This window comes from Nonomuraea sp. NPDC001636 (genome assembly GCF_040298265.1).
In the GTDB taxonomy this organism is placed as follows: Bacteria; Actinomycetota; Actinomycetes; order Streptosporangiales; family Streptosporangiaceae; genus Nonomuraea.
Window position 1 is genome coordinate 1 of record NZ_JBEOZT010000048.1, and the last position, 49,333, is coordinate 49,333.

Consider the following 49,333-nt stretch of genomic DNA (forward strand, 5'->3'; position numbering starts at 1 on the left):
CTCAAAACCGGCACCCTCTACGACGAGACGACCGCCTGGTCGCATCACGCAGAATCGGTTGCAGCTTGACATCTAAGCTCCTGGGATGTCTTTCGTTTCGAGGGCCCCTCCATCCTCACGGGCCTCATTCGTCACGCACAGTAACCAAACAGTTACTGTCGGTTACCATCCCGTGCTCCCACGTTTCTGGATTGTTACCGGAAACAACAAACTGCCGGACGGAAGGGTCTTCCAAAGCAGGCCGTGGCGGAATACGTTGCCGCAAACAACATTCATCCGGGCCCCTCCGGAAGAAAGGACCCTGCATCATGCGCAAGGGGATCCTCAGCCTGACCGCCGCGGCGGCGACGCTCGCCCTCGGTCTCACCGCCTGCGGGGGCGAAAGCGGTCAGACCGGCACCACCGCCACCTCCTCCGCCTCGGCGACGCAGCCCGCGAAGGCCGGCAAGATCGGCGTCATCCTCCCGGACAGCAAGTCGTCGGCGCGCTGGGAGACGGCGGACCGCAAGTACCTGGAAGAGGCGTTCAAGGCCGCCGGCGTCCAGTACGACATCCAGAACGCCCAGAACGACAAGACGGCGTTCCAGACCATCGCCGACCAGATGATCACCAACGGGGCCACCGTCCTGATGATCGTCAACCTGGACAGCGGCAGCGGCAAGGCCGTGATCGAGAAGGCCAAGTCGCAGGGCGTGGCCACCATCGACTACGACCGCCTGACCCTGGGCGGCGGCGCCGCCTACTACGTCAGCTTCGACAACACCAAGGTCGGCACGCTCCAGGGCGAGGGCCTGAGCAAGTGCCTGGCCGACAAGAAGGCCGACAAGCCCATCGTCGCCTACCTGAACGGCTCGCCGACCGACAACAACGCGACCCTGTTCAAGAACGGCTACGACGGCGTGCTCAAGCCCAAGTTCGACTCCGGCGAGTACGTCAAGGGCCCCGACCAGGCCGTGCCCGACTGGGACAACACCCAGGCCGGGACGATCTTCGAGCAGATGCTCACCCAGCAGCCGAAGATCGCCGGCGTGCTGGCCGCCAACGACGGCCTCGGCAACGCCGCCATCACCGTGCTGAAGAAGCAGAACCTCAACGGCAAGGTGCCGGTCACCGGCCAGGACGCCACCGTCCAGGGCCTGCAGAACATCCTGGCGGGCGACCAGTGCATGACGGTCTACAAGGCGGTCAAGAAGGAGGCCGACGCCGGGGCCAAGCTCGCCGTCGCGCTGGCCAAGGGCGAGAAGCCCACGGCGAGCGCCAGCGTCAAGGACCCCGAGACCAGCCAGGACGTGCCCTCCGAGCTGCTGGAGCCGCAGGCCATCACCTTCGACAACGTCAAGGACGTCGTGGCCGACGGTTACGTCACCAAGGAGGAGCTCTGCACCGCCGACTTCGCCAAGAAGTGCACTGAGGCCGGAATTCAATAGCCTGGACGGGCGCGGCCGGGTGCCACCGGCGCGCGGCCGCGCCCCTCTTTAGGGAGCCCCATGACCCCCCTCCTCGAAGTGCGCGGGATCGACAAGAGCTTCGGTCCGGTGAAGGTGCTGCACGAGGTCGAGTTCTCCGCCTACCCCGGCGAGGTCACGGCGCTCGTCGGCGACAACGGCGCCGGCAAGTCGACGCTGGTCAAGTGCATCGGCGGCATCTACCCCATCGATTCCGGCCAGATCCTCTTCGACGGCCGCCAGGTCGCCGTCCACACCCCCCGGGACGCGGGCGAGCTCGGCATCGAGATCGTCTACCAGGACCTGGCGCTCTGCGACAACCTCGACATCGTCCAGAACATGTTCCTCGGCAGGGAACGCAAGAACGGCTTCCTGCTCGACGAGGACAGCATGGAGGAGCTGGCCGAGAAGACGCTCAGCAGCCTGTCCGTGCGCACGGTGAAGTCCATCAGGCAGCAGGTCTCCAGCCTGTCCGGCGGCCAGCGGCAGACCGTCGCGATCGCCAAGGCCGTGTTGTGGAACAGCAAGGTCGTCATCCTCGACGAGCCCACCGCGGCCCTCGGGGTGGCCCAGACGGCGCAGGTGCTCGAACTCGTGCGCAGGCTGGCCGACACGGGCCTCGCGGTCGTCCTCATCTCGCACAACATGAACGACGTGTTCGCCGTCTCCGACCGGATCGCGGCGCTCTACCTCGGCAGGATGGCCGCCCAGGTCAAGACCGCCGACGTGACGCACGCCCAGGTCGTCGAACTGATCACCTCGGGTCGCAGCGGCGAACTCGGCCTCAAGAACGGGGTCACCCCATGAGCAAGGTCAAGGAACTCCCGGGCGAGGCCATCGTCGTCGCCGCGCAGTCCCCGTCGATCGCGCACAGCGTACGGGCGTACTGGGAGCGCGTCCGGGGCGGCGACATGGGCGCGCTGCCCGCCGTGCTCGGCCTGATCGTGCTCTGCACGGTCTTCGCCCTGGCCCGGCCCGCGTTCGTCACCTCGATCAACTTCGCCAACCTGTTCACCCAGGGCGCGAACGTCACGCTCATCGCCATGGGCCTGGTCTTCGTCCTGCTGCTGGGCGAGATCGACCTGTCGGCCGGGTTCGCCAGCGGCGTCTGCGCGGCGGTGCTCGCCGTCACGCTGGCCACCTTCGGCCTGCCCTGGTACGTCTGCGTGCTGGCCGCCATCGTCACCGGCGTGCTCATCGGCGTCGTCCTGGGCACGCTGGTGGCCAAGGTGGGCATACCGTCGTTCGTGGTCACGCTGGCCGCCTTCCTGGCCTTCCAGGGCCTGGTCCTGGTGCTGGTCAACGAGGGCACGAACATCTCCGTCCGGGACAGCGTGATCGTCGCCGTGGCCAACAAGAACCTGCCGCCGCTGCTCGGCTGGATCCTGTACGCGGTGTGCGTGGCGGGGTTCGCGGCCGTGCAGCTCCTGCGGGCCAGGAACCGGTCCGCGCGCGGCCTGGTCGCCGACCCGCTGTCGCTGATCGCGGCGCGCGTGGGCGCCCTGGCGCTGCTCGGCGGGCTCGCGGTCTACGTGCTGAACCTGGAGCGCAGCCGCAACCCCGCGCTGGTCTCGCTCACCGGCGTGCCGATCGTGGTGCCGGTGATCGTCGTGCTGCTGGTCGTGTGGACGCTGGTGCTGCGGCGCACCGCGTTCGGCCGGCACCTGTACGCGGTCGGCGGCAACACCGAGGCCGCGCGCCGGGCGGGCATCCCGGTCGACCGCATCAAGATCGCGGCGTTCGTGATCTGCTCCGCGATGGCGGCGGTCGGCGGGATCGTGGCCGCCTCCCGGGCCAGCTCGGTCGACCCGAACACGGGCGGCAGCTCGGTGCTGCTGTACGCGGTCGGCGCGGCCGTCATCGGCGGCACCAGCCTGTTCGGCGGCAAGGGGCGGGTGCTGGACGCGGTGCTCGGCGGCGCCGTGGTGGCCGTGATCGAGAACGGCATGGGCCTGATGGGCTACGGTGCGAGCGTGAAGTACCTGGTCACCGGGTGCGTGCTGCTGCTCGCCGCAGGCGTCGACGCCCTGGCGCGCAAGCGGGCGGCTGCTGCTGGTCTAAGGTGATCAGCGACCCGCAGCCCCTGAAGGAACCCCAGACGATGCGTGCCGGACCGTCCCAGGAGGACATCAGGCGCCACAATCTCGGCGCGCTGCTTCGCCATGTCCATCTGGGCGGGCCGATCTCGCGCGCCGAGCTGACCTCGAAGATGGGGCTCAACCGCAGCACCATCATGGCGCTGACGTCCGACCTCACCGCCGCCGGGCTGGTGCGGGAGGAGCTGCCGCGCGAGACCGGCCGGGCCGGCCGGCCCTCGCTGGTGGTGCGCCCCGAGTCGGCGCGCGTCTACGTGTTCGCGTTCGACGTGGGCCCCGACCGGCTCGTGGCGGCGCGGGTGGGGCTGGGCGGCGTCATCCTCGACCGCAGGGAGACCACCCGCGACCGGGGCAAATTCGCCCTCGACGAGCTGGCCGGGGTGCTGTCGGGGTTCGCCAGGCAGATGCGGCGCAAGACGCGCGACGACACCGTGTGCGTCGGCGCCGCCGCCGCCGTGTCCGGCGGGGTGCGCAAGGGCGACGGCGTGGTGACGTTCGGGCCCAACCTGATGGCCCACGACGTGCCGTTCGGCGAGGAGCTGGGCCGCAGGCTGGGCCTCGGGCTGCCGGTCAGCGTGGGCAACGACGCCAACCTGGCGGCCCTGGCCGAGCACAGCCGCGGCCTCGGCGTGGGCGTGCGCGACCTCATCTGCCTGCACGGCGACGTGGGCATCGGCGGCGGCATCATCACCGGCGGCCACCTGCTCGGCGGCTTCGACGGCTACGGCGGCGAGGTCGGCCACATGGTCGTCAACCCCGGCGGGCGCGAGTGCTCCTGCGGCTCGCACGGCTGCCTGGAGGCCGAGGTGGGGGAGCGGGCGCTGCTGGAGCTGGCCGGCCGTTTCGGGCCCGGCCAGCACGGCCGCGACGCGGTCCGCGCCGTGGTCGACGCGGCCGACCGGGGCGACATCGTCGCGCAGGAGGCGCTGAGCCGGGTCGGCGACTGGCTCGGGCTCGGCGTGGCGAACCTGGTCAACATCTTCAACCCGGAGATGGTGATCTTCGGGGGCATGCTGCGGGAGGTCTACCTCGGCTCGGCGGCGCAGGTCCGCACCCGGCTGGCGCTGCACGCCATGGCCCCCCAGCGCGAGCACGTACGGCTGCGCACGTCGGCGCTCGGCGACCACGTCACCCTGGTCGGGGCGGCCGAGCTGGCCTTCGCCCACGTGCTGGCCGACCCGCTGGAAGTGCTGGCCAGGGTCAGCTCCTAGCGCACCCGGGCCTTGGGGGCCGTCCAGGTGTCGCAGGCGGCGGCGGAGCCGTCGCGATAGCCGCGGTTCTGCCAGTAGGCCAGGTTGCGCGGGCGGCCGTGGATCTTGCTGTAGTCCGCCCGGCGGACGGCGTCCAGCCATTCGCGCCAGGTGACATCAGGTTTGATCGAGGTGAGCGCGGCGCTGTAGAAGACGCCGGCGAAGCACTCGGCCTGCATCTCCAGCCGGTGGCTGAGCAGGGTGCGGGCCCCCGTGGAGGCGGGCTGGTACAGGGCGTTCTGCGCGTCCAGCACGCCGGTGAGCTCCTGGACGTGGTGACCCCACTCGTGCGCGACGGAGTGCGCGACGTTCATCCGGAACGGGTCGTCCAGGTCGTGCTTCATGACGCGGATGACGATCGTGCGCTGCACCGGGCAGTACTGCGCGCCGTTGGCGGTGATCCGGCCGCAGACCGAGTCGCCGCCGGTGGTGACGGTCACCTCGGGCGGGGTGTAGGCCAGGCCCGCGGCCGCGAACCGGCCGGCCCAGAACCGGTCGGCGCACCTGGCCATGGCCCGGTGGAACGACTTGAGCGAGGCGGCGCTGCCCGCCCTGATGGCGGGGACGGCGCAGGCCAGGCGTTCGCGTGAGACGACCGGCGCGGCCGACAACCCCCCTCGCGCCGGGCGGCCCGCCGCGGCCGACGGAGCCGGCGACAGCAGAACCGCGATCATGCACATGGCAAGCGCCATGAGGGGAATGCGCACGATCGCGGATCTTAGAGGAGTTTGTACGAGTTTGGCTTAGCTGACCTTGCCCTTGGGGGCGGCCCAGGTGTTGCAGGAGCCCGCCGACTTGCCGGTGAAGCCGCGCTTGAGCCACCACGCGACGTTGGCGTCCGAGCCGTGGCTCAGGTCGGCCGAGGAGCGCGTCTTCACGCCGAGCGCGCTCAGGTCGGCCGGGTCGTGCGAGCCCTTGAGCAGGGAGTCGAACTCCTTCTGGCTACGGCCCAGCGAGTCCCAGACGCTGCCCATGAACACCCCGGCGTAGCACTCGGCCTGCAGCTCGGTACGGCGCACCGGCTCCAGGTTCCGCGGGTTGTCCAGGACGTACTCGCCGCGCTTGTTGTGCCGGAGCATGCCGGTGAGCTTCTGGACGTGGTGGCCGTACTCGTGGGCCACCACCAGCATCAGCACCGGGTCCGACGGCTCCTCCACGACGTTCGGGCTGAGCAGGAGGGTCATCGTCTTGTTGACCGGGCAGTACAGCGCCTGCGCGCCCCCCGGGAAGCCGCCGCAGCCCGTGGGGGCGCCCAGCTTGGTGATCACCTGGAACTTCGGCTTGCTGAAGGCGAAGCCCGCCTGCTTGAGCTTGGGAGCCCAGGCCTTGTCGAGGCATTCGAGCACCGCCTCGAAGTAGACCCGCGCCTCGTCCTCGGTCCCGGACCGGACCGGCGGCTCCTCGCACGTCCTGAGCGCGAGCCGGCCGGTCTTGTAGATCGGGTTCTTCGTCAGGACCGGCTTGCTCGCCGGGGCGGCCACGGCCGCGTGGGCCGTACCGGCGACGAAAACGCTCGCCAGGGCGCCGGCAATGATCGCCAATCGGGGGGTACGCATGGGAAGGCACACTACAAAAGAGAGAGATCCAGGTAAAGCGGAAATGCCAGACGTCACTGGACGTTTCGCGCAGCCGCCGCCCACGTGTTGCACGCGCCGGGCGCGCCCCGGTTGAAGCCCCTGGTCATCCAGGCCGCCTGCGTCGGGCCCTTGCCGTGGTCGTTCTGCGGCCAGCCCTTGGCGCCGTTCTTGTAGAACCACTGGACCGTGTAGTCCCAGTCGGACTGGTTCACCAGGGCGGTGCCCTTCATCGTGCTCATGAAGACGGCGGAGAAGCACTCGGCCTGCAGCTCGGACTTGCGCGAGAGCTGGAGGCGCGCCGCCTTGCCCGCGGTGTTCCTGGCCGTCCAGTAGTAGTTCCAGATGCCGGAGGCCTGCTGGACGTGGTGGCCGTACTCGTGGGCGATCAGGCGGCTGATGCCGAGCGGGAACGGGTTGCGCAGCTGGGCGCGGCTGATCAGCAGGTACATCGTGCGGTCGGTGGAGCAGTAGACGCCGTCGGCGCCGGTGTTCCAGGCGCCGCAGGGCGTCCTGACCTTCTTGGTGATGATCCGCAGCCGGGGCTTGCTGAACGGCATGCGGGCCTTGCGGAACTGCGTGGCCCACGCCTTGTTCAGGCAGTTCGTCACCCGCGTGAGGAAGCGGCGGTAGGCGATCATGCTGCCCGCGGGCAGCGCGCCCGGCGCGCAGTTCACGTCGGCGAGCCTGCCGGTCCGGTAGAGGGCGTTGGCCGTGGCCTGCGCCATGCCGCCGGGCGCGGCGGCGCCGGCTCGGGCCGCGGCGGGCGACGAGGCGAGTTTCTGGGCTTGGCTGACCGGCGCACGCTCGGCCGAGGTCGTGGCGACGTCGGAAAGCACGAGCACGAGGGAGGCGGCGGCCATGGCGAGTGCGAGAGTCGCGGCGGCCCCGGCCGCGATCTTGCCTTTAGGGAGGGAGTTCATATGTCCGGAAAGACTAGGTCAAGATCGGACATAAGTGGGTGGATTTGACTCGATGGAGTCAGCGAGACGTCGGCGAACTAGACTCTTCTGCGTCGTCGAAAAGGAACAGACGGCGAACGAGGCAGAGGGGAGTCGCATCCGTGAGCGGGTTGCTGGGCTCGATAGAGGGACCGCACGACGTCAAACGGCTCGCTGTTGAGGAGCTGCCGCGGCTCGCGGGGGAGATCCGTGACCTGCTCGTCGACGCCTGCGCCAGGTTCGGCGGCCACCTCGGGCCGAACCTGGGCGTGGTCGAGCTCACCATCGCCGTCCACCGCGTCTTCGACTCCCCGCGCGACCCGGTCATCTGGGACACCGGCCACCAGGCGTACGTGCACAAGCTGCTCACCGGCCGCGCGGCCGGGTTCGAGGCGCTCAAGCAGGAGGGCGGCCTGTCCGGCTACCCGAGCCAGACCGAGTCCGAGCACGACTTCGTCGAGAACTCCCACGCCTCCACCGCCCTGTCCTACGCCGACGGCCTGGCCAAGGCGTTCAAGCTGCGCGGCGAGCGCGAGCGCACGGTCGTCGCGGTGATCGGCGACGGCGCGCTCACCGGCGGCATGGCCTGGGAGGCGCTGAACAACATCGCCGCGATCAAAGACCTGCCCGTCGTGATCGTGGTCAACGACAACGGCCGCTCCTACTCCCCGACCATCGGCGGCCTGGCCTCCCACCTGTCCTCGCTGCGCGTCAACCGCCGCTACGAGGACATGCTCGAATACGTCAAGGACAAGCTCGGGAACGTTCCCGTCCTCTACGACGCCCTCCACGGCTTCAAGAAGGGCGTCAAGGACGTCCTGGCCCCGCAGGTCATGTTCGAGGACCTCGGCCTGAAGTACGTCGGCCCCATCGACGGCCACGACGAGCAGGCCATGGAGGCGGCGCTGCGCAAGGCCCGCGCCTTCCGCGGGCCGGTCATCGTGCACGCCCTCACCCAGAAGGGCCGCGGCTACACCCCCGCAGAGAACCACGACGAAGACCAGTTCCACTCGCCCGGCGCCTTCGACCGCGCCACCGGCGCCGAGAAGCCCAAGCCGCGCATCTGGACCAACGTCTTCAGCGAGGAGCTGGTCAGGCTCGGCAAGGAGCGCGAGGACCTGGTCGCCATCACCGCGGCCATGCTCCACCCCACCGGCCTCAACGCCTTCGCCGACGCCTTCCCCGACCGCATCTACGACGTCGGCATCGCCGAGCAGCACGCGCTGACCAGCGCCGCCGGCCTCGCGCTCGGCGGCCTGCACCCGGTCGTGGCCGTCTACGCCACCTTCCTCAACCGGGCCTTCGACCAGCTCCTGATGGACGTCGCCCTGCACCGGCTGCCGGTCACCGTCGTCCTCGACCGGGCCGGCGTCACCGGCGACGACGGCGCCAGCCACAACGGCATGTGGGACCTGTCGATCCTCCAGGTCGTGCCCGGCCTGCGGATCGCGGTGCCGCGCGACGGCGACCGCGTCACCGAGCTGCTGCGCGAGGCCGTGGAGGTCTCCGACGGGCCGACCGTGCTGCGCTTCCCCAAGGGCCCGGTGGCCGAGCCCCTGGAGTCCGTGGGCCGCCTGGGCGAGATGGACCTGCTGCGGGCCGCCGAGGGCGAGCCGGACGTGCTGCTGGTGGGCGTCGGCCCGATGGCGCACGTGTGCATGGAGGCGGCCGTCCTGCTCGACGCGCAGGGCATCTCGGCCACCGTGGTCGACCCGCGCTGGGTCAAGCCGCTCGACGAGGCGCTGACGCTGGCCGCCGGCGCCCACAAGCTGGTCGCCGTGGTCGAGGACAACGGCCGCGTGGGCGGCGTGGGCGACGCCGTGGCCCGCCTGCTCCGCGACGCCGACGTCGACGTCCCGGTGCGCACCTTCGGCATCCCGCAGGAGTTCCTCGACCACGCCAAGCGGGCCGCGATCCTCGGCCGCATCGGCCTGACCGGCCAGGACCTCGCGCGCCAGATCACCGAGGCCGTCGCGAAGCGGACCTCCCGCGTGGAGCAGCCGGTCCGCCGTTGAGCACCCGGCGGACCACGGCGGTGATCGCCAGCATGACGACCACCGCCGCGGCCGCCGCCGGCAGCAGCAGGCCCGCCTCCCGCCGCGCCATCTGCCCGGCCACCGCCCCCAGCACGATGTACGTGCTCACCCACGCCGTGCTGCCCAGCAGGGCCCACGGCATGAACCGGCGGTAGGGCATGCCCACCGCGCCCGCCAGGGCCGGCGTCAGCGCGTGCACCACCGGCAGGAAGTAGGCCAGGGCCAGCGCCCAGCCGCTGCGCCGCAGGATCTGCTCGGCCCGGGTCCAGCGCTCCTCGCCGACGCGCCGGCCGAGCCTGCTGTCGCGCAGGCGGGGGCCGTACCGGCGGCCCAGGCGGTGGCCGCCCGTCGCGCCCAGGACGCAGGCCAGCACGCCGGTGCCGATCAGGGCCAGCGTCTCCGGCACGCTGCCCGACGTGGCGCCCGCGACGAGCAGCAGGCCGTCGCCCGGCGTGATCAGGCCGATCCCGACCGAGGCGTCCAGGGTCAGGAAGACCAGGACGAGCGCCAGCACCACCGCCACGTCCTGACCGGCCAGCGTGTCCAGCAGGTCGTCCACCATGATGCGGGTCCGCTACCCCCGACGAGGCGCTTCACCGGCGGGCCCGGCGCGAGCGCATGATCACGGAGGGTCTGGGAAGGATCGCTGATCGTGGACATCTTTCGCACGAAGAGCGTCGAACAGTCGATCCGCGACACCGAGACTCCCGAGCACCAGCTGCGCAAGCGCCTGACCGCCATGGACCTCATGGTGTTCGGCATCGGCGTGATCGTCGGCACCGGGATCTTCGTGCTCACCGGCCAGGTGGCCAAGGAGGTGGCCGGGCCGGCGGTCGCGGTCTCGTTCGTCGTGGCGGCCGTCGTGTGCGGGCTGGCGGCGCTGTGCTACGCCGAGTTCGCCTCGACCATCCCCGTGGCCGGGTCCGCCTACACCTTCTCCTTCGCCACCCTCGGCGAGTTCCCCGCCTGGGTGATCGGCTGGGACCTGATCCTGGAGCTGGCGCTGGCCGCGGCCGTGGTGTCGGTCGGCTGGTCGGGCTACTTCGCCTCGATGCTCGACTCCGTCGGCATCCACCTGCCGGCCTCCATCGCGGGCGACGATCCCGTGGTCAACGTGCCCGCGGTGGCCATCGTGCTGATCCTCACCGCGATCCTGGTGGCCGGCATCAAGATCTCCTCGCGGGTCAACCTGATCCTGGTGATCACCAAGATCACGGTGGTGCTGCTGGTCATCGTGGCCGGGCTCTTCTTCGTCAAGGCCGCCAACTACACGCCCTTCATCCCCGAGCCGGTGGCCTCGCCGCGGGTCGAGGGGCTGAAGGCGCCGCTGATCCAGGTGCTGTTCGGGGTCACGCCCGTCGCGTTCGGCGTGATCGGCATCTTCTCGGCCGCGGCGATCGTGTTCTTCGCCTTCATCGGCTTCGACATCGTGGCCACCGCCGCCGAGGAGACCGTGCGCCCGCAGCGCGACGTGCCGCGCGGCATCATCGGCTCGCTGGCCGTCTGCACGATCCTCTACGTCGCCGTCTCGCTGGTGGTGGTCGGCATGCAGCCGTACAGGCAGCTGAGCACGAGCGCGCCGCTGTCGGACGCGTTCACCGCCGTCGGCCAGCCCTGGCTGGCCACCATCATCAGCGTGGGCGCCATCGCCGGTCTGACGACCGTGGTGCTGGTGCTGCTGCTCGGGCAGACCCGGGTGTTGTTCGCCATGTGCCGTGACGGCCTGCTGCCGCGCCGGCTGGCCGTCGTCCACCCCACCTTCGGCACGCCCGCCAGGCTCACCGTCCTCATCGGCCTGGTGACCATGGCGCTGGCCGGGTTCGTGTCGTTCGGGGAGCTGGCCGAGCTGGTGAACATCGGCACGCTGTTCGCGTTCATGGTGGTGTCCGTCGGCGTGATCGTGCTCCGGCGCACCCGGCCCGACCTGGAGCGGGCCTTCCGGGTGCCGATGGTGCCGCTGCTGCCGATCCTGTCGGTGCTGGCCTGCCTCTACCTGATGCTCAACCTGCCGCTGGAGACGTGGCTCAGGTTCGTCGTCTGGATGGTCATCGGCGTGGTCGTCTACTTCGCCTACGGCTACCGGCACAGCAGGCGGGGCGCCGTGCCCGGCCTGTGACGCGCGAGAGGGGCGGGCCGGCCGCCCGCCCCCCTCACCCGCTCAGATCGCCAGGAGCGTTCCGAGGCCCGCCTTCATCGTGCAGGCGTTGGTGTAGACCTTGCCCCACTGGACGGTCTTGCCGTACCACTTGCCGAGGATCATGACGGCGCGCGGCTCCACCTCCTTGCCGCAGGCCGCGGCCGCCTTCGGCGAGACGTTGATCTTGGCCGGGTCGCCCTTCACCTTGCGCAGGAGCTCGCAGGCGGCGTGGGCGGAGGGGTGGGTGCCGCCGTCGGGGCTGCAGTTGAGCCAGGCACCCTTGGTGGGGCCGTTCTTCACTGCCACGGTGACCTTGAGGGTGACCTTGGGGGTGGGGGGCGCCGCCGCCAGGGAGGGCGACGACGCGCCGAGCACGAGGGCTCCGCACAGAGCGATCGTGCCGACTGCTCGCATCATGGTTACTCTCCGTTCGTAGGACGGCACAGTACGCTACGGCGAAGGCGGCCATGACGTACGGAGACCCGCCGGGCGGGCCTCCGTAAAATCACGCGGGCAGCGAGGCCACACCGGGCGGAAGGAACCGGGGCTGGGCGATCCCTGACCTGTCCAGATAAGGCGTGATGCCACCCAGATGGAACGGCCAGCCGGCGCCCAGGATCATGCACAGGTCGATGTCCTGCGGCCCGGCGACGACGCCCTCGTCCAGCATGATCCGGATCTCCCGGGACAGCGCCCCGAGCACCCGCTCGCGGACCTGCTCGGCCGTGGACGGCGACGCGCCGCCGGCGAACAGGGCCACCGCCTCCGGGTCGAGCGAGAAGTCCGGACGGTAGACGCCCGGCTTGCCCGAGGCGACCAGCTTGGCCATGTTCTCCGAGACGCCGAACCGCTCGGGGAAGGCCGCGTGCAGCGTCTCGGCGACGTGCAGGCCGACGGCCGGGCCGACGAGCTGCAGCAGCGCGAAGGGCGTCATCGGCAGCCCCAGGCCGTCGAGCGCGTGCTCGGCGACCTCCAGCGGCGTGCCCTCGTCCACGGCGGCCACGACCTCGCCCATGAAGCAGGTCAGCAGCCGGTTGACCACGAACGCCGGCGCGTCCTTGACCAGCACGGACGACTTCCGCAGCGACTTGCCCACCGCGAACGCCGTGGCCAGCGTGGCGTCGTCGGTCGAGGCGCCCCGGATGATCTCCAGCAGCGGCATCACGGCGACCGGGTTGAAGAAGTGGAACCCGACCAGCCGCTCGGGGTGCGCCAGCCCGGCCCCCATCTCGGTGAGCGAGAGCGAGGAGGTGTTGGTGGCGAGCACGCACTCGGCCGACACCACGGCCTCGACCTCGGCGAACACCTGCTTCTTGACCGCCATGTCCTCGAAGACGGCCTCGATGACGAAGTCGGCGTCGGCGAAGGCGTCCTTGGTCAGGGAGCCGGTGACCAGGGACTTGAGCCGGTTGGCCTGGTCGGCCGAGACGCGGCCCTTGCCCAGCAGCTTGTCGACCTCGGCGTGCACGTACCCCACGCCCTTGTCCAGGCGGGACTGGTCGAGGTCGGTCAGCACGACCGGGACCTCCAGACGGCGGGCGAACAGCAGCGCCATCTGCGAGGCCATCAGCCCGGCGCCCACGACGCCGACCTTGGTGACCTTGCGGGCCAGCGACCTGTCCGGCGCGCCGGCCGGACGCTTGGCCCGGCGCTGGACCAGGTCGAAGGAGTAGAGCCCGGCCCGCAGTTCGTCGCCCATCAGCAGGTCGGCCAGCGCCTGCGTCTCGGCGGCGAAGCCCTCGTCGCGCGAGGCGGTCGCGGCCAGCGCGATGAGGTCGAGCGCCCGGTAGGGGGCGGGGGAGGCGCCGCGCAGCTTCATGTCCACCAGGAAGCGCGCGTCGGCGACGGCCTTGTCCCAGCCGTCGTGCTGCTGCCGCTCGACGGCGACCTCGCCCTTGACCACGCGGGCGGCCCAGCGCAGCGACTCCTCCAGGAAGTCGGCCGGCTCGAACATCGCGTCCGCGACGCCCAGCTTGTAGGCGTCCGCGCCCTTGATCATGCGGTTCTGCGACAGCGGGTTCTCGATGATCAGTTTGATCGCGTTCGCCGGGCCGATCAGGCGGGGGAGCAGCTGCGTGCCGCCCCAGCCGGGCACCAGGCCGAGGAAGCACTCGGGCAGCGCCACCGCGGGCACGCCGGAGGAGATCGTCCGGTACGCGCAGTGCAGCGCGATCTCCAGGCCGCCGCCCATGGCCGCGCCGTTCACGAACGCGAACGTCGGGATCGGCAGCTCGCCCAGCCTGCGGAAGACGTGGTGGCCCAGCGCGCCGATGGCCTCGGCCTCCGCGCGGGAGGCCACGGCGGCCGCGCCCTTGAGGTCGGCGCCGACGGCGAAGATGAACGGCTTGCCGGTGACGCCCACGGCGGCCAGGTCGGTGCGCTCCGCGATCCGCGACAGGGCCTCCTCCAGCGCGAACAGGCCGTGCGGGCCGAAGGTGTTGGGCTTGGTGTGGTCGAAGCCGTTGTCCAGGGTGATCAGGGCCATCGTGCCGGCGCCGCCGGGCAGCGGCACGTCGCGCACGAGGGCCTTGGTGACGACCTCGTCGGTGTTGCGCCCGCTCAGCAGCGCGCGCCAGGTCTCGATGTCGCTCATGCCAGGTTCTCCCAGATCACAGTGCCGCCCATGCCCATGCCGACGCACATGGTGGTGATGCCGTACCGCACGTCGGGCCGCTCGCCGAACTGGCGGGCGAGCTGCGTCATGAGCCGGACGCCCGAGGAGGCCAGCGGGTGGCCGAAGGCGATCGCGCCGCCGTAGGGGTTGACGCGCTGGTCGTCGTCGGCGATGCCGAAGTGCTCCAGGAAGGCCAGCACCTGGACGGCGAACGCCTCGTTGATCTCGAACAGGCCGATGTCGCCGATGGACAGCCCGGCCAGCCGCAGCGCCCGCTCGGTGGACGGGATCGGGCCCACGCCCATCACCTCGGGGTCCACGCCCGCGAAGGCGTAGGAGACCAGGCGCATCTTCGGCGTCAGGCCGAGCTCGCCGGCGACCTCGCGGGCGGCCACGATGCAGCCGGTGGCGCCGTCGTTGATGCCGGAGGAGTTGCCCGCGGTGACGTTGCCGTGCGGGCGGAAGGGCGTCTTGAGCGCGCCCAGCGCCTCCATCGTGGTGCCGGGGCGCGGCGCCTCGTCCTCGGCGGCCAGGCCCCAGCCCTTCTCGGCCGTCCGGACCGCGGTGGGCACGAGGTCGGGCTGGATCTTGCCGTCGGCGTACGCCTTGGCCGCCTTCTCCTGCGAGAGCACCGCGTAGGCGTCGGCGCGCTCCTTGGAGATCGACGGGTAGCGGTCGTGCAGGTTCTCCGCGGTCATGCCCATGACCAGCGCGCTCGGGTCGACCAGCTTCTCCGACAGGAACCGCGGGTTGGGGTCCACGCCCTCGCCCATCGGGTGGCGGCCCATGTGCTCGACGCCGCCGGCGATGGCCACGTCGTAGGCGCCGAAGGCGATGCCGCCCGCGACCGTGGTGACCGCGGTCATCGCGCCCGCGCACATGCGGTCGATCGCGTAGCCGGGCACGCTCTTGGGCAGACCGGCCAGCACCGCCGCCGAGCGGCCGATGGTCAGGCCCTGGTCGCCGATCTGGGTCGTCGCGGCGATGGCCACCTCGTCCACGCGCTCGGGAGGCAGACCGGGGTTGCGCCGGATGAGCTCGCGGATGACGCGGACGACCATGTCGTCGGCGCGGGTCTCCGCGTACAGTCCCTTCGGCCCTGACCTGCCGAAGGGCGTGCGTACGCCGTCGACGAACACGACGTCACGAGAGGAAGGCACGGATTCGCTCCTCGTTCTTGGATGGGGTTCCGCGCCTATGCTACTCGTCGGTAACCACCCCGCAGACGAGGGCGGCGGTCAGCAGCGCGTAAACGATCGGCATGGGCGGTTCCCAGAGATGGGCGCGGGCTCCGAGCAGGGCGGCGACCGCCACGGCCGCGCCCGTCCAGAGCGCCGCGCCCCCTCGTGGACGCGCGCCCCGGCCGGGATCCCACGGATCGCCAGGTGATCCTCCCGGACGACCGGCGCGCGCCACTATCCCCAGGGCGTCCCGTGCCCACCAGATGAGGAACGACACCCCCGCGGCCAGACCGAGCACCATGGCGGCCTCGACGACCCAGCTCAGGGCGTCGGCGAAGGCGTACAGGGCGGCCGCCCTGAACTGGCCCGGAGAGGTGGCGCCGAGCAGCAGCAGCACGGCCCAGCCGGACGCGACGCCGAGCCGGCTCAGCGGACGCCGCCGGGCCGAGGGCGGCACGGCGAACAGCTCGCGCTCGCGCCGGCGCACCAGGCGCGCCCGCGCGCCCCACACCAGCTGGGTGACCGCCAGGACGGGCAGCGCGATCGCGAACACCGCCAGCGAGAGCACGGCGAGCGGTAACGTCTGCTCTCTGGTCGGCGCGCGGTCGGCCAGCACCTGTGACGTGGCCAGCAGCGCGATCGAGCCGGCGAGGGCGACGAAGACGGCCCGGCGGGCGGTCCGGGCGGCGGTGCGCAGCCCGGCCAGCGCCTCGGCGCCTGGAGGGGGCGCCATCTCGGTCAGAAGCATGGACGTCATGATGGCGTCACGGACCGTAGTGACGCCGCGGATTCGCGCGCATTGCATGGAGCCCTCGCCGGACGCGTCCACCGGAGGCTACTATCGGGCGAAATTTGCGACACGCCGTATATACGGCGGATTGTCAGTATGCTGCGCGTCACACCAGAGGGGGCCGCGCTCTGCGAGGGGCGCGCGGGGGTGCGTCCTGTGCGGGCGCGCGTAGAGGGGGGCGCGTGAGCGAGGGCCGGAGAGCGGCGGGACGGCCGCAGCATCGCCCCGACCGCCACCCCGACCGCCACCCCGACCACCGCCCCGATCAGCGCCCCGACCGTCGCCTGGACCGGCCCCCGGGGCCTGCGCGGCGGATCACGCCGCTGGCGTGGGTGAGCATGGCGCTGACGTTCGTGCTGGTCGCCGTCACGCTGGGCGGGTACGCCTACTACCGCAGCATCGACAACGAGATCCCGCGCGTGCCCGTGGACGCCGGGCCGTCGCGGCCGCCCGAGACCGGCGCGCTGAACGTGCTGCTCGTCGGCTCGGACTCGCGCGAGGGCGACAACAAGAAGTACGGCGCGAAGTCGCAGGGCCTCGGCGAGCGCACCGACACGATCATGGTGCTGCACATCTCACCGGACCGGGACAAGGCCACTATGATCAGCTTCCCCCGGGACACCATGGTCATGATCCCGCAGTGCCGGAGCCGCACCGGCACGATGCTGGCCGGCGGGCTGCGCCAGATCAACTCCGCCTTCAACGACGGCGGCATCGACTGCACGGTCCGGACGCTCGAAGCGCTCACCAACATCAAGATCAACCACATCGTGAAGGTGGACTTCACCGGCTTCAAGGGCATCGTCGACGCCCTCGGCGGCATCGAGATCTGCCTGCCCAAGGCGGTCAACGACCCCAAGGCCAAGCTCGTGCTCAGCGCGGGCAAGCACGTCGTCAAGGGCGAGCAGGCCCTCGGCTACGTGCGCACCCGCTACGCCCTCGGTGACGGCAGCGACCTCGGCCGCATCCAGCGCCAGCAGGTCTTCCTCACCAAGGTGCTGGACAAGATCACCGATGGCGGGCTGCTCACCGACCCCGGCAAGCTGAACGCGTTCCTGCGGGCCGGGGCCAAGGCCGTCACTCTGGACGACAGGCTCACGCTGGACCGGATGCTGGAGATCGCCAGAAGCGTCCAGGGGCTGACCGCCAAGGAGCTCAAGGGCATCACCGTGCCGGTGGAGGCCTACCCGGCCGACAAGAACCGGGTGCAGCTCAAGCAGCCGGACGCGCGCAACTTCTTCGAGGCCGTGCGCTCCGACGTCAACGTGACCCCGCCCTCGGCCGCCGCCGCCAAGCCGAAGGTCGCGAACGAGCGGGTACGCGTCCAGGTGCTCAACGGCACGACCGAGCTGGGCAAGGCCGGTCAGGTGGCCGACGAGCTGGCCGACCAGGGGTTCGCCGTCGTCCAGGTCGGCAACGCCGCGCCGGTGGCCACCACGTCGATCCGGTACGCGAAGAAGGACGCCGAGAACGGCGCCGTCTACGGGGACGCCGTGGCCGCCCGGCTGTCGAAGGACAAGCGCACGCCGGTGGCGGGCAAGGTCGCCCCGGTGAACCCGAAGCCGTACGCGACCAAGGTCACCCCGCTGCCCGACGGGCCGATCGTGCAGCTCGTCATCGGGGCCGACTGGCCGGGCGTGCGGGTGGCGTCGGCGATCCCGGGCTCGCTCAAGGACAAGGTGGTCGACTCCACCACGAACCCCTGCCTGTGAGCCGGCCGGCGGGTTAGAGGTCCTCGGCCAGCAGCAGATCGACCAGGCCGGGGAAGCGGGCGTCGAGGTCGTCGCGGCGCAGCCGGATGAACAGCTTGCGGCCTTCCGGGCGCTGGCAGATGACGCCGGCCTCGCGCAGCACCCGCCAGTGGGCGGTCAGCGTCGACTTCGGCACGTCGGCCACGACCTCGCCGCAGAACAGCTCGTCCCCCGAGGCCAGCGCGCGCACGATCTTGGCGCGTACGGGATGGCCGAGCGCGGCGAGCACCTCCACCAACTGGATCTGGTCACGCGACGGGTGCAGCATGCCGCCATTGTACGGATAACACGAACGATGATTTGACGGACATTGTTCGTATGTACGAGGATTACGTACTCATCCGGGTTCGAGGAGGGTGCTGTGTTCGATGTCGCCGTGGTGGGTGGCGGGCCTGTGGGCATGTTGCTCGCCGCCGAGCTGGGCCTGCAGGGGGTGCGGCCGCTGGTGCTCGAACGGCTCGCCGTGCCGACCGGCCAGTCCAAGGCCGGGACGCTGCACGCGGGCGCGGCCCGCAGCCTCGACCGGCGCGGGCTGCTGGAGGCGGTGGGGCGGTCCACGTACGGGAGCGTGAGCTTCCACTTCTCCGGCATGTTCGGGCTCGACCTCGGCGCGGTCTCGGACGGCGGGCCCAGCATCGTGGGCAGCCCGCAGGCGTGGGCCGAGCAGGTGTTCGCCCGCCGCGCGGCGGCCCTCGGCGCGGAGATCCGGCGCGGCCAGGACGTCACCGGCCTGGAGCAGCGGGACGACCACGTCGCCCTGACCGTGAACGGCCACGAGCTGACCGCCCGGTACGTCGTCGGCGCCGACGGCGCGCGCAGCGTCGTGCGCAAGGCCGCCGGCATCCCGTTCACCGGCGCCGGGGCCCGGGTCGCCGCGCTCATGGGCGACGTGCGGCTGCTCGACCCGTACACGGTGCCGCCGGGCTACACGCGCACGCCGCGGGGCTGGGTCATCGTCTGGCTCGACCCCGCCGGGCACAGCCGCGTCACCACCTACGACTTCCGCGCCCCGCACGCCGACCGCGAGGCCCCCGTCGCGATCGAGGAGCTCCAGGAGGCGGCCGAGCACATCCTCGGCGTCCCGGTCCCGATGGCCGGCGCGCGCAACCTGTCCCGGTACGGCGACGCCGCCCTGCAGGCCGAGACCTACCGCGCGGGCCGCGTCCTGCTGGCCGGGGACGCCGCGCACGTGCACTTCCCGTGGGGCGGCCAGGGGCTGAACACCGGCCTGGGGGACGCCTTCAACCTGGGCTGGAAGCTGGCCGCCGAGGTGCGCGGCGAGGCCCCCGCCGGGCTGCTGGACAGCTACCACGCCGAGCGCCATCCGGCCGGCGCGCGGGTGTTGTGGAACGTGCGGGCCCAGAGCGCGCTGGCCCACCCCGACCCGGCCGTCGACCCGCTGCGCGAGCTGTTCGCCGAGCTGATGCGGTTCGACCAGGTCAACGAGTACCTGAGCGGGATGATCGCCGGGGTGGACACCGTCTACGACGTGGGCGTGCCGGGGGCCGGGCGGATGGCGCCCGACCTGCCGGTCAAGACGGCCGGCGGCGTGGTGCGCACCGCGGAGCTGCTGCGCGGCGGCCGGGCGCTGCTGCTGGACCTCGGCGGGCGCGACGACCTGGTGGCCGCGGCCGCGCCGTGGGCGGACCGGCTGGAGATCGTGCGGGGGAGCGCGGAGCACGACGCCGAGGCGCTGCTCGTGCGTCCCGACGGTTACACGGCCTGGACGTCGGAGGCCCGGGGGCACCCGCTGGAGGCCGCGCTCGCCCGCTGGCTGGGGCGAATGTGACGCAGAGTAACTTTAGTGAAACATGTGAAATATCCGGACAAGTCTGTTAAGAAAGGTCGCGGTCCGTATTCAGAGCTAGAGAGGTTCCATCGTGGCGCGCGACGAGAACGACAGGCCGTACGAGGATGGGCAGGCTAAACCGTTAAACCCGGAGCTGACCGGAGACGTGCTGTCCCCCCGGTGGAGCACCGAGGACACCGACGAGCAGCCCGCGATCCAGGTCTCCGGCAACGAGACCTACATCCTCCCGGCCGGCCAGGCCGCGCAGTCCGTCGAAGCCCCGGCCACGCCCGCGACCCCGGCCGACGCGCCGCACGACGTGCTCGACGGCCCGAGCGGCCCGCACGACGTCCTGGACGCGCCGAGCGGGTCCCACGAGGCCCTGAGCGGGCCGCACGAGACGCTGGCCGGGCCGTACGAGAGCCTGAGCGGGCCGCACGCCGTCGTCGAGGCGGACGGACCCGCCGTTCCCGGCGGTGACCCGGCGGCCGACGACGACCTGCCCTACCTGCCGCTGGACCAGGGCTACAAGCCCGAACGCGACGACGACGCGGGTGAGACCAGGCGCGGCTTCCTCGGCTCCGGCTGGACCGACGACGACGCCGACGACCGCCGGGGCGGCGCCGGACGTGATCGCGAGGTGCGCCGGCGTACCAGGGTGCTGGTGCTGGCGGCCGCCGCGGTGGTGCTGGTCGGCGCCGGGGCGGGCTGGCTGCTCACCGGCACCTCCTCCGACGACCCGTGCGGGGTCGGCACCTGCGCCGGCGCAAGCCAGGTCACCGCCCCGCCGCAGACCGCGCTCCCGGAGGAGACCGAGTCCGCCCCCGAGCCCGAGGAAACGGACACCGCCGAGCCGACCGTGTCCGAGACCGTAACCCCCACCCCCGTGGCCCGCCGCCCCCGTCCCACCCGCGAGCCGTCGGCGCGGCCCACCGCCACCCGCGAGAGCCGTCCGACGGCAACGCCCGACGAGAAGGTCACTCACGGCTCGCAGGACGAGATGAACGAGACCTCCGACGGCACCCCCGAGGACTCGGCCGGGGACTCGACCAAGGCGCCCGCCACCAGGCAGCCGGAGCGGCAGGAGAGCGCGCCTCCCACCCAGGCGCCGCCCGCGCAGCAGGAGCAGCCCGCCCCCTCGCCGAGCGAGAAGAAGGGCCTGTTCGACATCCTGTTCCCCTGGGCGTGAGTGACCCGTCGCCGTCCTGGTGAGCGCGGCGCCGCGGGTTGTGTCGCCGCCGGGGGCGGGCGTGCGAGGATGCGGAGCCAGGTCGCCGTCTGGCAGACTTGGAAACCGCTTTCCGGGAGGTCTCGTGGTCACGCTTGAGGACGTCGCCAAACAGGCGGGCGTCTCGCTCGCCACCGCCTCGCGGGTGCTCAACGGCAGCACCCGCCAGGTGGGCGCGACCCTGCGGGCCCGCGTCGAACGGGCCGCCGACGAGCTCGGCTACCGCGCCAACATCGCCGCCCAGACCCTGGCCCGCGGGGCGAGCAACGTCATCGGCATCGTCGTCCACGACCTGACCGACCCCTACTTCGCCGCGCTGGCCGACGGCGCGATGCGGGCCGCCGCCACCGAGGGCATGCTGGTCATGGTGGGCACCACCCACCGCGACCCCGAGCAGGAGATCGCCTACGTCGCCACCATGAACGCCCAGCGCGTGCGCGCCGTGCTGCTGGCCGGTTCGCGGGTCGACGACCCCGTCGTGACCGGGCGGCTGCGCGAGGAGCTGGCCCGCTACCAGGAGGGCGGCGGGCGGGCCGCGTGCGTCGGCCAGGACCTGCTCGGCGTGGACACCGTCGCGCCCGCCAACCGGGCCGGCGCCGCGGCCCTGGCCCGCGCGTTGGCCGGGCTCGGGCACACCCGCTTCGCCGTGCTGGCCGGGCCGCCCCACCTGGTGACCGCCGCCGACCGGTGCGCGGGGTTCGCGGCGGCGCTGCGGGAGCTGGGCCTGCCCGAGCCCGTCGTGGTCCACGGGCCGTTCGACCGCGACGGCGGCTACCGGGCCGCGACCGAGATCGGCGAGGCGACCTGCGTGTTCGCGGTCAACGACGTGATGGCCGTGGGGGCGCTGGCCGCCTGCCGGGAGCGCGGGATCCGGGTGCCCGAGGACGTCTCGGTGGCCGGGTTCGACGACATCGTCACGCTGCGTGACCACGTGCCCGCGCTGACGACCGTGCGGCTGCCGCTGACGGACATGGGGGCGCGGGCCCTGGAGCTCGCGCTCGGCCGCGAGGACGCCACCGCCGCCCCCGTGGTCGAGCACGTCGCGGGCGAGGTCGTGCTGCGGGAGAGCGTCAGGAGGATGGCGTGAGCGTGACGGGTGCGGAAGCCGGGGTGACGGCGTGAAGCTCGCGGTCAGCACGTTGGGGATGCCGGGGGAGGGGCTGGAGCGGGCGGCCGGGATCGCCGTCGCGCACGGCTGCCAGGGGCTTGAGCTGCGGCTGCATCCGGACACCGGCGTCCATGCCGGGCTCACCGCGCAGGAGCGGCGCGGCGTGCGGGAACGGGTGGAGCGGGCGGGGCTGGAGATCGCCGCCCTGGCTGGATATGTCGGCATCTGTGAGCCGGGACCGGACGCGCCGGTCGCCGACGCGCTCCTCGCCGACCTGCACCTGGCCGCCGACCTGGGCGCGCCGGGCGTGCGGGTGTTCCCGCGCGGCGACGATCCGGCGGTCGGCGCCCGCCGGCTGAGGTCCGTCGCCGGTACGGCCGCAGCCCTCGGCGTACGCGTCCTGGTCGAGACGCACGACCGGATGCCCACCGGCGCGGCCGTGTCCCGGCTGCTGGCCGAGGCGGGCCGCCCCGAGGTCACCGGCGCGCTGTGGGACCTGCTGCACCCCTGGCGGCACGGCGAGTCCCCGGCCGCCACGCTCGCGGCGCTCGGCCCCTCGCTCGCCTACGTCCAGGTCAAGGACGCCGTCTCGGCCGAGGACACCACCCCGGTCCCGATGGGGGCGGGCTCGGTCCCGCTGGAGGAGGCCGGCGACCTGCTGCGCGCGGCCGGGTACGCCGGATGGGTCTCGCTGGAGTGGGAGCGCACCTGGTACCCGGACGTGGCGCCGGTCGAGGAGATCCTGCCGGGCGCGGTCGCCTGGGTGCGGCGGTTCACCGCTTAGATAGGGGAATGCCCCTTAACAAGAACAAAGTCCTCGTGGTCGGCATGGACGGCCTGCGCTTCGACCGGCTCGTCGCCCTGGCCCCGCCGGTCCTGTCGTCGTTGATGGCCTCCGGCGCGTACGGCACCAGCAAGCTCCCGTACGGCGAGGCGGCGGCCCCGAGGACGGAGTCGCCCGGCGAGGTCGTGCCCAAGACGCCGGAGCCGCCGGCGGCGGGCCGCGTGATCAGGTCGCGCACGGACTCCGGCCCCGGCTGGTCGTCGATCGCCACGGGCGCCTGGCCCGACAAACACGGCGTCGTGGACAACAGCTTCACCAGCCCACAGTTCACGAAATTTCCGGACTTTTTGAGTCGTGCGAAGAATGCCCGCCCTGACCTCGTGACCGCCGCCTTCCTCTCCTGGGCCGCCCTCGGCGAGCACGGCGCGTTCGGCCCCGCCATCGACCACCGCATGGTCCTGGACGGCTACGCCCTCACCTGGACCGCCGCCGACCGGCAGATCGCCGACGCCGCCGAGCGCCACCTCGCCGAGACCGGCCCCGACCTCGCCTTCGTCTACCTCGGCGACACCGACGAGGTGGCCCACGCCCTCGGCCCCCACTGCCCCGAGTACGCCGCCGCCCTGCACGCCCAGGACGCCTACCTGGGCCGGCTGCTCGACGCCGTCCGCGCCCGTCCGGGGGAGAGCTGGACCGTGCTGGTCACCACCGACCACGGCCACGTGGACGAGGGCGGCCACGGCGGCACCTCGGCCGAGGAGCGCACGGTGTTCGTCATCGCGAACCGGCTGGACGCGGACCTCGGCGGCCGACCGCTGGCCGAGCCCCGCCTGGTGGACGTCGGCCCGACCGCCCTGGCCCTGCTCGGCGTGCCGCTCGACCCGGCCTGGGAGCTGGACGGGACACCGCTGTTCAACAGTTGGTGAATTTGTGGCAGACTCCGGAGAAGGGGTGCCTTCCATGAGGACCACACGCGACCTTTCCGAGATCGACGCCACGATGCTCGCCGAAGTGGGCGGAAAAGCCGCCAACCTCGGCGAGCTGACCCGCGCCGGGCTGCCCGTCCCGCCCGGCTGGGCCCTCACCACCGACGCCTACCGGCAGGTCGCCGCCGGGCTCGACCTGACCCCCGGCGACGGGCTCGCCGCGCGGGCCAGGCGCCACCTGCTCCGGGCCGAGATGCCCGCCCCGGTGCGCGAGGCGATCCTGACGTCCTACGCGCGGCTCGGCGCGGACGTCCCGGTGGCCGTGCGCTCCTCGGCCACGGCGGAGGACCTGCCGTTCGCCAGCTTCGCCGGCCAGCAGGACACCTTCCTCAACGTGGTGGGCGCCGAGGCGGTGCTCGACGCCGTGCGGCGCTGCTGGGCCTCGCTGTGGAGCGACCGGGCCGTGGCCTACCGGGAGGCCAACGGCGTCGGCCACGCCGGCGTCCGGCTCGCGGTGGTCGTCCAGGTGATGGTGGACGCGCGGGTGGCCGGGGTGATGTTCACCGCCAACCCGGTGACCGGCAGGCGGCGCGAGACCGTCCTCGACGCCGCGCCCGGACTCGGCGAGGCGGTCGTGTCCGGAGCCGTCGATCCCGACCGGTTCGTCGTCTCCGACGGCCGGGTGCGGGAACGGCGGGCGGGCGGGGCGGGATCTGCCGTCCGGCCCCGGCCCGGCGGCGGCGTCGAACGCGTCGAGACCGCCGCCGGGGGCCTGTGCCTGACCGACGCGCAGGTGCTGGCCCTGGCCGAGCTCGGCGCGCGCGTCGAGGACCACTACGGCACGCCCCAGGACACCGAGTGGGCCGTCGGCCAGGACGGCACGCTCTGGCTCACCCAGGCCAGGCCGATCACCACCCTCCACCCGCTGCCCCGGCCGGCCGGGCCCGGCCTGCGCGTCCACCTGTCGCTCAACGTCGCCCAGGGCGTGATGGGGCCGTTCACGCCGATGGGGGTCTCGGTGTTCAACCTGGTCGCCTCGGGGGCGGCGGCCCTGTTCTGGCACGCGCCCGCCGACCGGCTCGACGGCCCGGCGTTCCTGTCCGAGGCGGGGCAGCGGTTGTGGATCGACCTGACCACGCCGCTGCGCAGCCGTACCGGCCGGGCGGTCCTGACCCGCATGATGCCCCTGGGGGAGGCGCGGGCCGCGGCCGTCGTGCGGGAGCTGGCGGGCGACCCGCGGCTGTCGGTCGTCCAGACCTCGCCGCGCCCGTTCCTGCGCGGGCTGCGCCGCTTCGCGCGCCGCGTGCACGCGCCGGCGCGGGTCCGCGACGCGCTGCTGAGCCCGGCCAGGGCGCTCGCCCACGCCGCCCGCGTCGGCGAGGAGCTGGACCGCAGGCTCGAACCGCCGCCCGGCGCCACCCCCGCCCAGCGCCTCGACCACGCCGAACGCCTGCTCGGCGGGACGTTCCCGGCCATCGTCTCGATCATGCCGATCGTGATCACCGGCTACGCCCTGCTCGGCCTGGCCGCCCGGCTCTCCGGCACGCGGGTGGGCGACCTGCAGGACGTCCTGCGCGGCGTCCCGCACAACCCGACCACCGAGATGGACCTCGAACTGTGGGACCTGGCCGGCCGCGTCGAGCCCGAGGTGTTCCGTGAGGCGCCCGCGGCCGAGCTGGCCCGCCGCTACCGGGCTGGCGAGCTGCCGCCGCGGGCCCAGAAGGAGATCGCCGCCTTCCTCGGCCGGTACGGCCACCGCGGCGTGGCCGAGATCGACGTCGGCGTGCCCCGCTGGTCCGACGACCCCACGCACATCCTCGGCGTACTGGCCAACTACCTGCGCATGGACGCCGGCTCCGCCCTCGCCCCCGACGCGCTGTTCGCCAGGGGCGCGCGGGCGGCGCGGGACGAGGTCGAGCGGGTCGCCGCGCTGGCCGCGCGCAGGGGCCGGTGGCGGGCGCCCGTGGTGCGCTTCGCGCTCGGCCGCACCCGGGCGTACGCGGGGCTGCGCGAACTGCCCAAGTACCACGCGGTCAGGGCCATCGCCGCCGTCCGGCAGAGCCTGCGCGCGGTCGGGGAGCACCTGGCCGCCGCCGGCGTCCTGGACGACGCCGCCGACGTGTACTTCCTGCGCCTGGAGGAGGCCAGGGCCGCCCTGTCCGGCGGCGACCTGCGCGACCTGGTCCGCGAGCGGCGGACGGCGTACGAGCGGGAGGCGCGCCGCAGGCACGTGCCCCGGATCATGCTCTCCGACGGCACCGAGCCCGAGGCCCTGGCCGGACCCGTGCCCGCCGGCGCGCTGACCGGCACGGCGGCCTCGGCCGGCACGGTCACCGGCGTCGCCAGGGTGGTGCTCGACCCGAACGGCGCCCACCTCGAACCGGGCGAGATCCTGGTCTGCCCCTCGACCGACCCCGGCTGGACCCCGCTGTTCCTCACGGCCGGCGGCCTGGTGATGGAGATGGGCGGGGCCATGTCGCACGGCGCCGTGGTGGCCCGCGAGTACGGCATCCCCGCCGTCGTCGGCGTCCGCGACGCCATCGGCCGCATCGCCACGGGCCAGCAGATCACCGTCGACGGAGCGGCGGGCACGGTGACCCTTTAGAGCACTATGGTGATCAGGTGCCCGATCCGTACTGGAATCACCACGTGCACTACCAGCGGCTGGTGCCGACCCTGATCCCGCCCGGCTCGTCCCGCGCCGGCGCTGCCTGATCGTCTGGGACGCGTCCCGTTAAGCCCGTGCCGCCCCGGGTAACCGGGGGAGGCATCACGTTTCCGGACGAGGCGGTTCCATGCTGGTCACAGAGCTGGTGCGCAGGGTCGGCGGGACCCTCGCGCAGTCTCAAGGACGCTTCCCTCTCTACGCCGACCCCGTGACGGGCGAATGGGCCTGGTCCGAGGACGGAGACTGGTACGGCGGCTTCTGGGGCGGCCTGCTGTCCCTGGCCGCGGTCGTCACCGGCGAGCCCCGCTACGCCCGCGCCGCCGGCCAGGTCGCCGAACGGCTGGCCGCCCGCACCGACGCCCCCACCCTGCTGCGCGGCATGTTGTTCTGGTACGGCGCCGCGCTCCCGGCCGTGCTCGCCGGCGACGAGGATCCCGGCGCCACGACCGCCGTGGCCGCCGCCCGGTCGCTGAGCATCGGCTTCGACCCGCTGGCCGGCCTGCTGCCGCCCCAGGAGGAGGACGTCGTCAAGTACGGCTGGCCGCGCCCCGGCGCCTGCGTGGACGGCCTGCCCGGCACCGTCCCGCTGCTGGCCTTCGCCTGCGAGCGCACCGGCGCCCGCGAGCTGCTGGTGATGGCCGAGTCCCACGCCCGCACCTGCTACGCCATGTGCGTACGGGAGGACGGCTCGGTCGCCCAGACCTCGGCCGGCGCCGTCAACGGCTCCTCGCCGGGCAGCACCTGGGCCCGCGCGCAGGCGTGGGCCATGCTGGGCCTGGCCCAGGCCGCCCACCTGTCGGCCGAGTTCATCGGCCCGGCCACCGAGGTCGCCGACTGGTACCTGGCCCACGTCCCGTCCGACCTGGTCTGCTACTGGGACTTCGACGACCCCGGCATCCCCGCCGCGCCCCGCGACACCTCGGCCACCGCGATCGTCGCCGCCGCCCTGGCCAAGCTCGCGCCGCTGGCCAAGGACGGCTACCGCGAGCAGGCCGCCCGCACGCTGGACGCGCTGGCCCGCGACCACCTCAACGAGCACGGCGGCCTGGTGGACGGCTGCTACGACCGGCGCAAGGGCCTGGCCACCGCCCACGAGCTGGTCTGGGGCGACTACTTCCTGCTCGAAGCCGCCCTCACCCTCGACGGCACGATCGACCCCGGCCGCGTCTAGACCACCAGCTCGGCGTAGCGGGCCTTCATCGTGGCCAGCACCTCGTCCGGGTCGGCCGCCCAGACGTCGGCGTTGAAGATCTCGACCTCGATGTCGCCCGCGTACCCGGCGGCCAGCACCGCCCGGGTGATCGGCGCGAAGTCGATCACCCCGTCGCCCATCATGCCCCGCCCGAGCAGCACGTCGGCGGGCAGCGGGTGCAGGTAGTCGCACACCTGGTACGACGCGATGCGCCGCCCGGCCCGTGCGACGTCCTCGGCCAGCCTGGGGTCCCACCACACGTGGAAGGTGTCCACCACCACCCCGACCTGCTCCTCGGGGTAGGGCAGGCTGAGGTCGAGCGCCTGGCCCAGCGTGGACAGCACCGCCCGGTCGGGGCAGTAGATCGGATGCAGCGGCTCCAGCGCCAGCCTGACGCCGCGCTCGCCGGCGTAGGGCGCCAGCACCGACAGCGCCTCGGCGACCCGCTCCCGCGCCCCGGCGACGTCCTTGGAGAAACCGGGCGGCAGCGGCTCGCCCGGCCGCACCCCCGGCAGCCCGCCGACCACCATCACCAGGCACGCGGCCGCCAGCTCGGCCGCCTCGTCCACGGCCCGCCGGTTGTCGTCGAGCGCCCGCTCGAACGCGCGCCGCCCCTCCTCGCCGGGCAGCCCGCCCGCCGTGAGGAAGCCGCCCCGGCACAGCGAGGACACCCGCAGCCCGGCCTCGCGCACCAGCTTGGCGCTGCGCGCGAGCCCCTCCTCGGCCACCTTCTCGCGCCACAGCCCGATCGCCTCCAGGCCGTGCCGCGCGCAGCCGTCCACGGCCTCGGCGACCGACCAGCGCCTGGTCGTCCACTGGTTCAGCGACAGGCTCACCGGCCGTTCACCGCCAGCAGCGCCCTCATCCTGCGCACGGCCAGCTCCTGGTCGGCCAGCAGCCCGGCCCGGTCGGCCAGCACGAACACCTCCGCCAGGTGGCGCAGCGAGCGCGCCGACTGGGCGCCGTTCACCATGGCGAACGCGTCCTGGTGGCCGTTGAGCCAGGCCAGGAAGACGATGCCGGTCTTGTAGTGGTACGTCGGCGCCTCGAAGATCTTCCGCGACAGGGCGACCGTGGGGGCCAGGATCTCGTCGTAGCGGGCCAGGTGGCGGGCCGCCTCCTCGCCACCGGCCGCTTCGGCGGCGTCCAGCTCGCGCAGGGCCGCGGCGGCGGCCGGGGCGATGGCGTCGAAGATGCCGAGCAGCGCGTGCGAGCCCGACCTGATGAGCGAGGGGTAGTTGAAGTCGTCGCCGGTGTAGAGCCGGACGCCCTCGGGGAGCGCGGCGCGCAGCCGCACCTCGTGCTCCTCGTCCAGCAGCGACACCTTGACGCCGTCCACCACGGCGGCGTGGGCGTGGACCAGCTCCAGGAACGACTCCGTCGCCGCGTCCACGTCCGGCGCGCCCCAGTAACCGGCGAGCTGCGGGTCGAACATCTCGCCCAGCCAGTGCAGGATCACCGGGCGGTCGGCCAGGCCGAGGACCTTGCCGTACACCTGGTGGTAGTCGGCGGGCCCGGCCGCCACCCTGGCGAGCTGGCGGGAGGCCATGACGATCACGCCGGCCCCGGCCGCCTGGACGGCCTCCACCTGCTCGGCGTACGCGGCGGTGATCGTGTGCAGGTCGGCGGCGCCGGGCGCGTGGTCGGTGCCCGCGCCGCAGGCCACCAGCGCCGCCGGGTCGCCGAAGGCGCGCGCCTCCTCGGCGCTGAGCCGGATCAGCTCCTTGGTCGCCGCCCAGTCCAGGCCCATGTTGCGCTGGGCGGTGTCCATGGCGTCGGCCACCCGCAGGCCGTGCGACCACAGGTGGCGGCGGAAGCGCAGCGTGGCCTCCCAGTCCACGGCGGCGGGGGAGCCCGGCGTGTTGTCGCCGAGCGGGTCGGCGACGACGTGCGCGGCCGCGTAGACCACCCGGCTCGCGGCCGGGGCGGCCGACGTCGGCCAGGTCACCGGCTCGCCCAGCTCGTACGCGCCGCCCGGCAGGTCGATCCTCACAGCTGCGGCACCTCGATCCTGCGGCCCTCGGCGTTCGAGCGCAGGCCCAGCTCGGCGAGCTGCACGCCGCGCGCCCCCGAGGCGAAGTCGTTGGGGAACGGCGCGTCCTCCAGCACGTGCCGGACGAACGCCGCCCACTGGACCTTGAACCCGTTGTCGAACTCGGCGTTGTCCGGCACCTCCTGCCAGTCGTCGCGGAAGCGGGCCGTGGCGGGCAGGTCGGGGTTCCAGACCGGCTTGGGGGTGGCGGCCCGGTGCTGGAAGCGGCAGTTGCGCAGGCCGGCGACGGCGCTGCCGTGCGTGCCGTCCACCTGGAACTCGACCAGCTCGTCGCGGTTCACGCGGACCGTCCAGGAGGAGTTGATCTGCGCGATCACGTCCCCTTCGAGCTCGAAGATCCCGTACGCGGCGTCGTCCGCGGTGGCCTCGTACGCGCGGCCCTGCTCGTCCACCCGGGACGGGACGTGCGTCACGGCCTTGGCGTAGACCGACCGGACCCGGCCGAACAGGTTCTCCAGCACGTAGTGCCAGTGCGGGAACATGTCGAGCACGATCCCGCCGCCGTCCTGCGCCCGGTAGTTCCAGGACGGGCGCTGCGCCTCCTGCCAGTCGCCCTCGAACACCCAGTAGCCGAACTCGCCGCGCACCGACAGGATCCGGCCGAAGAACCCGCCGTCGATCAGCCGCTTCAGCTTGAGCAGGCCCGGCAGGAACAGCTTGTCCTGCACGACGCCGTTCTTCACGCCCCTGGCCGTGGCGGCCTCGGCCAGCGCGACGGCCTCCTGCACCGACTCGGCCGTGGGCTTCTCGGCGTAGACGTGCTTGCCCGCCTCGACGGCCTTGAGCACGGCCTTGACGCGGGCGCTGGTGACCTGGGCGTCGAAGTAGATCAGGTTGTCGTCGTCGGCGAGTGCGGCGTCGAGGTCGGTGGTGAAGTCGGGGATCCCGTGCCGGTCGGCGATGTCGGCCAGCTTGTCGGCGTTCCGGCCGACCAGGACCGGGCGCAGCCTGACCCGGTCGCCGTCCGAGAGCGTGACGCCGCCCTGCTCGTTGATGGCCAGGACGGAACGGACGAGGTGCTGGCGATAGCCCATTCGTCCGGTGACGCCGTTCATCACGACGCCGATGGTGCGCACGCTCATGGGGATCCCTTCAGGCAACGGATGGGGAAAGCGCTTTCCCGAAACGTACGGCCGTCCCCCTCCGAGCGTCAAGTGGGAGGGTGACGCCGGCGGGCGGAGGCGGCCCCTCCGCCCGTACGCCGGCGGGGAAGGCTAGCCGTCGAGCCGGGCCAGCGCCTTGGCGATGGGACGGGCCGTGAGCGAGAGCTGCCACTCACGCGCCCCGAGCGCGCGCAGCCGCGCGGTCACGCTCTCCTCGGTGATCTCGGCGGGGGGTTCCCAGGTGAGCCTGCGCACCGCGTCGGGCTGGAGCAGGTTCTCCGTGGGCATGCGGTGCTCCTCGGCCAGCGCGGCCACCACGGCCCGCGCCGCCGCCAGGCGCTTGGCCGCCGCCGGGTCGCGGTCGGCCCAGCGGTTGGGCGGGGGCGGCCCGTCGCCGGGCGTGCTCGGCTGGGGCAGCTCGGCGTCGGGCAACGTCCGCGCCCGGTTGACGGCGGCCAGCCAGTCGTTCATGTACCGGCGGGCGCTGCGGCCGGTGAAGGCCGAGATCTCGGTGAGGGCCTTCTTCGTGCGGGGCCCCTCCAGGGCGGCGGTGACGATCGCGGCGTCGGGCAGCACCCGGCCGGGGGCCAGGTCGTTCTCCCTGGCGATCGTGTCGCGCATGGTCCACAGCTCGCGCACGATGGCCAGCGCGCGCACGTTGCGCACCTTGTGGATGCCCGACGTACGCCGCCACGGGTCGGACCGCGGCATCGGCGGCGGGGTGTTGAGCACGGCCGCGAACTCCTCGCGCGCCCACTCCAGCTTCCCCGACCCGGCCAGCTCCTGGTGGAGCATGTCGCGCAGCTCGACCAGCACCTCGACGTCGAGGGCGGCGTAGCGCAGCCAGTCCTCCGGCAGCGGCCTGGTGGACCAGTCGGCGGCCGAGTGGCCCTTCTCCAGCCGCAGCCCGAGCACGGTCTCGACCATCGTGCCGAGCCCGACGCGTTCGTAACCGAGCAGCCGGCCGGCCAGCTCGGTGTCGAAGATCTCGCGCGGCTTGAAGCCGACCTCCATCAGGCACGGCAGGTCCTGGGACGCGGCGTGCAGCACGACCTCGGTGCCGGTGAGCGCGGCGTCGAGCGCCGACAGGTCGGGGCAGCCGACCGGATCGATCAACGCGGTGCCGGCGCCGGCCCGGCGCAGCTGGACCAGGTAGGCCCGGTTGCCGTAGCGGTAGCCGGAGGCGCGCTCGGCGTCGACCGCCACGGGCCCGGTGCCCGCGGCGAAGGCGTCGACGACCCGCGCGAGCCCGCGCGCGTCGGCGATCACCGGGGGGATGCCCTCGCGAGGTTCGAGCAGGGGCTCTACGATGCGTTCTTCTGTCATGAGCTCACCGACCTCATGACGCTGGTGCTGTCTTGACTGGTGCCCTCACTTCGTACGGTCACTCTCCGGATCATCACGTCGGCGCGGCAGCGCGGCCACGTCGGGCGGGAGCGGCGGGATCCCCGCCGCCAGGCACATGAGGTCGCACCAGGCGGCGACGTGGCCGGACAGATCCTCCTCGGCGGGCGACCAGGACGCACGCAGCTCGAGCTCGGTCGTGACCGGGTCTTCCGCCTTGTTGCCGAAGCCCTCGGACACGGCTCTAGTCACGGTACCGCCCGCGGCGGAGTAGTCGGCTTCGTGCGCCTCCAGGGCCTCGGTCAGCCAGCTCCACACGACCGGGCCGAGCAGCGGGTCGGAGGTGATCTCCGGCTCCATGTCGGCACGGACGTAGGCCACCAGCCGGAACGGGCCCTCCCAGCCGCGCTGGCCGTCGGGGTCGTAGAGCAGGATCAGCCGGCCGACCGCGAGCTCGTCGTCGTCGCGGTAGACCGAGGCGCCGATAGCGGCCGAGTAGGGGGCCAGCCGTTGCGGCGCGGGGAGGTCCTCCAGCTCGATCTCCGGCCTGACCTCGGACAGCCGCAGGCTCTGCGCCGCGCGGGTGAACGCGGCGGGCGGCGGTGGCTGGTCACCGAGGGTCATAGCCGAAGCGTAGGTCGAGGACGGACGGAAGGGGACCACGGGGGTGCTCATCCTTGGTGATCAAGCCGCTGCCGTAACCAGCTGGCGAACCGGTCGGGTGGTCTCGGCCGAGCCGAGCAGGATCGCGTGGCCGCATTCGGCGCAGGCCCATTCCGGGCACTCGCCAGGACCGTGCCCGTCGAAGCAGGGCGGCTGCTCGAACAGCCGCTCGCCGGCGCAGGCGGCACAGCGCTCGCTGCGTACCTCCGGGGAACTCCACAACGCGGTCATCGCACCAGTCATCGAACCGGGGCCTTTCTTCGGGTCGTGGCTCCGACGTTGGCACGAGCCGCTGACAATTCCCCGCAACGCGCTCGGCGTGTCCCGAAAGTGGTCGCTGAATCGGTGCCGCGCGGTGGGTTGGTGAACATTTGGTCCAGTCGAGACCGGCTCTCTGGGCGGGCATGGGGTGTGTTCGACCCGTGTGCGACGCCGCTGCCGGGCAGACCGGTAAACCTTCATCTGGCTATCTGATCATGATTTTGGGTATCCAATGCATGTTTTTCCGACACCTCGCGCCGATGTCCTGGCCGATCCGGTCACGTCGCGCCGATGTCCCGGCCGATCGGGTGCCATGGCACCCTTGGAGGGTGAATCTCGCCGACTCAGCCTTCCTGCGCGCCTGCCGCAGGCAGCCCGTCCCGCACACCCCGGTCTGGTACATGCGGCAGGCCGGGCGATCGCTGCCCGAATACCTGAAGGTCCGCGAGGGTGTGCCGATGCTCACCGCCTGCGCGACGCCCGACCTGATCGTCGAGATCACCATGCAGCCCGTGCGCCGCTACGGCGTCGACGCGGCCATCTTCTTCAGCGACATCGTCGTCCCGCTCAAGGCCATCGGCGTCGACCTCGACATCAAGCCGGGCGTCGGCCCGGTCGTCGCCGACCCGATCCGCGACGCGCGGGCCGTGGCGGCGCTGCGCCCGCTGGAGCCGGGCGACGTGCCGTACGTGACGGAGGCGATCTCGGCCCTGGTCGGCGAGCTGGGCGGCACCCCGCTGATCGGCTTCGCCGGCGCGCCCTTCACGCTCGGCTCCTACCTCATCGAGGGCGGCCCGTCGAAGAACCACGACCGCACCAAGGCCATGATGTACGGCGAGCCCGCCCTGTGGCACTCCCTCATGGAACGCCTGTCCGACATCGTGCTGGAGCACCTGCGCATCCAGATCGCGGCCGGCGCCTCGGCGATCCAGCTGTTCGACTCGTGGGTGGGCGCGGTGGCCCCGGAGGACTACCGCGAGTTCGTCCTGCCCCACACCCGGCGCATCTTCGAGGGCATCACCGGCGTGCCCCGCATCCACTTCGGCGTGGGCACCGGCGAGCTGCTCGGCGTGCTCGGCGAGGCCGGGGCCGACGTCGTGGGCGTCGACTGGCGGGTGCCCCTCGACGAGGCGGCCCGGCGCGTCGGGTCGGGCAAGGCGCTGCAGGGCAACCTCGACCCGGCGATCCTGCTCGCGCCGTGGGAGGTCGTGGAGCGCAGGGCCCGCGAGGTGCTGCGGCGCGGCGCGGCGGCCGAGGGGCACGTGTTCAACCTCGGCCACGGCGTGCTCCCCTCGACCGACCCCGACCAGCTCAAGCGCCTGACCGACCTGGTGCACGAAGCGGGCGCCTGACCCTCACGCCGCCGACGGCCCGGGCTCGGCGGGCTCGGGCTCGGGCGCGGCAGGGGGCACGGCAGGGGGCGCGGGGCGGCGTGCGCGGTTGCGCCGTACCAGGAACACCGCCACGGCCACCAGCGGCGCCAGGACGAGCAGCCACGGCAGCAGCGCGCCGAACACGGTCAGCGCCGTCTTGGTGAACGACACCAGCGCCTCCCACCCGGTCTTCAGCCCGCCGAGGAAGCCCGCCGGCTCCTCGGCCGGGTCCTCGACCACGGTCACCGGCCCGACCAGCCGGAGCGTCAGCGTGGCCATCGCGACCTGGGTGGCCAGCTCCTTCTGCTGGGCCTGCAACGCCTCCAGGTCCGCCTCGCGGGAGTTGATCTCCCGCTCCACCTGCAGCACCTGCCCGATGGTCTCGGCCTTCTTCAGCAGCGTGCGCAGCGACTCCAGCGACTTCTGCGCCGACCTCAACCGGCTCTCGACGTCGGCGACCTGGAGGGTGACGTCCTGGGTGCCCTGGGTCATCGAGAGCTGCTTGCCCAGCTCCTTGCCCAGCCTGGCGGTCACGTCGGCGTACCGGGCGGGCGGGATCTTGAACTCCAGCAGGGCCGAGTCCTCGGTGTCGCCGGCCGACTCGGCCTCCTCCTTCGACAGGTAGCCGCCGGCCGCCGTGACGAGCTGCTTGGCCTGCTGCGCGGCCGAGGTGACCTGCTTGGCGCGTACGGTCATGCTGCCGGTGTAGATCACCTGCCGGTCCGGCTGCCGCTGGGCCAGTTCGACGCCGGAGACCGCGCTGTCGCCGTCCTGCGGCGCGGCCTGCTTCCGCGGCGCGGCCAGGTCCCGCGCCTCGGGGGCGGCCATGCCCTGCGAGGCCACCGCGGGCGAGCCGCCCGACGCCACCTCGATGTTGCCGCCGCCGCAGCCCGCGAGCAGCAGGGTGGCGCAGGCCGAGAGCGCGATGCCTAACCGGATTCTCCTCATGCCCTTATGACGGAAACTGGATCACCCCGGTTTGGCGACATACATCACGGTAGGGTCACGTGCCCCGATCAGCTGGGCGGTCTGCCGAGGCGGTAGCGTCAGGAGACGTGGAAGGGAATCGGGCGCACGTCGTCGTCATCGGCGGTGGGATCTCCGGCCTGGCGGCCGCGTGGTTCCTCCGTCAGGGTACGAGCGAGCAGGTCAAGGTCACCGTGTTGGAGGGCAGCCCCCGCCTCGGCGGCAAGCTGCACGCCTCCGAGGTCGCGGGGGTGAGCCTCGACGCCGGGGCCGAGGCCATGCTGGCCCGCCGGCCGGAGGGCGTCGAGCTGGCCAAGGCCGTCGGGCTGGAGGACGAGCTGGTCCTCCCCGGCACCGTGCGGTCGGCCGTCTACTCCAGGGGCGCGCTGCGGCAGATGCCGAAGGGGCACGTCATGGGCGTGCCGTCCGACCTGGCGGAGCTGGCCAGGTCCGGCATCGTCTCGCCCGGCGGCCTGCTGCGGGTGCCGCTCGACCAGGTCCTGCCGCCCACGCTGGTGCGCACCGACGTGTCCGTGGCCTCCTACATCCGGGCCAGGATGGGCGGTGAGATCGTCGAGCGCCTGGTCGAGCCGCTGCTCGGCGGGGTCTACGCCGGCCGTTCCGACATGCTGTCGCTGGAGGCGACGATGCCGCAGGTCGCGGCCGTCGCCAGGGCCGAGCGCTCGTTGCTGAGCGCCGCCCGGCACATCGTCGAGGAGGCGCCCAAGAACGGCGGGCCGGTCTTCACGACGCTGCGCCAGGGCCTGGGCAGCCTGCCCGAGGCGGTGGCCAAGGCGTCCGGAGCCGACGTCCGGACCGGCGTGACCGTGCGCGAGCTCCACCGCACCGAGCACGGCTGGCGGCTGGTCGCCGGGCCGGTGCCGCGGCCCGAGGTGATCGAGGCCGACGCCGTCATCCTGGCCACGCCCGCGCCCGCCGCCGCCCGCCTGCTCAAGGGCGAGGTGCCCAAGGCCGCCGCCGAGCTGGCCAGGATCGAGTACGCCAGCATGGCCGTCGTCACGCTGGCCTACCCGATCGACGCGCTCCCGCAGCCGCCGACCGGCAGCGGCTACCTGGTGCCGCCGGTGGAGGGCCGGCCGGTCAAGGCGGTGACGTTCAGCTCGGTCAAGTGGCCCCACCTGGCCCAGGACCTGCTGCTCGTACGCTGCTCGGTCGGCAGGATCGGCGAGGAGCACCTGCTCCAGCGCGACGACGCCGAGCTGGTGTCGCTGGCCACGGCCGAGCTGGCCGACGTGATCGGCGTGCGCGGCCTGCCCGTCGACAGCCGGGTCACCCGCTGGGGCGGCGGGCTGCCGCAGTACAACGTGGGCCACCTCGACCGGGTGGCCAGGGTGCGCGCCGCGGTCTCCGGCGCCGCCGGGCTCGCCGTGTGCGGCGCGGCCTACGACGGCATCGGCGTCCCCGCCTGCATCGCGACCGCCCGCACGGCCGCGGCCCGGATTCTGGACCACCTGTCGCGAGAAGGAGAATGAAGGACATGACAGAGGGCGCGCCGCGGCCGAAGGCCCGCGATCTCAACCAGGTGATCCGTTACACCATGTGGTCGGTCTTCCAGGTGACCGAGCAGGTCCCGGGCAACCGGGAGAACATGGCCGACGAGGTCGAGGAGCTGCTCGCACAGGCGGCCGGGAAGGACGTCGTGACCAGGGGGGTCTACGACGTCGCCGGCTTCCGTGCCGACGCCGACTACATGTTCTGGTGGCACGCTCCCACACCCGAGGACCTCCAGGACGTCTACTCCCGGTTCCGCCGCACCGGCCTCGGCCGGCACAGCAGGCCGGTCTGGTCGGCCATGGCGCTCCACCGGCCGGCCGAGTTCAACAAGTCCCACATCCCGGCCTTCCTGGCCGAGGAGGAGCCGCGGGCGTACGTCAGCGTCTACCCGTTCGTGCGCTCCTACGAGTGGTACCTGCTGGAGGACTCCGAGCGGCGGGCGATGCTGGCCGAGCACGGCCGGATGGCCCGCGACTACCCCGACGTGCGGGCCAACACCGTGGCCTGCTTCTCGCTCAACGACTACGAGTGGATGCTGGCGTTCGAGGCCGACGAGCTCCACCGCATCGTCGACCTGATGCGCACGCTGCGCGGCGCGCAGGCCCGCCGCCACACCCGCGTGGAGATCCCGTTCTACACCGGCGCCCGCAAGCCGGTGCAGGAGCTCGTCGCGGCCCTGCCCTAGCGGTCATGGCGGCCCGGGGCGGCCCGGGGCGGCCCGGGGCGGCGCGGAACGTCGAGGCCAACTTGACGATCTCCCTGCAGTGATCTATCCCCTTTGTCACAATCGAGGGTGAATTCCCTTTCGGTGGCGTGACGTCGGTGGCACGGTCCACGCAGGGGCGAGGAGGGCCGGGTGGAACAGTCCGCGGAGGGTCAGGGCCCCGGGCGCCGGCGCGCGCCAGGCCGTCATGCGGCGTTACGGGACACGACACCGGCCGCCCAGCAGCCCGGCGACCGGACGGAACCCCGTACCGGCGGCCGGGCGGAGGCGCGCACGGGGCACGCGCGAGTGTCCGGCGGCCCGGCTGACGCGCGTACGAGGCACGCGCGGGTGACCGGCGGCCCGGCGGAGGCGCGTACGGGACGCGGGCGGCGTGGGCGGCGGCGGCGCGGGCGTACGGGAACGCGGGGCCTGGCCGCGGGCGCGGTGGCGCTGGCCGGGGGAGTGGCGCTGCTGCTCGGCCTGAACGGCGCGTTCGGCGGGACGGTCGCCGCCTCCGGAGCCCCGGCCGGCGCGGACGGCGCCACGGCCAGGCAGGACCCGGCGGCCGAGGGCGGCGTCCCGGCGAATCCGGGACGGGCGCCGGCCAGCGGCAAGGGCGCCGCGGAGGCACGCGAGCTGCCGAAGGGCCAGGCCCGGCCGAGCACGCCGGCCGCCGCCGACCCCGCCGGCTCAGGGACGCCCGCCACCACCGGCACCGCCGACCCCGCCGACCCCGCCGCGAAGCCGGACGCCGTCCAGGGCAAGCCGGACACCGTCACGGGGCAGACCGAGACCGGCGACGCCCAGGTCAGCCTGCCCGAGGCCGACGACCCGGGCGAGGCCAAGGGCGGCGACTCGGCCAGTTACAAGGCCGACGGGCCGTCGCGGCACACCGACCGGGAGGCCGCCGAGTACTTCCGCGCCCGTTGGGGGCGGGGCGACAAGGCGATGAAACACCTCAAGGACATCCGCACCGTAGGCGGATATCTGCGCATTTACACGAACTTACCGGACAGCGCCGACAACTCCGCCGCGGCCATCACGCTGTGCAAACGCGGCCTGGAGTACCTCAGGGCGAACGGCGTGCAGCGTCCGATCGTGTTCGTGCAGGCGGAGTTCGGCGAGAACGGGAACCCCGTCCTCGCCAACATCCTGGGCCCGTCCGATCACAGCTGCCGTGTCACCTACCCCCGGCCGAACTGACGTGCGCCGGGGAACCGCGAGAGCCCCCGAAGCGGGCTAGCGCACCCGGACCCTCGTCTTCGAGCACAGCTCACACCGCTGAGTCACGACACGCCCGATCGTCTCAATCGTCACCCAGCGGTGGCGAAGATGGACACGGTCCACAAGCAGGCCCCTACCCCTTGTGGACGATCGGTACGCTCTGTCGCTGATCGATCACCCCTTGGGTTCGAGCCTCAGCGAGACCGAGTTGATGCAGTAACGATCGTCGGTCGGCGTCGGATAACCCTCGCCGTGGAAGACGTGACCGAGGTGGGAGTCGCAGCGGGCGCAGCGCACCTCCGTGCGCACCATGCCGTGACTGTCGTCCTCGATCAGCTTCACCGCCTCCGACCCCGACGGCTCGAAGAAGCTCGGCCATCCGCAGTGCGACTCGAACTTCGTGTCGGACCGGAACAACTCGGCGCCGCAGGCACGGCACGAGTACACGCCCTCGGTCTTGGTGTCGACGTACTCCCCCGTGAACGGGCGCTCGGTCCCGGCCTCCCTGAGCACGTGGAACTCCTCAGGAGAGAGCCTGGCCCGCCATTCGGCCTCGCTCTTGACCACCTTGTCCATGCGTCCAGACTACGAGATCCGGCAAAAAGAGATCTCCGCAGGGTGAAGCATCCTTTCTCGGCCGAATTCGCGTCTTTGTCGGTAAGGGGGTGTCATCGCCTCCTGCCAAGGGGTGAGATCGTCCGCGGCTCGCCGTAGCGGCACAGCCCACGCCCGTGCTGGCGCCGCTGGCGACCCGAGATGGCCGGCCGGGTGGCGCGCCAGCGCCCGGAACGGCGATGGATGATCTTAGGTCCGTCCCGTCGAGCCCCGGTCCCGCCACCGACGCGGCTCCGGGACGGGCCCACCTCTCACGTCGGCCGTTCTGTCGGCGCGGGGGAGTAGGTTCGGTGGCATGGCATCGCCGTTCATAGAGCTCAAGGTGGGGGAGCGGACCGTCAAGGTCACCAATCCCGACAAGGTCTACTTCCCGGAGATCGGGGCGACAAAGCGCGAGCTGGTCGAGTACTACGTGAGCGTCGGCGAAGGGGCCCTGCGCGCGCTCAGAGACCGGCCGACCAACATCAAGCGCCATCCCGACGGCGTCCAGACCGAGGCCATCTACCAGAAGCGCATGCCGCCCAGGCATCCCGAGTGGCTGCAGTCGGTCACGGTCACCTTCCCCAGCGGCCGCACCGCCGACTCGCTCCGGGTGACCGAGGTCGCCGCGATCGCCTACTGCGCCAACCTGGGCACGATCGACTTCCACCCCTGGCAGGTGCGGGCCGCCGACGTCGAGCACCCCGACGAGCTGCGCATCGACCTCGACCCGCAGCCCGGCCTGGAGTTCGACGCCGCGCGCCGGGCCGCCGAGCGCACCCGCGAGGTGCTCGACGAGCTGGGCATGGCGGGGTTCGTCAAGACCTCGGGCAACCGCGGCGTGCACATCGCGGTGCGCATCGAGCCCCGCTGGGACTTCGTGCAGGTGCGTCACGCCGGCATCGCGCTGGCCAGGGCGGTCGAGGCCCGCGACCCCGCCCTGGTGACCACCGCGTGGTGGAAGGAGGAGCGCGGCGACCGCGTCTTCATCGACTTCAACCAGAACGCCAGAGACCGCACCGTCGCCAGCGCCTACTCCGTCCGGGCCCAGCCGCACGCCCCCGTCTCGACCCCGCTGACCTGGGACGAGCTGGCCGACGCCGACCCGCGCGACTTCGACATCCGCACCGTCCCGGCCCGCTTCGCCAAGCTGGGCGACGTGCACGCGGCCATCGACGACCGGGCGTACTCGATCGAGCCCCTGCTGGAGATGTACGCCGCCGACGACCGCGGCGACCTGCCCTACCCGCCCAACTACCCGAAGATGCCGGGCGAGCCCAAGCGCGTCCAGCCCAGCAAGGCGAGGAACGCGCCGGAGGAGAAGTGATCACTCACTTGTCGGGCGCAGCGGGAGTCCCGGTCGCCGACGGCTGATCCCCGGGTGACGGCAGCCCGAAAGGCCGGCCCCCGTCGTGGGGCCGGCCTTTTCCGCGGGGGCCGGTCAGCAGGTGTCGGCTCCGTCGAAGGTGCGCACGCCGCGCGGCACGCGCGAGTAGATGGTCTCGCCGGGGTCCACGGTCTGGCAGGCGCCGTCCGTCCCGCGCGCCCAGATGATCTTCAGACGGAGCCGGTAGCCGCAGTCGTTGCGGGCGTAGCCGGTCTTGGTGATGGTCCCGGTGTTCTGCCAGACGGTCACGCACGACGGCGCGTTCCCGGCCGGCGCCGCCCAGGCCGGCAACGAGCTGAAGGTGCAGCACGTGACGGCGAGGGTGACGAGAGCTGCGCGGGTGGCTGGGCGCATGTGAGGTGTCCTTCCGTTCCGGCCTCGGCCAGGCGGCTGCCTGGGCAGGGGGCGAGGTGGAGACATAAGTGAACATCTCAGATCGATAACGGCGGTGGCGATCGTGACCTCGTACAGGATGAGAGCCGCAGGTCTGGGCGTGTCGCGCGTAACGCTGGGACGACGCTTCCGAAAATGTGGTCGAGTCCCCACAAAGCCCTGCGCCTCTTCCGCCTGACGAAACGCGCCGGATGGCATGGGGGGCGAAAGGCTCCGGACGGCATGGGGGCGAACCGCTCCGAACGGCGTGGGGGGGAAACGTTCCGGACGGCATGACGGCCGGAAGTCACGCGGTTCGGGCCGAACTTGTCAGGCGTTTCCCGCATCGAAACGGTCATGAACTCAAGCGCCACGCACAAGAGCAGCCCGATGGCCCGCCGACTCCGCGTCTGGGCGTCGACCGTCGCCCTCTCGACCTCACTGGCGCCGATCCTCGCCACGGGCGCCGCCTTCGCCGCGACCGGCCCGGCGGCGACCGACCCGTTCCAGGGCATCGACTGGGCGCCCGTCGTGGAGCGGGCGCTGCACTGCCCCAAGCCGGGGCCGAAGGACAAGTGGTACGTCGTCCGCGCCCGCGTCGCCGCCGTCGGCGACCTCACGCGGGACGGGCGTCCCGACACCGTCGTCACCTCGTCCTGCCCGAGCCCCACGGCGGGGAACCCGGTGCTGGCTTTCGTCTACGACGGCGCGTCCCGGCGTTCGGCCCCGCGGCTGATCGGCACGCTCGGCAAGAACCGGTACTTCAAGACCCAGACCGTCGCCGTCCAGCACGGCGAGGTGCGCCTGAGCGGCAAGGTGGTCAGCGACAAGGCTCCCCGGTGCTGCCCCGACCTGCTCGTCCGCCAGACCTACAAGTGGACCGGCAAGGAGTTCAAGAGGACGTCGGAGAAGCTGGCCAAGCTTTCCTGAGCGGGGCGGCGGCTGTGGGCCGCACGGCCGGACCCGGTGCCTGGGACGGGACCCGACGGCCCGGCCGTGCGGCGGCACAGGAGGTGCGGCCGAGAACGAAGGTAACTCCCGTACCTCCCACCGGGGCAGAAATCGGATATGTAAACTTCCGCCCCCGGTAGGAGATTCCTCAACCGAGTAGAAGAAACCTCATCCCCGGCGAAACGCCGAAGCACCCGCCCGGCAAACTGCCTCGGACGGGCGGGGGTCCGGACAGGTGCGGCCCTTGGACGGGTGCAGGTTCGGACGGATGCGCGCTCCGGACGGGTGCTTGTCCGGACGGGTGTGCGCCTCGGACGGGGTGCGTCCCTCGGGCGGGCGCAGGTTCGGACGGATGCGGGCCCGGGCGGGTGCGGGGCCCGGACGGGTGCGGAGCGAGCGCTCAGCGGCGCACCCGTCCGGATGTGGAGCGGGCGGTCAGCGGCGCACGAGGTGGTGCGGCGCCAGTTCGCGGGTCTCGCCGCGTTCCAGGTAGACCACCCGGTCGGCCAGGCCCACCTGCTCGATGTGGTGCCGGAAGTCGTCCAGCGGTGAGCTGAAGACGCCGTAGTCGTCGAAGTGCACCGGCACCACGGTGTGCGGGTTGATCAGATCGACCCAGGTCGCGCCCTGCTCGCCGTCCATGGTGACCAGCAGGGTGCCGAGCAGACGGGTGCCGCCCAGGTGCACGAGCGCGAGGTCGACCTCGGGGAAGCGACGCGGGATCGCCTCCAGGCGGCGGTCGAGCAGGGTGTCGCCGCTGATGTGCAGGCGCAGCTCCACCAGGCCCTCGGGGCCGCGGAACTCCAGCATCGTCCCGATCACCGGCGGCAGCAGCGCCTCGGCGGGGCCGGGCGCGTGCCTGGCGGGCAGTGCGGTGACGGTCACGCTGCCCTGCGGGCCGCTCAGCTCGTGCTGCTCCCACACCTCCAGGCCCGTGCTGCGGCCGAAGCCGCGGCGGCGCAGCGTGCGCGCCGCCTGCCGGGTGGTGATGATCTGGGTGCCCTTGTCCAGGCCCTTCTCCGTCACCCGGTCCCAGTGGTCCCCGTGCAGGTGCGACAGCACCACCGCGTCGATGGGCGGCAGGTCCGACACGTCGATGGCCGGGTCCTTCAGCCGGCGCGAGCTCAGGCCGTAGCCCAGGTACGCCCGCTGGCCGCGGTGCAGGAAGTTGGGATCCGTCAGCAGCGTGAAGCCGTTGTAGCGGATCAGCGTGGTCGCGTTGCCGATGAACTGCAGGCTGCCCTTCATCCCGCTCACCCCGGATACGGCGGGTGCTGGCCCGGAGGCACGCCGCCGCCCTTGCCGCCGCCCTTGTGTCCTTTGTCGCTGCCGTGCGGCCGGCCGGCCCGCTTGCCGCCGCTCTTCGACTCCGGCACGGCGTCGGTGGATTTCGCGTTCGCGCCGGACTTACCCGACCGGCGAAGTTCGGGCTGTTGCGGATTACTCATGGCTTTTGTCCCCCTTTGCGGCTTATCACCTACCTCGCTGCTCCGCCGCCAAACCCGCAGCCAAACCCGCCGCCGAACCCGCCGCCCGTGGCGCCTACCTGGTCAGGCCCGCGTCGTGGGCGATGAGGCCCGCCTGGGTGCGGTTGTGGCAGCCCAGCTTGTCCAGCAGGCGCGACACGTACCCCTTGACGGTGGGTTCGGCCAGGTGGAGGCGGGCGGCGATCTGCGCGTTCGACAGCCCTTCGCCGAGGCAGGCCAGCACCTCGCGCTCGCGTCCGGTCAGCGACCCCAGCAGCTCGCGGGCGCGGGCGCGGGCCGGGTCCGCCGCGGCCGAGGCCGCCACCAGCCGGCGGGCGGCGATGGGCGACAGCACGGTGTGCCCTTCGGCGGCCACTCGGACGAGCCCGATCAGGTCCTCCGGCGGCGTGGACTTGACCAGGAAGCCGGCGGCCCCCGCGCGCAGGGCGCGCAGCACGTACTCGTCGGCGTCGAACGTCGTCAGCACCACGACGACCGGCGGCCGGGGCAGCTCGGCCAGGCGTTCGATCGCGGTGAGCCCGTCCACGCGGGGCATGCGCAGGTCCATCAGCACGACGTCCGGACGGCTGCGCACGACCGCCTCGACGCCGGCGGCGCCGTCGTGGGCCTCGTCCACGACCTCGATGTCGGGCGCCGAGCCGAGGATGGTGCGCAGGAAGCGGCAGACCATCGGCTCGTCGTCCACGACCACGACCCTGATCATGTCGCCACGTACGCCGGGAGAACGGCCTCGACGGTGAACCCGCCGTCGGGGGACGGCCCGGCGCGCAGCGTGCCGTGCACGACCTCGACCCGCCGCCGCAGGTCGGCGATGCCGAGGCCGGAGCCGGTGCCGGCCAGGGGGCCGCCGGGCAGGCCGGTCGGCGGCGTGTTGCGCACCGTGAGCCGTACCCGCGCCTGGCCGTACTCGATCCGCACCTGCACCCGCGCGCCCGGCGCGTGCTTGCGCACGTTGGTCAGCGCCTCGCGGACGATCCGGTACGCCGTGCGCCCCACCACCGGCGAGGCCAGCGCCCGGTCGCCCTCCTCGACCAGCTCGGCCGGGGTGCCCACGGAGGCGGACTCGGCGACCAGCGCGGCGAAGTCGGCCGCCGACGGCGGCACGTCCGGCTCCGGCGCGGTGCGCAGGACGCCGATCAGGTCCCGCAGCTCGTCGAGCACCTGGCAGCCCGCGGCCCGCAGTTCCTCGGCGGTCTGCCGGGTGTGCTCGTCGGCCGCGGTGACCCGCAGCGCGCCGGCCTGCAGCACCATGAGGCTCACCCGGTGGGTGACGACGTCGTGCATCTCGCCGGCCAGCCGGGCGCGCTCCTCGGCGCGGGCCTGCTCGGCCAGCAGGTGCCGCTCGCGTTCGGCCCGTTCGGCGCGTTCGACCAGCATCCTGAGCACCCGCCGCCGTCCGTCGAGGTAGAGCGCGAGCAGCGGGCCGACGGCCGTGCGCAGCACGCCGTCGACGAGCACGCCGGCCGACGGGTCCCACACCCGCGCGATCACCATCGTGTACGCGGCCAGCGCGGCGACGGCGATCCGCCGGTCCCTGCGGTCGTAGAGCGGTCCGTACGCCGCCGCGATGGTCGCGAACGGCGCCCACACGTTCCCCTGCCCGGCCGGGACCAGCAGCCCGCCCGGCGAGATCAGCAACGTCACCACGAGCGTGTACGTCCCCAGCACGCCCAGGACCGTCAGCGGCGCCCGGCGGCGGGCCACCAGCGACAGGCAGGCGGCCGCCTGGACCGCCAGCAGCGCCCAGGCGAGCGGACCGGGACGCTCGGGCCACCACGACAGGCCGAGCAGCGTCGAGCCGGTGTCCAGCAGCGCGAAGCCGCCCGCGATGACCACGTCCAGCACGAGGGAACGGCGACACGCCCCTGCACCCATGCCGCAAACGCTACGACATCCCCGCATGCCGTAAATATCGGGTAAGTGGGAAACCATACGAAAGTCGCATGCGCTCCCGCCGATCGTCGCCCCCACCACCGACGGCCCGCTCTGCCGCACGGCCACCCCGCCGCCGTGCAATGGACCCATGACGAACCTGCCCTCGCTGGGCCGCTACGAGATCGACACCGAGAACTCCGCGATCCACTTCACCACCCGGCACCTGTACGGCCTCGCCCGCGCCCGCGGCACCTTCGACGTCAGGGGCGGCACCGTGGACGTCGCCGAACCGCTCGCCGACTCCCGCGTGCGCGTGGAGATCGACGCCGCCGGCTTCCACACCGGCAACCACCGCCGCGACGAGACCGTGCGCTCGCCCCGCTTCCTCGACGCCGCCCGCCACCCCCTCATCACCTTCACCGGCCGCCCCGCCGGCGACGGGACGCTGACCGGCACGCTCACCGTCACCGGCGTCCAGCGCCCGCTCACCCTCACCGTCGAGCGCTGCGACGTGACCGCGAACGGCTTCACCGTCGTGGTCGCCGCCCGCGTGGACCGCACCGCCTTCGGGGTGACCGCCATGCCCGGGCTCGCCGCGCGGCACCTGGCGATGTCGGCCGAGGTCAGGTGCGTGCGGGCGGGCGTCACGGATCGCGGGGAAGGCCCAGCGCGCGCTCGGCGATGATGTTGAGCTGCACCTCCGTGGTGCCGCCGCCGATGGTGAAGGCCCGGGTGGTCAGGATCATGCGGTTCCAGTGGCGGTCGGACGGCGCCAGCGACCAGCAGAACTCCGAGACCGCCTGCGCGTGCCGCATGCCGAGCAGCTTGCGCACGCTGGAGGCGGGCCCCGGGTCGGCCCCGGCCAGCCTGGACAGCGTCACGCGCAGCCCGAGCGCCGAGATCGCCTGGCCCTCGGCCCACAGGCGGCCGGCCTGCTCGCGTTGCGACTGCCGCAGCGGCGGCAGGGCGCCGGCCAGCCGCATCATGTCGGTGTGCCGGGAGCCCGGCCCCCAGGAGTCGCCGAGCGCGACCCGCTCGTGGGAGAGCGTGTCGCGGGCCACCCGCCAGCCGCCGTCCACCTCGCCCACCACCAGGTCGTCCGGGACGAAGACGTCGTCGAGGAACACCTCGTTGAAGATCTCGTCCCCGTTGATCTCCTTGAGCGGCCTGACCGTGACGCCGGGGGCGGACATGTCCACCAGGAAGTACGTGATCCCCTCGTGCTTGGGCCTGTCGGGGGAGTGCGGGCCAGGCAGATGCCCCAGTGGGCGTACTGGGCGAGGGACGTCCAGATCTTCTGGCCGGTCAGCGACCAGCCGCCGGCCACGCGGGTGGCCCTGGTGGACAGACCGGCCAGGTCGGACCCGGCGCCCGGCTCGCTGAACAGCTGGCACCACACGAGCTCGCCGGTGAACGTCCTGGGCAGGAAACGCTCCTGCTGCTCGGGGGTGCCGTACGTGACGATGGACGGGACCGCCCAGGCGGCGATCCCCAGGTTGGGACGCTTGAGGGCGCGGAACTCCTGGTGGATGATCACCTGTTCCAGCGGCGTGGCCGCGCGGCCCCACGGCCTGGGCAGGTAGGGCATGATCCAGCCCTCCCGCGCGAACCGGCCCAGCCGGGCGAGCGGCTCCTCGCGCCGCAACGACTCGGCCTCCGCCCTGATCGCCTCCCTGAGCGGGACGGACTCCTCGGGCAGGTCGGGCTCCATCGCGCGGCGGGCGCCCGCCAGGGCCAGCTCGGCGACCTGCTCGGCCCACGGCCCCGGGTCGCCGGCGAGCATGCGGCCGGACAGGGCGCGGCGGTAGTGGCGGTGGGCGTCGTGCTCGAAGGTGTAACCGATGCCGCCGAGCACCTGGATGGCGTCGGCCGCGCAGCGCACCGCCGCGTCCGGCCCCAGCACCGCCGCCACCCCGACGGCCAGCCGCACGTCGTCACCGAGCCCGCCGGGCGCTTGGGGCTCTCCCACGTGCGGCGCGTCCAAGGCGCGGGCGGCGTCCCAGACGGCGGCGCGAGCCTGCTCCAGGGCCACCAGGGCGGCCGCCACCCGGTGCTTGACGCCCTGGAACTGGCCGATCGGGCGGCCGAACTGCTCGCGTGTCTTGGCGTGGGCGGCGGCCGTGCCGACCGCCCAGGCGGCGGTGCCGCACGCGTCGGCGCCGAGCAGCACCGCGGCCAGCTCCCGCACCGGCACCGGCCCCAGCAGGCGCTCCGGCTGGACGTCGCGGCCCGCGACGGCCGTGACCGTGCACAGGTCCCGGTCCAGGTCGACGCACTCGGCGGGCTCGGCGCGCACGCCGGCCCGGTCGAGCAGCGCCCACCCGTCACCGTGCGGCACGAGGAACAGGTCGGCCCCGGACGACCCGAGGGCGAGCGGCCCGAGCGCGACGGCCGCCGTCAGCGAACCGTCGGCCAGCCCGCGCAGCAGGCCGGACGCGGGCCTCGCCGATCGGGCGAGCGCCGCCGAGGCCAGCACGACCGGCAGGTACGGCCCCGCCACCCGCAGCTCGCCCAGCACCTCCAGCGCCACGCACAGCTCGACCAGCCCGTACCCCTGCCCGCCGTGCTCCTCCGGCAGGTGCAGCCCCAGCAGCCCCTGCCCGGCCAGCGCCCGGTGCTCGACGGTACGTCCCGCCAGCCCCCGTACGGAGGCCGCCAGCGCCCGGTGTTCCTCGGTCAGCCCGATCCCCATGGACGAACACTAGAACGATATTCGGTCGATCTCCAGGGCCCGGGAAAACCGTTGGCGCGGCGTCGGCGGGGGTGGTTACCCTGGCGACTGTCCCGTTCGGTGCGATTTCTGGAGGTGGGTTGATGCCCGGCACGGCGCCCAGCGCGCCTCTTCGTGTCACGGGTGTGCCCGCCTCCCCTGTGTTCCAGAGCCTGAGGACGAGCATCTGAAGTCCTGGCCCCACTGGGCCGGACCGCCCGTGGCACCAGCGTGCCTGTGAGGCCCGCTCGGCGCTCCCTTGCTGCCTTTTTTTCACGACAAATCCGGCAAGGAGAACCCAGGTTGTCTGCCAACGGCAAACCTCGTTCCATCATCAGCACCGACACCTTCGCCTGCGTCCGCTGCGGCCTGACCGTCGCCGCGTACGCGCCCGGCGGCGTCCGCCGTAACCACTGCCCGAGCTGCCTGCACTCGTTGCACGTGCTCGACCGGGTGGAGGGCGGCCCGTCGGAGTGCCGGTCGCGGATGAACCCGATCTCCATCGCGGTCCTCCGCACCGGCGACTGGATGATCATCCATCGCTGCTCGCGCTGCGGCGAGCTGACGTCCAACCCGATCTGCGGGGACGACAACCAGCTCATCCTCATGCGCATGGCCGTACGCCCGCTCGCGCAGCCGCCGTTCCCGCTCGAAGCGTTCGGCGACCTGTGACATGCCCAGGAGGAACCCTGGCCGGGCCAGGCCGCAACAGCCCAAGGCCGTACGACGTGACGAGCGCGGCGACGCGTTCCGCTGCGTCGGCTGCCGGCTGGACGTACCGATGGACGCGCCCGGCACGGCGCACCGCAACCACTGCCCGCACTGCCTGACCAGCCTGCACGTCGACCACCGGATCCCGGGGGACCGGCGGGCGGGCTGCCGGGGCCCGATGGCGGCGCTCAGCGTCACCGTCAGGCCGGACGGGGAGTGGCTGATCATCCACCACTGCCAGGCGTGCGGCGGGCTCAGCGCCAACCGCATCGCCGGCGACGACAACGCGCTGGCCCTGCTGCGCATCGCCGTACGGCCGCTGTCCGACAGCCGCCTGCCGGTGAACGCCCTGCTGGCGCTCTGACAGAAGGCGCTGTCGAAGAGATGCCGTCACGACGGCGGGCCGCCCTCCGGGGCGGCCCGCCGCGCGGCGAACGGCGCACACGTAGGCCAAAACCACGCGCAGGGGCCCCGGGTAGTAGCACACCGCCGCCACCTGCCGCAACAAAAACAGGGAGAAAAAGCCGC

47 protein-coding genes are annotated in these 49,333 nt (G+C 72.7%); 23 read left to right on the forward strand and 24 right to left on the reverse strand.

What is annotated here, in order from left to right; genetic code table 11:
* Window positions 1–308 precede the first annotated feature (308 nt).
* From ABT158_RS47750 to ABT158_RS47765, 4 genes are read left to right on the forward strand one after another with little or no spacing between them, the layout of a single operon-like run.
* Window positions 309–1,427, forward strand: coding sequence for a sugar ABC transporter substrate-binding protein (locus ABT158_RS47750; protein WP_352365553.1), 1,119 nt, complete (start codon window positions 309–311; stop codon window positions 1,425–1,427).
* 60 nt (window positions 1,428–1,487) lie between these two features.
* Window positions 1,488–2,252, forward strand: a complete 765-nt coding sequence (locus ABT158_RS47755) for an ATP-binding cassette domain-containing protein (RefSeq protein WP_352365555.1) — start codon at window positions 1,488–1,490, stop codon at window positions 2,250–2,252.
* On the forward strand, window positions 2,249–3,511 hold the full coding sequence (locus ABT158_RS47760; protein WP_352365557.1) for a sugar ABC transporter permease: 1,263 nt from the start codon (window positions 2,249–2,251) through the stop codon (window positions 3,509–3,511). Before ABT158_RS47755 ends, ABT158_RS47760 begins: the two co-directional genes overlap by 4 nt.
* A 35-nt stretch (window positions 3,512–3,546) precedes the next feature.
* A complete protein-coding gene (locus ABT158_RS47765; protein ID WP_352365559.1) occupies window positions 3,547–4,752 on the forward strand; it encodes an ROK family transcriptional regulator in 1,206 nt (401 codons plus the stop codon).
* On the opposite strand, the gene ABT158_RS47770 is transcribed toward ABT158_RS47765, so the two are convergent.
* From ABT158_RS47770 to ABT158_RS47780, 3 genes are read right to left on the reverse strand one after another with little or no spacing between them, the layout of a single operon-like run.
* Window positions 4,749–5,498 (reverse strand): neutral zinc metallopeptidase, encoded by a 750-nt coding sequence (locus ABT158_RS47770; RefSeq protein WP_352365561.1) that lies wholly within the window; start codon window positions 5,496–5,498, stop codon window positions 4,749–4,751. The two genes, ABT158_RS47765 and ABT158_RS47770, sit on opposite strands and share 4 nt — an antisense overlap.
* A gap of 36 nt (window positions 5,499–5,534) precedes the next feature.
* Entirely contained in the window at window positions 5,535–6,347 is an 813-nt protein-coding gene (locus tag ABT158_RS47775) for a neutral zinc metallopeptidase (RefSeq protein WP_352365562.1), read from the reverse strand.
* Window positions 6,348–6,400: 53 nt separating this feature from the next.
* Window positions 6,401–7,288, reverse strand: a complete 888-nt coding sequence (locus ABT158_RS47780) for a neutral zinc metallopeptidase (protein ID WP_352365564.1) — start codon at window positions 7,286–7,288, stop codon at window positions 6,401–6,403.
* 140 nt (window positions 7,289–7,428) lie between these two features.
* Here ABT158_RS47780 and dxs point away from each other — a divergent pair, with 140 nt between their 5' ends.
* Entirely contained in the window at window positions 7,429–9,321 is a 1,893-nt protein-coding gene (gene dxs / locus ABT158_RS47785) for a 1-deoxy-D-xylulose-5-phosphate synthase (protein WP_387656681.1), read from the forward strand.
* On the opposite strand, the gene ABT158_RS47790 is transcribed toward dxs, so the two are convergent.
* Window positions 9,266–9,904 (reverse strand): DedA family protein, encoded by a 639-nt coding sequence (locus ABT158_RS47790; protein ID WP_352365566.1) that lies wholly within the window; start codon window positions 9,902–9,904, stop codon window positions 9,266–9,268. The genes dxs and ABT158_RS47790 overlap by 56 nt on opposite strands.
* Window positions 9,905–9,994: 90 nt before the next feature.
* Here ABT158_RS47790 and ABT158_RS47795 point away from each other — a divergent pair, with 90 nt between their 5' ends.
* Window positions 9,995–11,458 carry an amino acid permease gene (locus tag ABT158_RS47795; protein WP_352365568.1) on the forward strand — a complete coding sequence of 488 codons (1,464 nt, stop codon included), beginning with the start codon at window positions 9,995–9,997 and terminating at the stop codon, window positions 11,456–11,458.
* Between the two features lie 42 nt (window positions 11,459–11,500).
* Here the strand turns inward: ABT158_RS47795 and ABT158_RS47800 are convergent, their stop codons facing one another.
* The 4 genes from ABT158_RS47800 to ABT158_RS47815 all read right to left on the reverse strand — a co-directional run bounded on the left by ABT158_RS47800 (window position 11,501) and on the right by ABT158_RS47815 (window position 16,022).
* The gene (locus tag ABT158_RS47800; protein WP_352365570.1) at window positions 11,501–11,896 is read right to left on the reverse strand and encodes an SSI family serine proteinase inhibitor; all 396 of its coding nucleotides are present in this window, start codon (window positions 11,894–11,896) and stop codon (window positions 11,501–11,503) included.
* Window positions 11,897–11,984: 88 nt separating this feature from the next.
* Complete coding sequence (locus ABT158_RS47805) at window positions 11,985–14,072, reverse strand: 3-hydroxyacyl-CoA dehydrogenase NAD-binding domain-containing protein (protein WP_352365572.1); 2,088 nt, start codon at window positions 14,070–14,072, stop codon at window positions 11,985–11,987.
* Window positions 14,069–15,232 carry a thiolase family protein gene (locus ABT158_RS47810; protein ID WP_387656872.1) on the reverse strand — a complete coding sequence of 388 codons (1,164 nt, stop codon included), beginning with the start codon at window positions 15,230–15,232 and terminating at the stop codon, window positions 14,069–14,071. The genes ABT158_RS47805 and ABT158_RS47810 overlap by 4 nt, the downstream gene beginning before the upstream one ends.
* Before the next feature lie 61 nt (window positions 15,233–15,293).
* Entirely contained in the window at window positions 15,294–16,022 is a 729-nt protein-coding gene (locus ABT158_RS47815; RefSeq protein WP_352365576.1) for a hypothetical protein, read from the reverse strand.
* Window positions 16,023–16,246: 224 nt separating this feature from the next.
* Here ABT158_RS47815 and ABT158_RS47820 point away from each other — a divergent pair, with 224 nt between their 5' ends.
* The gene (locus tag ABT158_RS47820; protein WP_352365578.1) at window positions 16,247–17,776 is read left to right on the forward strand and encodes an LCP family protein; all 1,530 of its coding nucleotides are present in this window, start codon (window positions 16,247–16,249) and stop codon (window positions 17,774–17,776) included.
* Window positions 17,777–17,789: 13 nt separating this feature from the next.
* On the opposite strand, the gene ABT158_RS47825 is transcribed toward ABT158_RS47820, so the two are convergent.
* A complete protein-coding gene (locus ABT158_RS47825; RefSeq protein WP_352365580.1) occupies window positions 17,790–18,083 on the reverse strand; it encodes an ArsR/SmtB family transcription factor in 294 nt (97 codons plus the stop codon).
* Between the two features lie 93 nt (window positions 18,084–18,176).
* On the opposite strand from ABT158_RS47825, the gene ABT158_RS47830 reads away from it, so the two are divergent.
* The 7 genes from ABT158_RS47830 (at window position 18,177) to ABT158_RS47860 (ending at window position 27,489) form a co-directional block, all read left to right on the forward strand.
* Entirely contained in the window at window positions 18,177–19,604 is a 1,428-nt protein-coding gene (locus ABT158_RS47830; protein ID WP_352365581.1) for an FAD-dependent monooxygenase, read from the forward strand.
* Between the two features lie 91 nt (window positions 19,605–19,695).
* Window positions 19,696–20,793, forward strand: a complete 1,098-nt coding sequence (locus ABT158_RS47835) for a hypothetical protein (protein WP_352365583.1) — start codon at window positions 19,696–19,698, stop codon at window positions 20,791–20,793.
* 124 nt (window positions 20,794–20,917) lie between these two features.
* Complete coding sequence (locus tag ABT158_RS47840; protein ID WP_352365585.1) at window positions 20,918–21,919, forward strand: LacI family DNA-binding transcriptional regulator; 1,002 nt, start codon at window positions 20,918–20,920, stop codon at window positions 21,917–21,919.
* A 31-nt stretch (window positions 21,920–21,950) separates the two neighbouring features.
* Entirely contained in the window at window positions 21,951–22,724 is a 774-nt protein-coding gene (locus ABT158_RS47845; protein ID WP_352365587.1) for a sugar phosphate isomerase/epimerase family protein, read from the forward strand.
* Between the two features lie 8 nt (window positions 22,725–22,732).
* The gene (locus ABT158_RS47850; protein ID WP_352365589.1) at window positions 22,733–23,650 is read left to right on the forward strand and encodes an alkaline phosphatase family protein; all 918 of its coding nucleotides are present in this window, start codon (window positions 22,733–22,735) and stop codon (window positions 23,648–23,650) included.
* A 34-nt stretch (window positions 23,651–23,684) separates the two neighbouring features.
* Window positions 23,685–26,255, forward strand: a complete 2,571-nt coding sequence (locus ABT158_RS47855; protein WP_352365591.1) for a PEP/pyruvate-binding domain-containing protein — start codon at window positions 23,685–23,687, stop codon at window positions 26,253–26,255.
* A gap of 190 nt (window positions 26,256–26,445) precedes the next feature.
* Complete coding sequence (locus ABT158_RS47860; RefSeq protein WP_352365593.1) at window positions 26,446–27,489, forward strand: glycoside hydrolase family 88 protein; 1,044 nt, start codon at window positions 26,446–26,448, stop codon at window positions 27,487–27,489.
* On the opposite strand, the gene ABT158_RS47865 is transcribed toward ABT158_RS47860, so the two are convergent.
* The 6 genes from ABT158_RS47865 to ABT158_RS47890 form a co-directional block, all read right to left on the reverse strand.
* The gene (locus ABT158_RS47865; RefSeq protein WP_352365595.1) at window positions 27,486–28,346 is read right to left on the reverse strand and encodes a sugar phosphate isomerase/epimerase family protein; all 861 of its coding nucleotides are present in this window, start codon (window positions 28,344–28,346) and stop codon (window positions 27,486–27,488) included. The two genes, ABT158_RS47860 and ABT158_RS47865, sit on opposite strands and share 4 nt — an antisense overlap.
* Entirely contained in the window at window positions 28,343–29,503 is a 1,161-nt protein-coding gene (locus ABT158_RS47870) for a dihydrodipicolinate synthase family protein (protein ID WP_352365597.1), read from the reverse strand. Before ABT158_RS47870 ends, ABT158_RS47865 begins: the two co-directional genes overlap by 4 nt.
* Window positions 29,500–30,645 carry a Gfo/Idh/MocA family protein gene (locus ABT158_RS47875; protein WP_352365599.1) on the reverse strand — a complete coding sequence of 382 codons (1,146 nt, stop codon included), beginning with the start codon at window positions 30,643–30,645 and terminating at the stop codon, window positions 29,500–29,502. Before ABT158_RS47875 ends, ABT158_RS47870 begins: the two co-directional genes overlap by 4 nt.
* Before the next feature lie 132 nt (window positions 30,646–30,777).
* On the reverse strand, window positions 30,778–31,992 hold the full coding sequence (locus ABT158_RS47880) for an HRDC domain-containing protein (protein WP_352365601.1): 1,215 nt from the start codon (window positions 31,990–31,992) through the stop codon (window positions 30,778–30,780).
* Between the two features lie 45 nt (window positions 31,993–32,037).
* Complete coding sequence (locus ABT158_RS47885; protein WP_352365603.1) at window positions 32,038–32,634, reverse strand: DUF3000 domain-containing protein; 597 nt, start codon at window positions 32,632–32,634, stop codon at window positions 32,038–32,040.
* 60 nt (window positions 32,635–32,694) lie between these two features.
* Window positions 32,695–32,904 carry a hypothetical protein gene (locus ABT158_RS47890; RefSeq protein ID WP_352365605.1) on the reverse strand — a complete coding sequence of 70 codons (210 nt, stop codon included), beginning with the start codon at window positions 32,902–32,904 and terminating at the stop codon, window positions 32,695–32,697.
* 431 nt (window positions 32,905–33,335) lie between these two features.
* On the opposite strand from ABT158_RS47890, the gene hemE reads away from it, so the two are divergent.
* Window positions 33,336–34,286, forward strand: a complete 951-nt coding sequence (gene hemE, locus ABT158_RS47895) for a uroporphyrinogen decarboxylase (RefSeq protein WP_352365639.1) — start codon at window positions 33,336–33,338, stop codon at window positions 34,284–34,286.
* Between the two features lie 3 nt (window positions 34,287–34,289).
* Here hemE and ABT158_RS47900 read toward each other — a convergent pair whose 3' ends face one another.
* A complete protein-coding gene (locus ABT158_RS47900; RefSeq protein WP_352365607.1) occupies window positions 34,290–35,255 on the reverse strand; it encodes a DUF4349 domain-containing protein in 966 nt (321 codons plus the stop codon).
* A gap of 107 nt (window positions 35,256–35,362) precedes the next feature.
* On the opposite strand from ABT158_RS47900, the gene hemG reads away from it, so the two are divergent.
* The 3 genes from hemG (at window position 35,363) to ABT158_RS47915 (ending at window position 38,697) form a co-directional block, all read left to right on the forward strand.
* Entirely contained in the window at window positions 35,363–36,766 is a 1,404-nt protein-coding gene (hemG, locus tag ABT158_RS47905; RefSeq protein WP_352365609.1) for a protoporphyrinogen oxidase, read from the forward strand.
* Between the two features lie 5 nt (window positions 36,767–36,771).
* Window positions 36,772–37,473, forward strand: coding sequence for a hydrogen peroxide-dependent heme synthase (hemQ, locus tag ABT158_RS47910; RefSeq protein WP_352365611.1), 702 nt, complete (start codon window positions 36,772–36,774; stop codon window positions 37,471–37,473).
* Window positions 37,474–37,644: 171 nt separating this feature from the next.
* Window positions 37,645–38,697, forward strand: a complete 1,053-nt coding sequence (locus ABT158_RS47915) for a hypothetical protein (RefSeq protein WP_352365613.1) — start codon at window positions 37,645–37,647, stop codon at window positions 38,695–38,697.
* 195 nt (window positions 38,698–38,892) lie between these two features.
* Here ABT158_RS47915 and msrB read toward each other — a convergent pair whose 3' ends face one another.
* Complete coding sequence (gene msrB, locus ABT158_RS47920; RefSeq protein ID WP_352365615.1) at window positions 38,893–39,294, reverse strand: peptide-methionine (R)-S-oxide reductase MsrB; 402 nt, start codon at window positions 39,292–39,294, stop codon at window positions 38,893–38,895.
* Between the two features lie 334 nt (window positions 39,295–39,628).
* Here msrB and ligD point away from each other — a divergent pair, with 334 nt between their 5' ends.
* On the forward strand, window positions 39,629–40,639 hold the full coding sequence (ligD, locus tag ABT158_RS47925) for a non-homologous end-joining DNA ligase (protein WP_352365617.1): 1,011 nt from the start codon (window positions 39,629–39,631) through the stop codon (window positions 40,637–40,639).
* 114 nt (window positions 40,640–40,753) lie between these two features.
* Here the strand turns inward: ligD and ABT158_RS47930 are convergent, their stop codons facing one another.
* Window positions 40,754–41,053, reverse strand: coding sequence for an alpha-amylase inhibitor (locus ABT158_RS47930; RefSeq protein ID WP_352365619.1), 300 nt, complete (start codon window positions 41,051–41,053; stop codon window positions 40,754–40,756).
* 375 nt (window positions 41,054–41,428) lie between these two features.
* On the opposite strand from ABT158_RS47930, the gene ABT158_RS47935 reads away from it, so the two are divergent.
* The gene (locus ABT158_RS47935) at window positions 41,429–42,001 is read left to right on the forward strand and encodes a hypothetical protein (protein ID WP_352365621.1); all 573 of its coding nucleotides are present in this window, start codon (window positions 41,429–41,431) and stop codon (window positions 41,999–42,001) included.
* A gap of 456 nt (window positions 42,002–42,457) precedes the next feature.
* Here ABT158_RS47935 and ABT158_RS47940 read toward each other — a convergent pair whose 3' ends face one another.
* The 4 genes from ABT158_RS47940 to ABT158_RS47955 form a co-directional block, all read right to left on the reverse strand.
* Window positions 42,458–43,270: an MBL fold metallo-hydrolase gene (locus ABT158_RS47940; protein ID WP_352365623.1), complete on the reverse strand. Its 813-nt coding sequence runs from the start codon at window positions 43,268–43,270 to the stop codon at window positions 42,458–42,460.
* Window positions 43,271–43,275: 5 nt separating this feature from the next.
* A complete protein-coding gene (locus ABT158_RS47945) occupies window positions 43,276–43,470 on the reverse strand; it encodes a hypothetical protein (RefSeq protein ID WP_352365625.1) in 195 nt (64 codons plus the stop codon).
* Window positions 43,471–43,564: 94 nt separating this feature from the next.
* The gene (locus tag ABT158_RS47950) at window positions 43,565–44,212 is read right to left on the reverse strand and encodes a response regulator transcription factor (protein ID WP_352365627.1); all 648 of its coding nucleotides are present in this window, start codon (window positions 44,210–44,212) and stop codon (window positions 43,565–43,567) included.
* Window positions 44,209–45,384 carry a sensor histidine kinase gene (locus tag ABT158_RS47955; RefSeq protein ID WP_352365629.1) on the reverse strand — a complete coding sequence of 392 codons (1,176 nt, stop codon included), beginning with the start codon at window positions 45,382–45,384 and terminating at the stop codon, window positions 44,209–44,211. The genes ABT158_RS47950 and ABT158_RS47955 overlap by 4 nt, the downstream gene beginning before the upstream one ends.
* A gap of 148 nt (window positions 45,385–45,532) precedes the next feature.
* On the opposite strand from ABT158_RS47955, the gene ABT158_RS47960 reads away from it, so the two are divergent.
* Window positions 45,533–46,069 carry a YceI family protein gene (locus tag ABT158_RS47960; RefSeq protein ID WP_352365631.1) on the forward strand — a complete coding sequence of 179 codons (537 nt, stop codon included), beginning with the start codon at window positions 45,533–45,535 and terminating at the stop codon, window positions 46,067–46,069.
* Here ABT158_RS47960 and ABT158_RS47965 read toward each other — a convergent pair.
* On the reverse strand, window positions 46,029–46,475 hold the full coding sequence (locus ABT158_RS47965; RefSeq protein WP_352365641.1) for an acyl-CoA dehydrogenase family protein: 447 nt from the start codon (window positions 46,473–46,475) through the stop codon (window positions 46,029–46,031). The genes ABT158_RS47960 and ABT158_RS47965 overlap by 41 nt on opposite strands.
* Window positions 46,367–48,076: an acyl-CoA dehydrogenase family protein gene (locus ABT158_RS47970; protein WP_352365633.1), complete on the reverse strand. Its 1,710-nt coding sequence runs from the start codon at window positions 48,074–48,076 to the stop codon at window positions 46,367–46,369. Before ABT158_RS47970 ends, ABT158_RS47965 begins: the two co-directional genes overlap by 109 nt.
* Window positions 48,077–48,397: 321 nt before the next feature.
* Here ABT158_RS47970 and ABT158_RS47975 point away from each other — a divergent pair, with 321 nt between their 5' ends.
* Window positions 48,398–48,766 carry an RNHCP domain-containing protein gene (locus ABT158_RS47975; RefSeq protein WP_352325680.1) on the forward strand — a complete coding sequence of 123 codons (369 nt, stop codon included), beginning with the start codon at window positions 48,398–48,400 and terminating at the stop codon, window positions 48,764–48,766.
* Between the two features lies 1 nt (window position 48,767).
* On the forward strand, window positions 48,768–49,169 hold the full coding sequence (locus ABT158_RS47980) for an RNHCP domain-containing protein (protein ID WP_352365635.1): 402 nt from the start codon (window positions 48,768–48,770) through the stop codon (window positions 49,167–49,169).
* Window positions 49,170–49,333 lie beyond the last annotated feature (164 nt).

Excerpts from the sequence above, each read along its gene's own strand:
- ABT158_RS47760 (WP_352365557.1), top strand. The coding sequence starts at position 2,249 with ATGAGCAAGGTCAAGGAACTCCCGGGCGAGGCCATCGTCGTCGCCGCG.
- ABT158_RS47790 (WP_352365566.1), bottom strand. The coding sequence starts at position 9,904 with ATGGTGGACGACCTGCTGGACACGCTGGCCGGTCAGGACGTGGCGGTG.
- ABT158_RS47950 (WP_352365627.1), bottom strand. The coding sequence starts at position 44,212 with ATGATCAGGGTCGTGGTCGTGGACGACGAGCCGATGGTCTGCCGCTTC.
- ABT158_RS47930 (WP_352365619.1), bottom strand. The coding sequence starts at position 41,053 with ATGCGCCCAGCCACCCGCGCAGCTCTCGTCACCCTCGCCGTCACGTGC.
- ABT158_RS47935 (WP_352365621.1), top strand. The coding sequence starts at position 41,429 with ATGAACTCAAGCGCCACGCACAAGAGCAGCCCGATGGCCCGCCGACTC.
- ABT158_RS47960 (WP_352365631.1), top strand. The coding sequence starts at position 45,533 with ATGACGAACCTGCCCTCGCTGGGCCGCTACGAGATCGACACCGAGAAC.
- hemE (WP_352365639.1), top strand. The coding sequence starts at position 33,336 with ATGCGGCAGGCCGGGCGATCGCTGCCCGAATACCTGAAGGTCCGCGAG.
- ABT158_RS47800 (WP_352365570.1), bottom strand. The coding sequence starts at position 11,896 with ATGATGCGAGCAGTCGGCACGATCGCTCTGTGCGGAGCCCTCGTGCTC.
- ABT158_RS47850 (WP_352365589.1), top strand. The coding sequence starts at position 22,733 with ATGCCCCTTAACAAGAACAAAGTCCTCGTGGTCGGCATGGACGGCCTG.
- ABT158_RS47855 (WP_352365591.1), top strand. The coding sequence starts at position 23,685 with ATGAGGACCACACGCGACCTTTCCGAGATCGACGCCACGATGCTCGCC.
- ABT158_RS47885 (WP_352365603.1), bottom strand. The coding sequence starts at position 32,634 with ATGACCCTCGGTGACCAGCCACCGCCGCCCGCCGCGTTCACCCGCGCG.
- hemQ (WP_352365611.1), top strand. The coding sequence starts at position 36,772 with ATGACAGAGGGCGCGCCGCGGCCGAAGGCCCGCGATCTCAACCAGGTG.
- ABT158_RS47970 (WP_352365633.1), bottom strand. The coding sequence starts at position 48,076 with ATGGGGATCGGGCTGACCGAGGAACACCGGGCGCTGGCGGCCTCCGTA.
- ABT158_RS47880 (WP_352365601.1), bottom strand. The coding sequence starts at position 31,992 with ATGACAGAAGAACGCATCGTAGAGCCCCTGCTCGAACCTCGCGAGGGC.
- ABT158_RS47780 (WP_352365564.1), bottom strand. The coding sequence starts at position 7,288 with ATGAACTCCCTCCCTAAAGGCAAGATCGCGGCCGGGGCCGCCGCGACT.
- ABT158_RS47750 (WP_352365553.1), top strand. The coding sequence starts at position 309 with ATGCGCAAGGGGATCCTCAGCCTGACCGCCGCGGCGGCGACGCTCGCC.
- ligD (WP_352365617.1), top strand. The coding sequence starts at position 39,629 with ATGGCATCGCCGTTCATAGAGCTCAAGGTGGGGGAGCGGACCGTCAAG.
- ABT158_RS47860 (WP_352365593.1), top strand. The coding sequence starts at position 26,446 with ATGCTGGTCACAGAGCTGGTGCGCAGGGTCGGCGGGACCCTCGCGCAG.
- ABT158_RS47940 (WP_352365623.1), bottom strand. The coding sequence starts at position 43,270 with ATGAAGGGCAGCCTGCAGTTCATCGGCAACGCGACCACGCTGATCCGC.
- ABT158_RS47755 (WP_352365555.1), top strand. The coding sequence starts at position 1,488 with ATGACCCCCCTCCTCGAAGTGCGCGGGATCGACAAGAGCTTCGGTCCG.
- ABT158_RS47890 (WP_352365605.1), bottom strand. The coding sequence starts at position 32,904 with ATGACCGCGTTGTGGAGTTCCCCGGAGGTACGCAGCGAGCGCTGTGCC.
- ABT158_RS47765 (WP_352365559.1), top strand. The coding sequence starts at position 3,547 with ATGCGTGCCGGACCGTCCCAGGAGGACATCAGGCGCCACAATCTCGGC.
- ABT158_RS47980 (WP_352365635.1), top strand. The coding sequence starts at position 48,768 with ATGCCCAGGAGGAACCCTGGCCGGGCCAGGCCGCAACAGCCCAAGGCC.
- ABT158_RS47875 (WP_352365599.1), bottom strand. The coding sequence starts at position 30,645 with ATGAGCGTGCGCACCATCGGCGTCGTGATGAACGGCGTCACCGGACGA.
- ABT158_RS47805 (WP_352365572.1), bottom strand. The coding sequence starts at position 14,072 with ATGAGCGACATCGAGACCTGGCGCGCGCTGCTGAGCGGGCGCAACACC.
- ABT158_RS47815 (WP_352365576.1), bottom strand. The coding sequence starts at position 16,022 with ATGCTTCTGACCGAGATGGCGCCCCCTCCAGGCGCCGAGGCGCTGGCC.
- ABT158_RS47775 (WP_352365562.1), bottom strand. The coding sequence starts at position 6,347 with ATGCGTACCCCCCGATTGGCGATCATTGCCGGCGCCCTGGCGAGCGTT.
- msrB (WP_352365615.1), bottom strand. The coding sequence starts at position 39,294 with ATGGACAAGGTGGTCAAGAGCGAGGCCGAATGGCGGGCCAGGCTCTCT.
- ABT158_RS47900 (WP_352365607.1), bottom strand. The coding sequence starts at position 35,255 with ATGAGGAGAATCCGGTTAGGCATCGCGCTCTCGGCCTGCGCCACCCTG.
- ABT158_RS47945 (WP_352365625.1), bottom strand. The coding sequence starts at position 43,470 with ATGAGTAATCCGCAACAGCCCGAACTTCGCCGGTCGGGTAAGTCCGGC.
- ABT158_RS47825 (WP_352365580.1), bottom strand. The coding sequence starts at position 18,083 with ATGCTGCACCCGTCGCGTGACCAGATCCAGTTGGTGGAGGTGCTCGCC.
- ABT158_RS47955 (WP_352365629.1), bottom strand. The coding sequence starts at position 45,384 with ATGGGTGCAGGGGCGTGTCGCCGTTCCCTCGTGCTGGACGTGGTCATC.